The organism is Epilithonimonas sp. JDS (genome assembly GCF_021261315.1).
GTDB lineage: Bacteria > Bacteroidota > Bacteroidia > Flavobacteriales > Weeksellaceae > Epilithonimonas.
This window is the reverse complement of record NZ_JAJSAX010000009.1, coordinates 56,829-114,499: the sequence shown is the minus strand read 5'-3', so window position 1 is coordinate 114,499 and position 57,671 is coordinate 56,829. Positions and strand designations below refer to the sequence as shown.

At 37.5% G+C, this 57,671-nt stretch carries 57 protein-coding genes (1 of these 57 only partly in view); 21 read left to right on the top strand and 36 right to left on the bottom strand.

The window, feature by feature from the left end; translation table 11 throughout:
* The 15 genes from LUD75_RS18010 to LUD75_RS17940 all read right to left on the bottom strand — a co-directional run.
* Window positions 1-158 carry the 5' end (the start) of an enoyl-CoA hydratase/isomerase family protein gene (locus LUD75_RS18010; RefSeq protein WP_232707193.1) on the bottom strand. The gene continues 598 nt to the left of window position 1, outside the view, so 158 of the gene's 756 nt are visible here — the first part of the coding sequence; its start codon is at window positions 156-158; its stop codon lies off the left edge, out of view.
* A gap of 14 nt (window positions 159-172) precedes the next feature.
* On the bottom strand, window positions 173-559 hold the full coding sequence (locus LUD75_RS18005) for a type II toxin-antitoxin system VapC family toxin (RefSeq protein WP_232707192.1): 387 nt from the start codon (window positions 557-559) through the stop codon (window positions 173-175).
* A complete protein-coding gene (locus tag LUD75_RS18000; protein ID WP_034964144.1) occupies window positions 559-780 on the bottom strand; it encodes a DUF2281 domain-containing protein in 222 nt (73 codons plus the stop codon). Before LUD75_RS18000 ends, LUD75_RS18005 begins: the two co-directional genes overlap by 1 nt.
* 93 nt (window positions 781-873) lie before the next feature.
* Window positions 874-2,919, bottom strand: a complete 2,046-nt coding sequence (gene paaZ, locus LUD75_RS17995) for a phenylacetic acid degradation bifunctional protein PaaZ (RefSeq protein WP_232707191.1) — start codon at window positions 2,917-2,919, stop codon at window positions 874-876.
* 103 nt (window positions 2,920-3,022) lie between these two features.
* Entirely contained in the window at window positions 3,023-4,228 is a 1,206-nt protein-coding gene (pcaF, locus tag LUD75_RS17990; protein ID WP_232707190.1) for a 3-oxoadipyl-CoA thiolase, read from the bottom strand.
* A gap of 78 nt (window positions 4,229-4,306) precedes the next feature.
* Window positions 4,307-5,464, bottom strand: coding sequence for a 3-hydroxyacyl-CoA dehydrogenase NAD-binding domain-containing protein (locus LUD75_RS17985; RefSeq protein WP_232707189.1), 1,158 nt, complete (start codon window positions 5,462-5,464; stop codon window positions 4,307-4,309).
* 96 nt (window positions 5,465-5,560) lie between these two features.
* Complete coding sequence (gene paaD, locus LUD75_RS17980; protein WP_232707188.1) at window positions 5,561-6,139, bottom strand: 1,2-phenylacetyl-CoA epoxidase subunit PaaD; 579 nt, start codon at window positions 6,137-6,139, stop codon at window positions 5,561-5,563.
* Window positions 6,140-6,227: 88 nt separating this feature from the next.
* Window positions 6,228-6,995: a hypothetical protein gene (locus tag LUD75_RS17975; RefSeq protein ID WP_232707187.1), complete on the bottom strand. Its 768-nt coding sequence runs from the start codon at window positions 6,993-6,995 to the stop codon at window positions 6,228-6,230.
* 138 nt (window positions 6,996-7,133) lie between these two features.
* Entirely contained in the window at window positions 7,134-7,889 is a 756-nt protein-coding gene (paaC, locus tag LUD75_RS17970) for a 1,2-phenylacetyl-CoA epoxidase subunit PaaC (RefSeq protein ID WP_232707186.1), read from the bottom strand.
* Between the two features lie 220 nt (window positions 7,890-8,109).
* On the bottom strand, window positions 8,110-8,397 hold the full coding sequence (gene paaB, locus LUD75_RS17965) for a 1,2-phenylacetyl-CoA epoxidase subunit PaaB (protein ID WP_028123345.1): 288 nt from the start codon (window positions 8,395-8,397) through the stop codon (window positions 8,110-8,112).
* 183 nt (window positions 8,398-8,580) lie between these two features.
* Window positions 8,581-9,540 (bottom strand): 1,2-phenylacetyl-CoA epoxidase subunit PaaA, encoded by a 960-nt coding sequence (paaA, locus tag LUD75_RS17960; protein ID WP_063970554.1) that lies wholly within the window; start codon window positions 9,538-9,540, stop codon window positions 8,581-8,583.
* A 20-nt stretch (window positions 9,541-9,560) separates the two neighbouring features.
* Window positions 9,561-10,022, bottom strand: a complete 462-nt coding sequence (locus LUD75_RS17955) for a hypothetical protein (RefSeq protein WP_232707185.1) — start codon at window positions 10,020-10,022, stop codon at window positions 9,561-9,563.
* 29 nt (window positions 10,023-10,051) lie between these two features.
* Window positions 10,052-11,134 carry a 1,2-phenylacetyl-CoA epoxidase subunit PaaE gene (paaE, locus tag LUD75_RS17950; protein ID WP_232707184.1) on the bottom strand — a complete coding sequence of 361 codons (1,083 nt, stop codon included), beginning with the start codon at window positions 11,132-11,134 and terminating at the stop codon, window positions 10,052-10,054.
* Between the two features lie 122 nt (window positions 11,135-11,256).
* Window positions 11,257-11,862, bottom strand: coding sequence for a TetR/AcrR family transcriptional regulator (locus tag LUD75_RS17945; protein ID WP_232707183.1), 606 nt, complete (start codon window positions 11,860-11,862; stop codon window positions 11,257-11,259).
* A 71-nt stretch (window positions 11,863-11,933) separates the two neighbouring features.
* Window positions 11,934-14,015 (bottom strand): alpha-ketoacid dehydrogenase subunit alpha/beta, encoded by a 2,082-nt coding sequence (locus LUD75_RS17940; RefSeq protein WP_232707182.1) that lies wholly within the window; start codon window positions 14,013-14,015, stop codon window positions 11,934-11,936.
* Window positions 14,016-14,376: 361 nt separating this feature from the next.
* On the opposite strand from LUD75_RS17940, the gene LUD75_RS17935 reads away from it, so the two are divergent.
* From LUD75_RS17935 to LUD75_RS17890, 10 genes are all read left to right on the top strand, one after another.
* Complete coding sequence (locus LUD75_RS17935) at window positions 14,377-14,673, top strand: type II toxin-antitoxin system HigB family toxin (protein WP_232707181.1); 297 nt, start codon at window positions 14,377-14,379, stop codon at window positions 14,671-14,673.
* A gap of 12 nt (window positions 14,674-14,685) precedes the next feature.
* The gene (locus tag LUD75_RS17930; RefSeq protein ID WP_232707180.1) at window positions 14,686-15,042 is read left to right on the top strand and encodes a transcriptional regulator; all 357 of its coding nucleotides are present in this window, start codon (window positions 14,686-14,688) and stop codon (window positions 15,040-15,042) included.
* 178 nt (window positions 15,043-15,220) lie between these two features.
* Window positions 15,221-16,606: a hypothetical protein gene (locus LUD75_RS17925; protein ID WP_232707179.1), complete on the top strand. Its 1,386-nt coding sequence runs from the start codon at window positions 15,221-15,223 to the stop codon at window positions 16,604-16,606.
* Complete coding sequence (locus LUD75_RS17920; protein ID WP_034964122.1) at window positions 16,606-16,932, top strand: nucleotide pyrophosphohydrolase; 327 nt, start codon at window positions 16,606-16,608, stop codon at window positions 16,930-16,932. The genes LUD75_RS17925 and LUD75_RS17920 overlap by 1 nt, the downstream gene beginning before the upstream one ends.
* Before the next feature lie 20 nt (window positions 16,933-16,952).
* Window positions 16,953-17,615, top strand: coding sequence for a hypothetical protein (locus tag LUD75_RS17915; protein WP_232707178.1), 663 nt, complete (start codon window positions 16,953-16,955; stop codon window positions 17,613-17,615).
* A gap of 6 nt (window positions 17,616-17,621) precedes the next feature.
* Window positions 17,622-18,839, top strand: a complete 1,218-nt coding sequence (locus LUD75_RS17910; protein ID WP_232707177.1) for a 3-phosphoshikimate 1-carboxyvinyltransferase — start codon at window positions 17,622-17,624, stop codon at window positions 18,837-18,839.
* Window positions 18,840-18,849: 10 nt separating this feature from the next.
* Window positions 18,850-19,347, top strand: coding sequence for a hypothetical protein (locus LUD75_RS17905; RefSeq protein WP_232707176.1), 498 nt, complete (start codon window positions 18,850-18,852; stop codon window positions 19,345-19,347).
* Between the two features lie 11 nt (window positions 19,348-19,358).
* The gene (locus LUD75_RS17900) at window positions 19,359-20,030 is read left to right on the top strand and encodes a hypothetical protein (RefSeq protein WP_232707175.1); all 672 of its coding nucleotides are present in this window, start codon (window positions 19,359-19,361) and stop codon (window positions 20,028-20,030) included.
* Window positions 20,031-20,825 carry an SDR family oxidoreductase gene (locus LUD75_RS17895; RefSeq protein WP_232707174.1) on the top strand — a complete coding sequence of 265 codons (795 nt, stop codon included), beginning with the start codon at window positions 20,031-20,033 and terminating at the stop codon, window positions 20,823-20,825.
* A gap of 106 nt (window positions 20,826-20,931) precedes the next feature.
* Window positions 20,932-22,542, top strand: a complete 1,611-nt coding sequence (locus LUD75_RS17890; protein ID WP_232707173.1) for a hypothetical protein — start codon at window positions 20,932-20,934, stop codon at window positions 22,540-22,542.
* A gap of 146 nt (window positions 22,543-22,688) precedes the next feature.
* Here LUD75_RS17890 and LUD75_RS17885 read toward each other — a convergent pair whose 3' ends face one another.
* Entirely contained in the window at window positions 22,689-23,339 is a 651-nt protein-coding gene (locus tag LUD75_RS17885; RefSeq protein ID WP_232707172.1) for a hypothetical protein, read from the bottom strand.
* Between the two features lie 146 nt (window positions 23,340-23,485).
* Here LUD75_RS17885 and guaB point away from each other — a divergent pair, with 146 nt between their 5' ends.
* Window positions 23,486-24,946, top strand: a complete 1,461-nt coding sequence (guaB, locus tag LUD75_RS17880) for an IMP dehydrogenase (RefSeq protein WP_232707171.1) — start codon at window positions 23,486-23,488, stop codon at window positions 24,944-24,946.
* A gap of 88 nt (window positions 24,947-25,034) precedes the next feature.
* Here the strand turns inward: guaB and LUD75_RS17875 are convergent, their stop codons facing one another.
* Entirely contained in the window at window positions 25,035-25,937 is a 903-nt protein-coding gene (locus LUD75_RS17875) for a T9SS type A sorting domain-containing protein (protein WP_232707170.1), read from the bottom strand.
* Between the two features lie 353 nt (window positions 25,938-26,290).
* Here LUD75_RS17875 and LUD75_RS17870 point away from each other — a divergent pair, with 353 nt between their 5' ends.
* Complete coding sequence (locus LUD75_RS17870) at window positions 26,291-26,530, top strand: hypothetical protein (RefSeq protein ID WP_232707169.1); 240 nt, start codon at window positions 26,291-26,293, stop codon at window positions 26,528-26,530.
* Between the two features lie 49 nt (window positions 26,531-26,579).
* On the opposite strand, the gene LUD75_RS17865 is transcribed toward LUD75_RS17870, so the two are convergent.
* The 3 genes from LUD75_RS17865 to LUD75_RS17855 all read right to left on the bottom strand — a co-directional run bounded on the left by LUD75_RS17865 (window position 26,580) and on the right by LUD75_RS17855 (window position 29,037).
* A complete protein-coding gene (locus LUD75_RS17865) occupies window positions 26,580-27,266 on the bottom strand; it encodes a T9SS type A sorting domain-containing protein (RefSeq protein WP_232707168.1) in 687 nt (228 codons plus the stop codon).
* Between the two features lie 5 nt (window positions 27,267-27,271).
* Window positions 27,272-27,865 (bottom strand): tail fiber protein, encoded by a 594-nt coding sequence (locus LUD75_RS17860; protein ID WP_232707167.1) that lies wholly within the window; start codon window positions 27,863-27,865, stop codon window positions 27,272-27,274.
* 107 nt (window positions 27,866-27,972) lie between these two features.
* Window positions 27,973-29,037 carry a DUF4407 domain-containing protein gene (locus LUD75_RS17855; protein WP_232707166.1) on the bottom strand — a complete coding sequence of 355 codons (1,065 nt, stop codon included), beginning with the start codon at window positions 29,035-29,037 and terminating at the stop codon, window positions 27,973-27,975.
* Window positions 29,038-29,184: 147 nt separating this feature from the next.
* Here LUD75_RS17855 and LUD75_RS17850 point away from each other — a divergent pair, with 147 nt between their 5' ends.
* Window positions 29,185-29,619 carry a hypothetical protein gene (locus LUD75_RS17850; RefSeq protein WP_232707165.1) on the top strand — a complete coding sequence of 145 codons (435 nt, stop codon included), beginning with the start codon at window positions 29,185-29,187 and terminating at the stop codon, window positions 29,617-29,619.
* Between the two features lies 1 nt (window position 29,620).
* Here the strand turns inward: LUD75_RS17850 and LUD75_RS17845 are convergent, their stop codons facing one another.
* Both LUD75_RS17845 and LUD75_RS17840 read right to left on the bottom strand, forming a co-directional pair.
* Window positions 29,621-30,559 carry a YihY/virulence factor BrkB family protein gene (locus LUD75_RS17845; protein ID WP_232707164.1) on the bottom strand — a complete coding sequence of 313 codons (939 nt, stop codon included), beginning with the start codon at window positions 30,557-30,559 and terminating at the stop codon, window positions 29,621-29,623.
* A gap of 39 nt (window positions 30,560-30,598) precedes the next feature.
* Window positions 30,599-31,117 carry a gamma carbonic anhydrase family protein gene (locus LUD75_RS17840; protein ID WP_232707163.1) on the bottom strand — a complete coding sequence of 173 codons (519 nt, stop codon included), beginning with the start codon at window positions 31,115-31,117 and terminating at the stop codon, window positions 30,599-30,601.
* Between the two features lie 394 nt (window positions 31,118-31,511).
* On the opposite strand from LUD75_RS17840, the gene LUD75_RS17835 reads away from it, so the two are divergent.
* The 3 genes from LUD75_RS17835 to LUD75_RS17825 all read left to right on the top strand — a co-directional run bounded on the left by LUD75_RS17835 (window position 31,512) and on the right by LUD75_RS17825 (window position 33,910).
* Window positions 31,512-32,390: a NifU family protein gene (locus tag LUD75_RS17835; RefSeq protein WP_232707162.1), complete on the top strand. Its 879-nt coding sequence runs from the start codon at window positions 31,512-31,514 to the stop codon at window positions 32,388-32,390.
* A 68-nt stretch (window positions 32,391-32,458) separates the two neighbouring features.
* Window positions 32,459-33,517 (top strand): ferrochelatase, encoded by a 1,059-nt coding sequence (gene hemH / locus LUD75_RS17830; protein WP_232707161.1) that lies wholly within the window; start codon window positions 32,459-32,461, stop codon window positions 33,515-33,517.
* A gap of 12 nt (window positions 33,518-33,529) precedes the next feature.
* Window positions 33,530-33,910: a VOC family protein gene (locus LUD75_RS17825; protein ID WP_232707160.1), complete on the top strand. Its 381-nt coding sequence runs from the start codon at window positions 33,530-33,532 to the stop codon at window positions 33,908-33,910.
* Window positions 33,911-34,429: 519 nt separating this feature from the next.
* Here LUD75_RS17825 and LUD75_RS17820 read toward each other — a convergent pair.
* On the bottom strand, window positions 34,430-37,162 hold the full coding sequence (locus LUD75_RS17820) for a pitrilysin family protein (protein WP_232707159.1): 2,733 nt from the start codon (window positions 37,160-37,162) through the stop codon (window positions 34,430-34,432).
* 102 nt (window positions 37,163-37,264) lie between these two features.
* Here LUD75_RS17820 and ruvC point away from each other — a divergent pair, with 102 nt between their 5' ends.
* Window positions 37,265-37,819, top strand: coding sequence for a crossover junction endodeoxyribonuclease RuvC (gene ruvC, locus LUD75_RS17815; RefSeq protein WP_034974054.1), 555 nt, complete (start codon window positions 37,265-37,267; stop codon window positions 37,817-37,819).
* A 176-nt stretch (window positions 37,820-37,995) separates the two neighbouring features.
* Window positions 37,996-40,119 (top strand): helix-turn-helix domain-containing protein, encoded by a 2,124-nt coding sequence (locus tag LUD75_RS17810; RefSeq protein ID WP_232707158.1) that lies wholly within the window; start codon window positions 37,996-37,998, stop codon window positions 40,117-40,119.
* Between the two features lie 123 nt (window positions 40,120-40,242).
* Here LUD75_RS17810 and serS read toward each other — a convergent pair whose 3' ends face one another.
* From serS to LUD75_RS17785, 5 genes are all read right to left on the bottom strand, one after another.
* Window positions 40,243-41,511 (bottom strand): serine--tRNA ligase, encoded by a 1,269-nt coding sequence (serS, locus tag LUD75_RS17805; RefSeq protein WP_232707157.1) that lies wholly within the window; start codon window positions 41,509-41,511, stop codon window positions 40,243-40,245.
* An 88-nt stretch (window positions 41,512-41,599) separates the two neighbouring features.
* Entirely contained in the window at window positions 41,600-42,109 is a 510-nt protein-coding gene (locus LUD75_RS17800) for a hypothetical protein (RefSeq protein WP_232707156.1), read from the bottom strand.
* A 21-nt stretch (window positions 42,110-42,130) separates the two neighbouring features.
* Window positions 42,131-43,378 (bottom strand): oligosaccharide flippase family protein, encoded by a 1,248-nt coding sequence (locus LUD75_RS17795; RefSeq protein WP_232707155.1) that lies wholly within the window; start codon window positions 43,376-43,378, stop codon window positions 42,131-42,133.
* Entirely contained in the window at window positions 43,378-45,024 is a 1,647-nt protein-coding gene (locus LUD75_RS17790) for a hypothetical protein (protein WP_232707154.1), read from the bottom strand. The genes LUD75_RS17795 and LUD75_RS17790 overlap by 1 nt, the downstream gene beginning before the upstream one ends.
* Window positions 45,024-46,145 carry a glycosyltransferase family 4 protein gene (locus LUD75_RS17785; RefSeq protein ID WP_232707153.1) on the bottom strand — a complete coding sequence of 374 codons (1,122 nt, stop codon included), beginning with the start codon at window positions 46,143-46,145 and terminating at the stop codon, window positions 45,024-45,026. The genes LUD75_RS17790 and LUD75_RS17785 overlap by 1 nt, the downstream gene beginning before the upstream one ends.
* A gap of 355 nt (window positions 46,146-46,500) precedes the next feature.
* Between LUD75_RS17785 and LUD75_RS17780 the strand changes: the two genes are divergently transcribed.
* Window positions 46,501-47,916: a hypothetical protein gene (locus LUD75_RS17780; protein WP_232707152.1), complete on the top strand. Its 1,416-nt coding sequence runs from the start codon at window positions 46,501-46,503 to the stop codon at window positions 47,914-47,916.
* Window positions 47,917-47,920: 4 nt separating this feature from the next.
* Here the strand turns inward: LUD75_RS17780 and LUD75_RS17775 are convergent, their stop codons facing one another.
* The 8 genes from LUD75_RS17775 to LUD75_RS17740 form a co-directional block, all read right to left on the bottom strand.
* Window positions 47,921-48,409, bottom strand: coding sequence for a hypothetical protein (locus LUD75_RS17775; protein ID WP_232707151.1), 489 nt, complete (start codon window positions 48,407-48,409; stop codon window positions 47,921-47,923).
* A gap of 103 nt (window positions 48,410-48,512) precedes the next feature.
* Window positions 48,513-49,298: a (Fe-S)-binding protein gene (locus LUD75_RS17770; protein ID WP_232707150.1), complete on the bottom strand. Its 786-nt coding sequence runs from the start codon at window positions 49,296-49,298 to the stop codon at window positions 48,513-48,515.
* An 84-nt stretch (window positions 49,299-49,382) separates the two neighbouring features.
* Window positions 49,383-50,702: a 4Fe-4S dicluster domain-containing protein gene (locus tag LUD75_RS17765; protein ID WP_232707149.1), complete on the bottom strand. Its 1,320-nt coding sequence runs from the start codon at window positions 50,700-50,702 to the stop codon at window positions 49,383-49,385.
* A 3-nt stretch (window positions 50,703-50,705) separates the two neighbouring features.
* Window positions 50,706-51,659, bottom strand: coding sequence for an MlaD family protein (locus LUD75_RS17760; protein WP_232707148.1), 954 nt, complete (start codon window positions 51,657-51,659; stop codon window positions 50,706-50,708).
* 117 nt (window positions 51,660-51,776) lie between these two features.
* Window positions 51,777-53,921: a peptidylprolyl isomerase gene (locus tag LUD75_RS17755; RefSeq protein WP_232707147.1), complete on the bottom strand. Its 2,145-nt coding sequence runs from the start codon at window positions 53,919-53,921 to the stop codon at window positions 51,777-51,779.
* 128 nt (window positions 53,922-54,049) lie between these two features.
* Complete coding sequence (locus tag LUD75_RS17750) at window positions 54,050-54,649, bottom strand: hypothetical protein (protein WP_232707146.1); 600 nt, start codon at window positions 54,647-54,649, stop codon at window positions 54,050-54,052.
* Between the two features lie 16 nt (window positions 54,650-54,665).
* Window positions 54,666-55,244: a hypothetical protein gene (locus tag LUD75_RS17745; RefSeq protein ID WP_232707145.1), complete on the bottom strand. Its 579-nt coding sequence runs from the start codon at window positions 55,242-55,244 to the stop codon at window positions 54,666-54,668.
* A gap of 12 nt (window positions 55,245-55,256) precedes the next feature.
* Window positions 55,257-55,814, bottom strand: coding sequence for an RNA polymerase sigma factor (locus LUD75_RS17740; protein ID WP_232707144.1), 558 nt, complete (start codon window positions 55,812-55,814; stop codon window positions 55,257-55,259).
* A gap of 140 nt (window positions 55,815-55,954) precedes the next feature.
* Here LUD75_RS17740 and LUD75_RS17735 point away from each other — a divergent pair, with 140 nt between their 5' ends.
* Together LUD75_RS17735 and LUD75_RS17730 are read left to right on the top strand one after the other, a co-directional pair.
* Window positions 55,955-56,704, top strand: a complete 750-nt coding sequence (locus tag LUD75_RS17735; protein ID WP_232707143.1) for a DUF2520 domain-containing protein — start codon at window positions 55,955-55,957, stop codon at window positions 56,702-56,704.
* A gap of 64 nt (window positions 56,705-56,768) precedes the next feature.
* Entirely contained in the window at window positions 56,769-57,671 is a 903-nt protein-coding gene (locus LUD75_RS17730; RefSeq protein WP_232707142.1) for a GLPGLI family protein, read from the top strand.

Here is a 57,671-nt window from a genome sequence, read left to right as displayed (position 1 = left end):
TTCAGGATGATGACTTTTGCATCTTCATTTTGTCCAAGTTTATTGATTTCTTCAACAAGATTTTTAAGTTGCGAACTCGGCATCGAGTTGCTTTGAGATTGGAAAAACTCGATGGTTCCGATTCCGTTTTCTATGGTTGATTTTACGTATGCTTCCATTTATTAGTTTTGATTTACCAAAGTAAATTCACGTTTTTGTAAAGGTTAAAGTTTGAATCTCTAGAAATTATGGTGCATTTTTCACAAATAGCCTGGGAAATAATGATTCTGTCAAAAGGGTCTCTGTGAATGGCTTCCAAATTAGAAAGTCCAATGATGTGTTCAAAATCCAAAGGTAAAATCTCGAAGCCATTCTTAAGTATTTCAGACTTCAATTCTTCCAATTTTATATCAAGTCTTAATTTTCCTAAATTTAGTTTTATCGCAATTTCCCAAATCGAAGCAATACTAATAAAACTAATATAATTTGGATTTTCTATTGCAAAACGTGCATCATCAGAAAGATTTTCGTTCCCTTCCAAAAACCACAAAAATGTATGAGTGTCCAGCAAATAATTCATTACATATAATCTTTGAAATCATCTAATGGCTCATCAAAATCTTCTGAAAGTGAAATTTTTCCTTTCAAGCTGCCAAATGTTTTTTCAGATTTTTTGTTGGATTCCGATTCCTTCTTTTTTTTCTTAGTTTTCTCAAGAAGATATTCTATGAAATCTTTCGCCTCTTCCTTCAAAGCTGGAGGAAGCGTTTCTATTTTTGTGTATAATGAAAGAGATGTCATAAGTTATAATTGATAAATGATAGTCGATAAAAATTAGAATCAAGTCAATTCGTACTCAATATTTTTTTAAAGTAAAATCAAATTTACAAAAATTTATTCTTGATTCAGTTTTTTCACCATTGTCAGAATCGTAGCAATCGCCACAGTTTCTCCGGTTTCGTCGTAAACATCGACTAGCCAGCGAACGATGCCTTTGGCAATATCATCTTCGTCTCGTTTTTCCTGACTGATTTTTTCTTTGCAGGTAAACTTCACGCCAATCGTCATTCCAGGATAAACGGGTTTCACGAAACGGCATTCGTCCAAACCGTAATTCAGTAGAACCGGACCTTTTCTCGGGTCAACAAATAATCCCGCCGCTTTGCTCAAAATGAAATAGCCGTGCGCCACTCTGCCTTCGAAAATCGTTCCTTCCAAAGATGTGGCGTCCATATGAGCATAAAAATTGTCGCCGGAAACATTGGCAAAACTGGTAATATCTGCTTCTGTGACCGTATGTTTTGCCGTGATGTAAGTTTCGCTGACTTTCAGTTCTTCAAAATGTTTTCTGAATGGATGAATATTGTCCTCGAACTGTTTTCCGCCATATTGATATTGTTGTGTAATATTGGTCAAAGTCGTTGGCGAACCTTGAATCGCCGTGCGTTGCATATAATGAAGAACGCCACGTTTTCCGCCCATTTCCTCACCTCCGCCAGCTCTTCCCGGACCGCCGTGAACCAGCATTGGCAAAGGCGAACCGTGACCTGTACTTTCTTTTGCACAATCGGAATTGAGGATTAAAATCCGTCCGTGCATCGATGCGGCACCGATGACAAATTCTCTTGCAAAATCGTCATCAGCAGTCACAACGGAACAGCAAAGCGAACCTTTTCCCATTCTCGCCAACTCAATCGCTTCATCAATATTATGATAAGGAATAATCGTGCTGACGGGTCCGAAGGCTTCAATATTATGGCAATCTGTATATTTAAAAGGGTCTGAATTAAGGAATAAAATCGGAGAAATGAACGCACCTTTGTTTTTGTCCGCACCTTTCACATCGAAATCATCCAAATTTCCGAAAACAATTTCCTGAGTTTTTGACAATTCCTGAACTTTCTCGGAAACTTCCTGCACTTGGTCTCTATTTGCCAAAGCTCCCATTCTCACACCTTCGACATTCGGGTCTCCGATAATAACGGTTGAAAGTCTTTGCCCAAGCGCAATCTGAACATCTTCAACCAAATTAACGGGGACTAAAATTCTTCGCACCGCCGTACATTTTTGTCCAGCTTTGGTGGTCATTTCACGAACGGCTTCTTTGATGAACAAATCAAATTCCGCTGTTCCGGGTTTTGCATCTTCACCTAAAACCATTGCATTTAATGAATCTGCTTCCAAATTAAAAGGCACAGATTCTTCGAGAATTCTCGGGTGAGACTTCAGCATTTTCCCTGTGGAAGCCGAACCTGTAAACGTTACAACATCTTCGCTCGTCACACTTTCCAGAATTCCGTTCGCCGAACCGCAAATCAATTGCAAACTTCCTTCAGGCAAAATTTGGGAAGCGATGATTTCTTTAACGACAACTTCTGTCAAAAAACTTGTTGCTGTCGCAGGTTTTACGATTGCCGGAACGCCAGCCAAAAGATTGACCGCAATTTTTTCCAACATTCCCCAAACCGGAAAATTAAACGCATTGATATGAATCGCAACCCCACGTTTCGGCGTGCAAATGTGATGGCCGATGAAAGTTCCTTCCTTGGAAAGCTTCACCGATTCGCCATCTATATAATAAGGTAAATCTGGAAATTGTCTTCGAAGTGATGCATTAGCAAAAAGATTTCCGATGCCACCTTCAATGTCAACCCAACTGTCAGCTTTGGTTGCGCCAGTTGCCCAGCTTACTTTGTAGAATGTTTCTTTCTTTTCCAAAAGATGAAAAGCGAGTTTCTTCAACATCAATCCTCTTTCCTGGAAAGTCAGCTTACGAAGAGCTGGACCACCAATTTTTCTGGCATAATCCATCATTTCCGCAAAATCCAAACCTTTGGAGGTCGCCGTTGCCACCAAATCGCCGTTGATGGAGTTATATAAAGCCTGCCCTTCTCCCTCTCCTTTTGTCCATCTGCCGAGCGCGTAATTTTCTAGTTGCATAATGTTTTTTTGTATTTATGTATGATGTAAAATGTATTAATGACTTAAAATAAGTTCAATGTAAATCGTAAATACTTTCTACATTAATACATTTTACAATTCACTAAACTTTCTCAATAATCACCGCAAAACCTTGTCCCAAACCAACACACATTGTTGCGAGCGCATATTTTTTATTTTGGTTTTGAAGTTCATACATCGCGGAATTCAGGATTCTTGCACCACTCATTCCAAGTGGATGCCCGAGTGCAATGGCACCACCATTTGGATTGATTCTGGAATCGTTGTCATCCAATCCCCAGGCTCTAATGCAGGCTAAACTTTGTGCAGCGAATGCTTCATTCAATTCAATAATATCAATATCATTAAATGTCAATCCTGCTTTTTGCAATGCCAATTCTGCGGCTTTTACAGGACCGATTCCCATCAATCTTGGTTCACCACCGACAACCGCGCTGGAAACTATTCTGACTTTTGGTGTTAATCCAAATTCTTTAATCGCATTTTCCGAAGCCAATAAATTAACTGCTGCACCGTCGTTCAAACCAGAGGCGTTTCCTGCCGTGACTGTTCCGTCTTTTTTGAACGCTGTTCTCAATTTTGATAAACCTTCCAAAGTTGTATCATTTTTAGGAAATTCATCTTTATCGAAAATCAAATCTTCGCCTTTTCTTTGAGGAATATTGACTGCAACAATTTCCTGAGATAATCTTCCGCTTTCCTGAGCAACTTTCGCTTTCTGCTGAGAATTGAAGGCAAACAAATCCTGGTCTTCACGGGAAATTTGGTCACGTTCAGCCAGATTTTCTGCTGTTTCACCCATTGCATCCACACCATACATTTCTTTCATTTTCGGATTGATGAATCGCCAGCCGAAAGTCGTATCGTAGATTTTAGCATCGCCACCGAAAGGATTTTCAGATTTTGAAATCACCAATGGTCCACGCGTCATATTCTCAACACCACCCGAAATCATCAAATCGGCATCGCCAACTTGAATTGCTCTCGCTGCATTAATCGCCGCCGACAAACCCGACGCGCAAAGTCTGTTGACCGTTTCTCCGGGAATGTGATAATCCAAACCGGAAAGCAACGCCGACATTCTTGCGATATTTCGGTTGTCTTCTCCAGCTTGATTGGCGCAACCTAAAACGACATCGTAAATTTTACTTTGGTCGATGTTCGGATTTCTTTCCAATAATTTTTTGATGACAAAAGCCGCCATATCATCGGGACGAACGGAAGATAAACTTCCTTTCAGTTTTCCGATTGGCGTTCGGATGCCGTCTATTATATATACTTGGTTCATAGTTGTCAGTTGTTAGTTGTCAGTTGTTGGTTTTTCAGCGAATAACAAATCTATCAACCGAAAACCATCAACCATCAACTAGTTATAAAAAGTTCTATTCTGTTTTACTAAGTTTCTGATAATTGGACTGCATCTGTATCGGTCATCGTGGTAGAAATTATAAAGTTCGTCGAGTTCGTTCTGAAGATTTTCCAAATCAAATTCATCTGCCCATTTCAATAAACCTTTTGGGTAATTCACGCCTTTTGTCATTGCTAAGTCGATGTCTTCTGCTGAAGCTATGTTTAAGAAATAAGCGTCTGAAGCTTCGTTCATCAGCATTACCAAGATTCTTTTGAATATTAATTCTAATAATTCCGGATTCTCACTTGGTTTTGGTTGTTCCGAATCTTGAGCATAATCGTAAAATCCTTTTCCAGACTTTCTTCCGAAATACCCGGCTTCAAATAATCTTTTTTGCGTGAATGACGGTTTGAATTTCGGGTCGTAGAAAAATTCTTTGAATACACTTTCCGTCACTCGGTAATTCACGTCGTGACCAATGAAATCCATCAGTTGAAATGGTCCCATTTTGAATCCGCCCAAACTTGTCATTGCAAAATCAATCGTCGCACAGTCGGCAATGCCTTCCTCTAAAATCCGAATTGCTTCTCCGTAAAATGGTCTTGCGACTCGGTTTACAATAAAACCGGGTGTGTCTTTTGCAATCACTGGAAGTTTTTTCCACCTTTCGACTAAGCTCTTCGTTTTTGAAATTACATCTTTATCTGTCTGAACCGCAGGAATAATCTCAACCAAAGCCATCAAAGGCGCCGGATTGAAAAAGTGAATTCCAATCACACGTTCCGGTTTCTGACAAGCGGATGCTATGGATGCAATTGATAATGATGACGTATTGGTCGCCAAAATACAATCTTCGGACACCAGACTTTCCAGTTTTTGAAACAAATCTTTCTTGATTTCCAAATCTTCAACAATCGCTTCGATGATTAATTCCGAATCTTTTAATTCCGATAACTTATCGCTCAATCGGATATTATCAAAATAATTCTCAGCTTCTTCGAAGGTCATTTTGCCTTTCTCAGCCAATCTTTGAAACTGAGTTTCTAAATTTTGTCCGGCTTTTTCTATGGCAAGTGGATTGCTGTCGTACAACAAGACCTCGTTTCCAGCTGTTGCTAAAACCTGTGCTATTCCGCTTCCCATTGCGCCACTACCGACTATTCCTATTTTCATTTTTATTGTAAAATGTATGATGTAAAAAGTATAATGACTTTTTTATTTCGTTTTAATTTAACTCCAACAATTGTCAACTAACAACCATCAACCACTTTAATGGCATTTAAAATAATCAAAAGGTTCTTTGCAATCATCGCATTGGTACAATGCTTTGCACGCTGTGGAACCAAACTGGCTTACTAAATGCGTGTGTTTTGAATTGCAAAGCGGACACTCGACCTCATCTGTTTTTGAGAATAGTTCGTCACTATTTTTTGAATAGACTGGTGGCGCAATGCCGTAAGCTTTCAGTTTTTGTTTTCCTTCTTCCGTCATCCAATCGGTTGTCCACGCGGGACTCAATTGGTTTGTTATTTTGATGTTGTTGAAACCTTTTTCAATCAGTTTCAGTTTAATCGACATATTAATCATCGATGTGGCGGGACAACCGGAGTAAGTGGGTGTCACAACCACTTCGATTTCATCTTGTTGAAAATCTTCGGGTTTAGAAGAACCAATGTGTCGCTCCTCTGGAGCTTTCTTTTCAATGACCACATTATTTTCTACAAACATTTCGCTCCTTCGGAGCTTGACATCACGGATGATTCCCAAATCCAAAAGATTTAGAACAGGAACTTCCGGGTCGGGAACTTCCTTCAAGATTTGCCATATGTCGTTTTCTGTGATTGTCATTTTTTATTTTATTGTCGGTCGTTTTCAAATCTCACAGGTTTCGAAAACCTGAGAGGTTTAGCACAATAACATTTGTCTTAATGTAAAACTATTTCTTGACTAGTTGTATAGATTTATAATTAAAATCAACTACGTTGTAAATTCCATTTATTTCTGGTAGACTAGTATTTAAAGATATTGTTTTATATTCTTGTTTCCAGTTACCTTGGGTGTAAATGGTGTCGTATTTTGTTTTTTCACTTGTGGTAGTATTTCCATAAATTAATACTCTTTTGACTTTTAAAATGTTTGTAGTTAAATCCAATTCGATATGCCTTTCAAAAACATTTTTAGGAAGATTATCTATTCCTAAAAAGTAGTACCCTCTGGAATACGTATCGCAATTATTCGCAATAAAATCTATTTCTCCTTTATCATAATCTTGACCTTTTTTGGTTAAAAAAATAGTGTCCAAATTTTTAGTTATTCCTGCAAGCCATACGTCTTTTAGTTCTATTGTTGAAAAATCAGTATTAATTTTTCTTAAACGGATAGTGTCCATATCCCAAACACTTCCTTCTGAGACACCACCACGTCCACTTTCAGCACTTAAATGCCTTTTTTCGTAATCAGTCTTTGTAATTTCTTCAGCTATAAAAATAGGATTTCTGCCAAATAGACTAACAAATCCCATCTCTGTTATTTCTGATAATTCAAATCGTCCATTTTTATCTGTAAATGTTTCTCCAACTTTACAACTATCTACAGGAACTCCATTCGCATCAATGATTACCCCTATTAATTTGGGTCTCACAACTTTTTTAGTGCAAGAAAAAATTAATAAAGGAAAAATTAATAATAGAATTAAGCTTTTCATTTTTAAAATTTGTTTTTTTCTAACTCGCTCTTTTTAAATGCCTGCACTTAGACCTCGATAATATTTAATTATGGATTATTTGTGTTACTTTCCTGATTATAAGCAAACGTTTAGCTACTCGTGCCTTTGCGTTATAATTTACCATTCCATATTAGGATAAGTACGTTGCATTATTTGCATTTCTGCCAAGATGTAGCCCATTTTTTCGGTGTGTTTGCCGTCTTTTCCGCCTGTCAGTTTTCTTGATTTTTCGAAATCGATGAACAAAGTGGCTTCGTTCAGGATTTCCAGAACTTTGGTTTCCCATTTTGTTCGGAAGTTTCTGATGTCGGGGATTTTTTGTTGTTCAATTAATTCTGATTCCCAGTTTGTTGGAATGAACATTTCGTCGGTAAAATCTACCAAATCATTGACTGATTTCTGGATTCTGCTGTGGCTTTCTTCTGTGCCGTCACCCAATCGAATCATCCATTCACTGCTCCATTTTAAGTGATAAGTGACTTCTTTCAAAGACTTCTCGGCAATGGCAGCTAGTTTCAAATCGGAATGATGCTTCAGTTCTGTCAACAATAAATGATGATAGGCATCGAAGAAAAACTGTCTTGCAATCGTGTCTCCGAAATGGCCGTTTTCTTTTTCTACCAATAATAGATTCTTAAACTCACGCTCGTTTCTTAGGAAGGCCAAATCGTCTTCGGTTTTTTCTTCATTCTGAATCTCTGTGGCGCATTGATAATAGTTGGAAGATTCTCCCAACAAATCCAAAGCGATGTTTGACAAGGCAATATCCTGTTCCAAGACTGGACCTTTTCCACACCATTCGCAAAGACGCTGACCGAGAATTAGGCTTGTGTCTGCGAGATGCAGGAGATAATTGAGATAATTATTATTCATTGTTTGCTTCAATTTTTATTGTCATTAGTGACCACCCGGAATTTCAAATATTTTGAAATTCTGCCCCTCCAAGGGAGTGAAATTATAATGCTTTGAAAAGCCTTTGTTGAAAAGCTTTCAGAAAGCAAGCTTGCTACGAGGCAAGAGCAAGCTAGGTTTTAACCCAAAGCAAGCTTGCTTTGGGTTAAAAGTACGCCTGCTTTTTATAGAAAGCTTACTATTACATATTCTTCACTTCCTCCGGAACGTGGTAAAACGTCGGGTGGCGGTAAACTTTGTCTTCAGAAGGTTCGTAAAAGGCTTCGGAATCGTCGGGGTTTGTAGCGTGGATATGCTTGGATTCTACAACCCAAATGCTGACGCCTTCCATCCTTCTGGTGTAAACATCGCGGGCGTTTTGGATTGCCATATCAGCATCCGCAGCGTGGAGACTGCCAACGTGCTTGTGGTCCAGGCCTTGTCTGCTTCTGATGAAAACCTCCCAAAGTGGCCATTCTGTATTTTGCATAATATTTCAGATTAGAGATGATAGACTTCAATCTACCGGCTTATTATTGTTGATTTTATCGCAAAGGCGCAATATTTTTCTACTTTGATTCTGTTTTAAGTCGCAAACTATAAACCTCAAATTAATTTTTGCGACTTATAACATTGCTTTGTCACAGCACTTGCGCCTTTGCGTTAGAAAACATTAAACTGTTTTTCTGTTTTGTTCTTCTCTTAATTTTCTTTTTTCGTGGTAAGCGGTTGCGGCTTCTCTTACCCAAGCGCCGTCGTCGAAGGCTTTTTTGCGTGTTTCGACACGTTCTTTATTGCAAGCGCCATTGCCTTTGACCACTTTCCAGAACTCATCCCAATCGATTTCTCCGAATTCGTAATGTCCGGTTTCTTCATTGAATTTCAAGTCTGGGTCTGGAATCGTCAAGCCCAGATATTCTGCCTGAGGAATGGAAACGTCTACGAAACGCTGTCTCAGCTCGTCATTGGTGAAGCGCTTGATACGCCATTTCATTGACATTTCCGTGTTTCCGGATTCGGCATCTTTGGGTCCGAACATCATCAAGGTTGGCCACCACCAACGGTTAAACGCATCCTGAGCCATTGCTTTCTGCTCTGGCGAACCTTGTGCGAGTTTCATCATCAGCTCGTAACCTTGTCTTTGGTGGAAACTCTCTTCCTTGCAAATCCGAACCATCGCTCTGGCGTAAGGTCCGTAAGAAGCGCGACAAAGTGGTACTTGATTCAAAATCGCAGCACCGTCAACCAGCCAGCCGATTGCGCCCATATCTGCCCAAGTCAACGTTGGATAATTGAAAATACTGGAATATTTGGCTTTTCCGGAATGTAAATCATTGATGGTTTCGTCCCTCGTAACGCCCAAAGTTTCGGCGGCGCAATAGAGATACAAACCGTGACCAGCCTCATCCTGAACTTTTGCCAAAAGGATTTTCTTTCGGTTCAAAGTTGGGGCGCGCGTAATCCAGTTGGCTTCTGGCAACATTCCTACAATCTCGGAATGGGCGTGCTGAGAAATCTGACGAATCAAAGTCTTTCTGTACGCGTCTGGCATCCAGTCTTTTGGTTCAATGCGGATTTCGCTGTCTATTTTATTCTGAAAATGTTCTTCTAAATTGATTTCTGTTGTTTCCATAATGTTTTGTTTAACAGAAGTTATTTATTATTCGAATTAATAATATCCTCAATTTCTTTTCTATCTAAAATTTGTATATTGTTAATCCTTATATCTTCTTGACTTTTAATCATTTGTTTTCCAATAAATTTCTGATTATTCCAATCAGTTATATAAATTCTAGTTTTTGTGATAAAATTTAAGGTTTTTTCAGTTCCATCAGAACGCATTTCCTGTATGATATCAAAGCTTTTCTTATCAATAAATATTGGCTCATTTTTATAAATATAAATAATAATATAATCTTTTATGCAACCATATTTTAAATATTCATTACATTCTGCTTGGTTAATAATTTTAGATTTTGATAATACTTTTTCTATGTCATTGATTCGTATACTATCGTCTGCATTTAACTTCTCAAACTTAATATCATCATTTAATCTTTGACAATTTGAAAACTGAAAAATATAAATCAAAAAAAATGTGAAAATTGTTTTCATTATATCTTAACCAATAATTATTTAAAACCCTATTTTATATCAAAATTCACAACCACTTCCTCCGACCTCGGATGCGCTTGGCAAGACAGGATAAATCCTGCGGCAATCTCGTCCGGTTCCAGAGAATAATTGATGTCCATCACGACTTCGCCTTTTTCCAGTTTGCATTTGCAAGTGGCGCAAACACCGCCTTTGCAGGCGTAAGGCAAGTCGGCTCCGTTTTGCAAGGCAGCGTCCAGAATGGTTGGACCGTGGTAAGCCAAATCTAATTTCAGAGCGGTTGCATCCAACTTGACGGTGACTTTGCTAAATACGTCATCCGATTTATTAATTGCGGATTCGTGTTCTTTTTTCTTTTCGGCAGAAGCTGCGCTGAAGAACAATTCGAAGTGAATCTTCTTGGCATCCACGCCGGAATTGACCAAAGTGTCTCTCACGCCGAGAATCATCTCCTCTGGTCCACAAAGGAAAACCTCATCGATTTTTTCTGCAGGAATGATATTGTTGAGGAATGATTTTGCTTTCTCGGAATTGATTCTGCCACTCAACAAATCTGCGTCGGCAACCTCGCGGCTGAGAATGTGATAAATACTGAGGCGTTCCATAAAACGGTTTTTCAACGCTTCGATTTCTTCTTTGAAGATGATGGTCGCCTTGTTTTTGTTTCCGTAAACCAGAATGAACTGGCTTTCAGGCTCGTTTTTCAAAACTGATTTGATGATGGAAATAATTGGTGTGATTCCACTTCCCGCTGCAAAAGCTACATACGTTTTTATGTTTTCGGGATTCAGTTCTGTGTAGAATTTCCCCATTGGAGGCATTACTTCCAAGACGTCGCCTTCTTTCAGATTTTCATTCATAAAAGAAGAGAACAGACCTTCTGGCACTTTTTTCACAGCGACTTTCAATTCGTTTTCGTGCGGACTTGCACAGATTGAATACGACCGACGAAGTTCCTCGTTGCCATTGATTTGCCGAAAAGTCAGGTATTGGCCTTGCGTGAATTTGAATTGTTCTGCTAATTCTGAAGGCACATCAAAACTTACGGAAACACAATCCTGCGTTTCTTTCTTGACTTTTTTGACCTTTAAATGATGAAAATTTACTGACATTTTTTTTAAACGCAAAGTGCGCAAAGTTTTTTTTTGATTTACTTTATGTTTTAAGTTCGCAAAGCCGCTTACGCTTAGCAAAGCTCAAAAATCATTTTTATAATCTATTATCTATTAGTCTATTATCTATCTTCTTTCAGCATTCCTTTCATTAATAATGTTTTCAAATCATCTTCCAGTTCCTGCGGTGTGATGTCGCGGCTTGGTTTGTACCAAAGTTCTATCCACCTTAATGAAGATAACATCGTGAAAAGTGCGACGGAAACATTCATTTTTTTGAATTCGCCGTTTTGCATTCCTTGTTCTATGATGTTGGCAAAGCTTTTTTCATAGGATTTTCTCGTTTGTTTGTATTGTTCTTTCTTGTCATTAGACAAATATTTCCAATCGTTATTTGCTACAGAAACTGAGGCAGAATCTTCGATAATCAGTTGAACGTGAAGTCCGATAATTGCATTCAGTTTTTCTTGAAAAGTCTGGTTTGTGTTTTCGATTTCCTGAAGTTGGGAAATATATTGGTTGGCAATTTTGAAGCAAATCAATTCCAGAATTTCGTCTTTGGATTTGATGTGGTTGTACATACTTGCCGCTTCCATTCCCACTTTTTCGGCGAGGTCGCGCATACTGGTTCCGCCGAAACCTTTTTCTTTGAAAAGCATTGCGGCTTCGGACAAAATCAATTCTTTTTTATTGATTTTTATTTTGTTTGGAATTGTTTCTGTTTCCATATTTTTAACGCAAAGTGCAATTTCATCAAAGTTATTTCCCCAGCCCTAAAGGGAGTAACTTTGATGAAATTCTAATACTTTAGTAATTGTTTTATTTCTTTAATTAATTTCTGGGTGTTCGGCAACATTTCCTTTTCCAATTCGGAATTGATAGGAATTGCAGGTAAATCCTTAGCACCAACTACTTTTACCGGAGCGTCCAGATGTCTGAAACAATTGTCACTGATTCTTGCAGCGAGACTTTGAGCAAAACTATTATTCACAGGTTCTTCCGTCAAAACGATGCAACGGTTGTGTTTCTTCACACTTTCGAAGACTCGATTTTCATCTAAAGGTGCGAGCGTTCTTAAATCAATGATTTCGATTTGATTGTCAAATTCTTTCGCTGCATTGGAAGCCCAATAAACGCCCATTCCATACGTGATGACGGTCAACGTTGGTTTGTCCTGGTGATTTTCGCAAAGCAAAACTTCTCTCGCTTTTCCAAATGGGATAATATAATCTTCGTCTGGCTCTATGGTTTTTGCATTTTCTGTGCCTTCGATTTTTGACCAATACAGACCTTTATGCTCTAACATTACAACCGGATTTGGGTCGTAGAAAGCGGCTTTCATCAAACCTTTCAAATCTGCACCAGTTGAAGGATAAGCGATTTTGATGCCTTTGATATTCGTCAAAACACTTTCAACCGAACTTGAATGATATGGTCCACCACTTCCGTAAGCGCCAATCGGAACTCTAAGAATCATTGACACCGGCCATTTTCCATTAGACAAATAATAACTTCTGGAAACTTCGGTGAATAACTGATTCAAGCCTGGCCAAATGTAATCGGCGAACTGAACTTCGACAATCGGTTTCAGTCCGACCGCGCTCATTCCGACCGTTGAACCAACGATAAACGCCTCCTGAATTGGGGTGTTGAAAACGCGTTTCTCTCCAAATTGTGCTGCCAAAGTAATCGCTTCACGGAAAACACCGCCTAACCTTAAGCCAACATCTTGTCCATATAATAAGGCTTCTGGATGTTTGGTCATCAATTCTCTGATGGCGAAAAGGGCACAATCGACCATTACCGTTGGGATTTTTCCGTTTGGGGAACGTTCTCCTTTCTCTTCAGTGATTGGCGTTGGTGCGAAATCGTGTTTGTAAGCGTCTTCCGGTTTTGGGTCTTCTGCTAAAACAGCGTTTTCAAAATCGGTTCTTACGAGTTCTGCAATTTCTTTTTCTATGGTTTCAACTTCGGAATCTTCTACGCTGAATTCTGAAAGTTGATTTCTTAATTTGATTAATGGGTCATTTTTCGCGCATTCTTCCAAATCATCTCGGTACCATTCTTTTCTAACGCCGGAAGTATGGTGATTAAGTAAAGGAACTTTGGCGTGAATCAGCATTGGACGGCGTTCTTCACGAATAATTTTGATGCATTCTTTGACGGTTTCGTAAGATTTGATAAAATCAGTTCCGTCGATGGTTCTGGTTTCGATGCCGTTGAAACCCTGCATATATTGTGTGATATCCTGCGCTCGGATTTCGTCTGCGCTGGCAGAAATATCCCATTCGTTGTCCTGAACCAAATAAAGAATTGGCAATTGTTTCAACGCTGCCATTTGAAACGCTTCGGAAACTTCGCCTTCAGTACAACTTGCGTCTCCGAGTGAGCAGACTGCGATTGGTTTGTCATCAAGATTTTCGGCGATTCCGGTTTCTTCTTTGTACTTCATTCCCATTGCAATTCCGGTGGTTGGGATGGCTTGCATTCCTGTTCCAGAACTTTGGTGGATGATTTTCGGGAAATCGTCGCGTCTAAGACTTGGATGTGCATAATACGTTCTTCCGCCGGAAAATGGGTCGTCTCGTTTTGCTAAAAGCTGAAGCATCAATTCGTAGGGTGTGATTCCGATTCCGAGTAAAATAGAATCGTCTCTATAATAAGGACTCACGAAATCCTGTGGCAACAACTGCATTCCCAAAGCCAGCTGAATCGCCTCGTGTCCGCGGGAAGTGGCGTGAACGTACTTTGAAGTGATTTTTTTTTCCTGTTCGAACAAATCCGTCATCGTTTTTGCCGTAAACATCAGACGATAAGCTGATTTGAGTAAATCAGTCAGAGAAATTTCTTTGTTTAAAAAATGTCTTTTGGTCATTTCCATATTTAAACATTTGACATTCAGTTGATTAATTCTAATATTGAATTATGAATGTGATTTAAACAAACTTACGAATTTTTATTTAACTAACAAATGTTAGTTAGTTTTTAAGTACGAGATGAGAAAATTGATAATGTTTCAACTTTCCACAACGTTTCTTGAAAATTACAAATGGTCATACTTTGCGAAGCGCGCCCCGACCTGAGTGGAGCTCATTTTTTGCTTATGCTAAGTTTCAACTCTGTGGGAAAATTTCTGGCAAAAAATAGCGGGAACGGAGGGCGGATGAAGGCGCCCAAATAGAAAAACTTAAAAGTTCTACATTTGCGAACTTTTTGTATATTCGCATTGTAAATGAATTTGAATGGAACGAATTTTTGCAAAAAGTACACTTAGAGAATTTTGGGAAATACACCCAGACTCAGAACAATATCTGAAAACGTGGTACGATACTGCAAAAAATTCTAATTGGACAACGCCGAATGACGTGAAGCAAACATACGCCAATGCAAGCATCCTGAAAGATAATCGAATCATTTTTAATATTAAGGGAAACAGCTATAGACTGATTGCAAAATTTAATTTTGAAAAGCAATGGATTTTCATTCGCTTTATTAGAACGCATACGGAATATGATAAAATTGATGCAAACACGATTTAAAAAATTGAGAATATGAACGTAAAACTTATAAAAACCGAGACAGATTATCAAAATGCACTATCCAGATTGGAGGTAATTTTTGATGCAAAATCTGGTACGCCAGAAAGTGATGAAGCGGATATCCTGGGATTATTGATTGATGAATACGAGAAAAAGCACTATCCGATAACTGCGCCCGACCCAATCGAAGCCATCAAAATAAGAATGGAGGAAATGCAATTGAAACAGACGGATTTGATTGAAGCCATCGGGGGAAAAAGCAGGGTCTCCGAGGTATTGAGCAGAAAGCGAAAATTGACTGTTGGAATGATTCGAAGTTTGACCACAAAATTAAATCTCTCAGCTTCCTTACTTATAGGAGAATATTGATTACTTTAAAATAATGTCATATAAATAATTAAATATCTTCCTCATCACAAAATAAAAATTTAAATTTTGTAGTTTTGAAGATTAAACAAGATTAATGAAACACCTACCTGCAAAATCTCTTTGATGCAGAAACAAAATGGGTGTTCCATCTGACCTAAAAAAAATTAAATAAGAACAGATGAAAATTAAAATATTCCTTGGCATTGCATTTTGGTCACTTTTATTATTAGCAGGATGTAATCGCGATGATATTTCGTTTGAATCGCCAACGCAACTGTTGAGATTCTCCACCGACACCGTTTTTTGCGACACGGTTTATAACCAGATGCGTTCGGAAACTTACGCCGTAAAAGTTTTTAATAATGAAGACAAGGATGTTTTCATTCCAAGAATTGCGCTGGAAGGCGGAAGCGGTTCGCTTTACAGAATCAATGTTGACGGAAAAGTCGGGACAAGTTTCGAAAATGTGGCGCTGAGAAGAAAAGACAGCATTTATGTTTTCGTAGAAATTGCGCCGATTGCCAATGCGCCAGAAGCGATTGCCGAAGACAAAGTGGTTTTCAATACACCTGCTGGCGAGCAAAAAGTAACGCTATTTTCAGTCGTTCAGGATGCGGAATATTTTATCAAATCTGATTCAAATCCAAATATCATTTCTGAAAATACAACTTGGACCAAAGATAAAGTGAAAGTGATTTTCGGAGATTTGACCGTTGCTGAAGGAAAAACTTTGACGATGGAAAAAGGCACGAAAGTTTATTTCCGAAAAAACAGCGGAATGAACTTCGCAAAGAATTCAATTCTTGATGTTAAAGGAGCTTTGGGCGATGAAGTCATTTTCCGAGGCGACAGAAGCGACACGAAATACGACACACTTCCTGCGAACTGGAACGGAATCAAAATGGAGGAAGACACCGAACTGAAAATGAATTACGCCAGACTTTTTGGAGGAAATGTCGGACTTCAATTGAAAGAAAATACAGCGACAATTAATAATACCATCATCCATACATTTCAGAATGCTGGAATCTACGGGATTGCTGCAAACATTACTGCAAACAATTTGGTGATGAATAACTGTGGTGAAGCCGATTTTGCCATAGCTGGTGGTGGAACTTATACGCTTAACTACTCTACGCTTGCCAACTATTGGAATCTCAATCCATCGATGAATGCTGCGGGAATCTACGCAAGTAATTTTTATCAAAATGGAGCTGAAATTTTTAATGGAAATACAACTCTTACAGTTAATAATTCCATTATATATGGCGATACTCTTGACATGATTACATATAATGATGTTACAAATGCTGGTGCTTTCAGTGCTACGTTTAACAATTCATTAATAAAACAAAGTGCAAATGCAGCATTCAAACCAATCGGCAGTAATATTATTCTAAACGAAGACCCGAAATTCCAAAATTATTTTACTCAGAAAATGAATTTGAGAGTAAAAGAAGGTTCTAAAGCAAAAGGAAATGGAAAGCCAATTGTTGGAATTCCAAAAGATATTGTTGAAAATCCAAGAAGTACGACAACTCCAACAATAGGTGCTTACGAATAATGGAAATCACGACACTCCAAAATCAGGTTGATGAATGGATAAAAACCATTGGTGTTCGTTATTTTAATGAATTAACAAATATGGCAATGCTGACGGAAGAAGTGGGCGAAGTGGCCAGAATCATCGCCAGAAGATACGGCGAACAATCTGAAAAGGAATCCGACAAATCCAAAGACCTTGGCGAAGAATTGGCGGACGTTCTATTCGTAACGCTTTGTCTCGCCAATCAAACCGGAACAGATTTGCAATCCGCCTTCGACAAAAAAATGAAGGTAAAAACCGACAGAGACAAGGATAGACATCAGAATAATGAAAAATTAAAATAGTAGTCACAAGATTTTAGTTTATGGAAAATTCTACTAACATAACTTTTCAAGATTTTTTAAAATTTGTAGATGAAGTAAATGAAGAGAAGAAAAAAGAAATTAATCTTCCTTTGTACGATGTGTGCATTTCTTATGTAGAACAATCTATTGTCTCATTTCAAAAAAAAGATTGGAATGCTTTTGCTAAAGAAATTGATAAAATTCAAGAAGCATCATCTCAATGTAAATCATTAAATGATATTACTGATATACTTATCTTCGAAAGACTTTATGGCGAATCATCTAAAGAATATTGTGAATTATTTACTCAAGATATTATTCGTGAATTTTGTGGCAAATTTAAAAGTAATAATTTTCAATACATAGAAAACATTATTTTTGATAAAAACATTGACACATACAAAAGAGAGCAAGCATTAGTGATTTATGTTATGATTGGAAAACAGCACGCTGAATACCAACTTAAAATATTAAACCTTATTGAAAGGAATTACAAATTGCTTAATGATAATCAAAAAGTTATTTGTTACGCATTATTTGATGAATTATTAAGTCACAGTCCGCAAGCAAACAGAATTAAAAAACTTTTTAACATTAAAGAATTTTCTCTTAATTACAGTACAGAAAATAAAGAAATCAAAACATCTTCCTCATCAAAAAAATGGTGGAAATTTTGGAAATAACAAACTATGATATTAAAAAAATCTGAATTAATCGATAATCAAAAAATCCAAATTACCGGTTCGAAAAGCATTTCGAACCGTCTTTTGATTTTAGGGAAACTCTTCGGGAACATTGATATGCTCAATCTTTCCAACTCTCAGGACACAACTTTGCTTAAAAAAGCATTGGAATCGGATTCCAAAACTGTGGACATCCATCACGCGGGAACGGCGATGCGTTTTCTCACGTCCTATTATTCGATTTTTGAAGGTAGAAAAACCATTCTGACCGGTTCCGACCGAATGAAAAACCGACCAATTAAACCTTTGGTGGACGCGCTTCAATCGCTTGGCGCAGACATTACTTATCTTGAAAAAGAAGGTTTTCCGCCGTTGCAAATCATCGGAAAGAAATTAGAAAAAAATACAGTTAAGATTTCAGCTAACGTTTCCAGCCAGTTTTTGACTTCATTAATATTAATCGGAGGAAAATTGGAAAACGGATTGACCTTGGAATTGGACGGCGAAATCACATCGCGACCTTACCTCGAAATGACTTTGAAAATCCTGGACGAAATCGGAATCAAATCTCATTTTGCAGAAAATAAAATCGAAATCGTCACGCACAACAATCAATACAGAACAGAACGTTACGAAGTGGAAAGCGATTGGTCTTCAGCTTCTTATTTCTATTCTTTGGCTGCGATTGGACGAAAGAATATCACTTTGAAAAGTTACCACACGCTTTCTCTGCAAGGCGACAGCGTCATCAAAGAACTTTACTGGAAATATTTCGGAATCAACACGGTTTCTGATTATGCAGAAAACTCGATTTCACTTTTACCAGAGCCAGCTTTTGAATATCCGGAATTGATTACGTTGGATATGAACGATTGTCCAGACATTGCGCAAACGCTTTGTGTGACGGCAACAGCTTTGAAAATTCCATTTGAAATCACTGGACTTCACACTTTGAAGGTAAAGGAAACCGACCGATTGGTAGCGCTTCAAAATGAATTGTTGAAAATCGGTGCGAAAACGCACATTACGGTTGAGAAGATTGAATCTTCGGAATTCATCGAGCCTGAAGAAAACATTTCCATTGCGACTTACAACGACCACAGAATGGCGATGGCTTTTGCGCCGTTTGCCTTAATCAAAGAATTGAATATCGAAAATGAAGACGTTGTCGAGAAATCTTATCCTGAGTTTTGGGAGGATTTTGACAAAGTTACTACGAGTTAATTTTACATTAATGAAAAAACATATTCTTCTTTTTTTGTTTCTGATTCCTACTACAATTTGGTCACAATATCTATTGCCAAATGAGGAAATTATCTATTCATTTGAAACTAAGAATGGAAAGAAAATGTCTTTGGTAAAGGATAAATCCAATACGTATATTCAATATCGTTTTGGAACCAAAAGTAAAATTGAGATGGAATTTCCAACCAATAGAACAAAGGAAAGTTGGAAGCAATTTCATTATAATTCTTACTGGCGTGGTGGCGGTGTCGCCAATGCAGGAATGGAAGTAGATAATTTGCAATTCTTCAATGATGGTGTAGAATATATTCTTTTCAGAACCTATCACGCTGAAGGCGAAGAGTATTCGGCTGGAATAATTGTCACTAATAAAACTAAAAAAACAACTCGGATTATTGGAAATTACAAAACCATCAAAGGTTGCATCTGTAATTTGGAAGACACCGGAATGATTCAGAAAGAAGAAAATATCGGATTAAGTTTTTAAAATGTAACTCAATGAAAAAAATACTTTCTTTTTTAGTCATATTTCTTTTCACATTTTCATATTCTCAGGAATTGAAAGATTTCATAATCCCAAAAGGTTACGAGAAAATCTTGGAAACAAAAGGCGACTTGGACAAAGATGGAAAAGACGAAACAGTCATCGTTTTCAATACAGATAAAACACCTGACTCAGAATCTCCTGGACTTGTAAGAAAGTTTTATATTCTAAAAAACGTCAATGGCAAATTGAAAATATGGAAAGAGAATTCTAATTTGATATTTGACAGCAAAGAAGGATTCTATCCCGAAGGCAACGAATTGGAATTGACCATCAAAAATAATTGTTTGGTAATTTTTCAATCTTATTTTTCAAATTCCCGACATACAGTGACTTCAAAAAACACCTATCGATTTCAGAATGGTGATTTTTATCTGATTGGTGCTTTGGTAAAATTTGATGATACTTGCGAATTTAATTATTCTGATGAAATCAATTTTTCAACTGGGAAAGTCATTGTAAGCGAAGAATATTCGGATTGTGATGATGGCTCGGACAGAAAAATTCCAGAAAATTATTATAAAGAATTCACGCACAAACTTCCCAAATTAATCAAAATGAACGAGTACAAAATGGGAAAGAACGAAATCAAAATTCCTAATTCAAAAAAATCTTTTAATTTCTAAATGTCAAAAACCATCATCATCACAGGCACCTCATCCGGAATTGGATTTGCGCTGGCAGAATATTTCGGGAAGAAAGGGTACAAAGTTTACGGACTGAGCAGAAAATCTGTGAGTTCGGATTATTTCGTTTCGATTCCGACAGACATTACCGACAAAGACCAAATCGACAACGCCATTTCTGAAATCCTGAAAACAGAAACCAGAATCGAGGTGCTCATCAACAACGCCGGAATGGGAATGGTTGGCTCGGTTGAAGACTCTACGAAAGAAGATATTACGAAATTATTCAATCTTAATTTGATTGGTTCTGTCCAGATGATGACCGCTGTTTTACCAAAAATGCGTGAACAGAAATCAGGGAAAATTATCAATGTTTCCAGCATCGGTTCCGAAATGGGATTGCCTTTCCGAGGTTTCTATTCCGCTTCAAAATCTGCTTTGGACAAAGTGACGGAAGCGATGCGTTACGAAGTTTACCCTTGGAATATCCACGTTTGCTCGCTTCATTTGGGCGATATCAAAACGAATATTGCAGAAAACCGAGTCAGAACAAAAGTTTCCGAACCTTATAAAAGTGTGTTCGATAAAGTTTACGCTTTGATGAATTCACACGTTGGCGAAGGCACCGAACCTTTGGATGTTGCGGTTTACATTGATGGACTTTTAGGAAAATCAAAGTGGAAAGCGCACTATTATTTCGGGAAATTCGGACAAAAGATTGGCGTTCCGCTCAAATGGATTCTCCCGCAAGGCACGTACGAGAATCTGATGAAGAAATACAATAAAATGGATTGATTTTCTGTTATATAACCACAAAAGTCACAAAAGTATAATGTTTATAAAGTTCGATATATCAAGAAAAAAAAAGATAAAAATCGAAGACACTTTCTTTTGTAATCTTTTGAAAAACATAACATTCCTGTTTCTCTTTTGTGCCTTTTGTGGTTCAATCAACGCGCAGAAAAAAGAGTATTGGCTCATCGACAAAGAAACCAATACCAAAAAAATCGTTTCAGACTCCGCGAAAGCAGTCAAGTTTTTGGATTCCTTAACCGAGAACTCCTACTTTTTCACAGAACTGAAAGACGTCAAAAAAATAGAAAACCGCACCGAAATCTATTACGACAAAGGCCCAAATTTCAACAAAGCCAATGTCAAATTCTCAGATTCATTGGTTTCAGATTTAAAGCTTCACAAAAACGAGCTCTACACCAAAAACCTAGATTCACTCAAGAAGAACATCAATCAAAAATATCGGAACAAAGGTTTTGCCTTCAACCGTGTGAAAACCAAATTCCAGAAAATGGAAAATGGGATTCCGACGGTCAAAATCTCCGTCGTAACATCATCTCAAAGGAAAATCGACGCTATTGTTTACAAAGGCTACACGCGTTTACCGAAACAATTCGTTAAAGCTTTGAACAAAGAATATGTCGGCAAAAATTACGAAGATAAAAATCTGGTTTCGATGAATCAGGCTTTGCAAAATCACCAGTTCGTGACTTTGGAAAAACCTCCTCAGACTTTATTTACAAAGGATTCCACGCAGGTTTTTCTCTTTACACAAAAGAAGAAAACCAACACGTTCGACGGAATGATTGGCTTCGGAAACGACAAAACCGAAAAATTCACCGTCAACGGAACCTTGAATGTCCAGCTCAAAAATATGTTCAACAGCTTCGAAAGCATCGGCGTTTACTGGCAAAGAAATCCCGACAAAGGCCAGACTTTCGATATGCAAACCGACATTCCGTACACGTTTGGAAGCAATGTCGGTCTTAATGTTAACGTCAATATTTTCCGCCAAGACTCCACTTTTGCGAATGTGAAATTTTTGCCCGCAGTTTACTATCACCTTTCGCCACGTCAAAAACTCGGTCTCAAAGGCACTTTCGAGTCATCGGCGATTTTGGATTCGCTCTACACAGGCGGTCGTGATTACAGCAAAAAAGGGATTGGACTGTGGTATCAATATCAGGAAGGAAGCGACATTCCGCTGTTCATCAACAAAAGCAATATCCGTGTGGAAGCCGATTTCCTGAAGACGAACTACGACGACACGCAAGAAAAATTTGACCAAATCCGATATTTCCTTTTCGCCGAACACAACTTCAATCTCTCCGGAAACCACTACCTCAACGTGAAAGCCGAGTCCGCATTGCTCAGCGCCAAGAACGAACTTTCCACAAATGAACTTTTTAGGTTTGGCGGTTGGAACTCGATGCGCGGTTTCAACGAGCAGAGTCTCATCAGCGATTTCTACGCATTTGCCGGCGCCGAATATCGCTATCTCGTCAATGACCAAGCCTTTTTCGACCTCTTCGCGCAGTACGGCCAAATGTCCAACAAAGCCTTGGGAATCTCACCGAAATTGTATAGTTTAGGTCTCGGTTTCAACTTTTTTCTTCCCGTCGGTTTGATGAGTTTCCAGATTTCTAACGGAAACCAATTTGGTAATCCATTCAAATTCAATGAGATAAAAATCCATTGGGGAATTCTTAGTCGGTTTTAGAATTTTTTAGGAGCTTAATCTCACTTTTTTTTTATAATAGTGGGATATAAAATTCAAGCAAACAGGTATCTCTATAATAAAAATATTCAGCAATTAAGTTGTTCAAAACTTTTTTGTACTATTGTATTCAAAGACTCTCTAAAAACTCAGCTTTTAAATGGATTATAAATTCCGAAAAGACCTAATATAATTGCCAAAATTAAACTTAAAATAGATAAGTTTTTATTAAAGATTTCTCTACTCTCCTCCTTTGATTTAAAATCATTATTTACGTAAAATCGCAAATCTTCAGATACAAAAAGAACCCCATCAAGAATCATATACATTAAATCAAAATCCATCATACTAGAAATTTCAATACCCTTATAAATTATATCATCATCAGAATACAAATATTCTGCGTTCGAGGGTTTTAAATGTATTTTGTCAGTTAGAAACAAATTGTTGTTTTCATTTATTTCTATCACTTTTTTTACATTTTCAATGTAAGGATATACATTGGTTGGAGTTTTAACAGCTAAAAATGAGATGTAATTTTCTTTGATTAATAAATTTAAAAGAAGAAAAGTTTCTATTATTTCGTGTAATTCTTTTCTAGAGTATTTTTCATCACTGAATCTATGTGCATCGATATAAAAAATTGCTTTTTTTTCTGGGGGCAATAAAATTAAAGCTCTTTTTTTTAAATTCGTAAAGACTGTCTTATTGAAAAAAGATCCTGAATTTTCCAACCCAGTTTCTGAAAATTTTACCAAATTTTTTAAAATTTCTTTTTCTCTATTATTAAAATTCCTCATTTATTTGATTTATTAAAAAATTAAATCACAAAGTAATAAAATATTCTGTTTTTGAACATCGCTTAAGTAATATTAATTATTTATCAAATAAATTAGGGTGCTTTCAAATTCAATAAAAATAGCTTAATTTTGCACAGAAAGTAAAGATGTCTATTCATAACAAAATTGTAGAGACAGCCATCACTTTCGATGACGTTCTATTAGTCCCTTCTTATTCAGAAGTTTTACCTAACCAGGTTTCCCTCAAATCCAGACTCACAGACAAAATTTCGCTCAATGTTCCCATAGTTTCCGCAGCAATGGATACTGTGACAGAAGCAGATTTGGCCATTGCACTCGCACGAGTTGGCGGTCTTGGATTCATCCATAAAAATATGACGATTGCGGAACAGGCCGCACAAGTCAACAGCGTGAAGCGTTCCGAAAACGGAATGATTGCCGACCCAGTAACACTTTCCAAAGACCACACATTAGCCGAAGCGAAAGCATTAATGGCCGAATACAAAATTTCCGGACTTCCCGTAGTTGATAAAAGCAATACATTGATTGGAATTATTACCAACAGAGATGTGAAATATCAAGAAAACCTTGAAGTGAAAGTGGAAGAGATAATGACAAAAAACAACCTCATCACTTCTGACAAAACCACGAATCTGGAAACTGCGAAAGAAATTTTGCTAAAAAACAGAATCGAGAAACTTCCTATCGTAGACAAAAAAAACAAACTGGTTGGACTGATTACGATTAAGGATATCGACAATCAATTAGAATATCCAAATGCGAACAAAGACCAAAACGGGCGTCTTATCGTTGGAGCCGGCGTTGGTGTTGGCGAAGATACGATTGAAAGAATCACAGCCCTTGTAAAAGCTGGTGTTGACATCGTCGCAATCGATTCAGCTCACGGACATTCGAAAGGTGTTTTGGATAAAATCTCTGAAATCAGAAAAACATTCCCAGACCTAGATATTGTTGGTGGAAACATCGTTACTGCTGAAGCGGCTAAAGATTTAATAAAAGCTGGCGCAAACGTCCTTAAAGTCGGTGTTGGTCCAGGTTCCATCTGTACAACCAGAGTTGTTGCAGGTGTCGGCGTTCCTCAACTTTCTGCAATCTACAACGTTTACGAATTTGCTAAAAAGAAAAACGTTACCGTTATCGCTGATGGCGGAATCAAACTTTCCGGAGACATTGTAAAAGCCATCGCAAGTGGCGCTGGCGCAGTAATGCTAGGTTCTCTCCTTGCAGGAACAGATGAAGCTCCGGGAGAAGAAATCATTTTCCAAGGCAGAAAATTCAAATCTTACCAGGGAATGGGAAGTTTGTCTGCTATGAAACGTGGCGGAAAAGAAAGATATTTCCAAAGCGAGGCAAAGAAATTTGTTCCAGAAGGCATTGAAGGTCGAGTACCTCACAAAGGAAAACTGGAAGATGTGATTTTCCAACTGACTGGTGGTTTACGTGCCGGAATGGGCTATTGTGGCGCCAAAGATATTGAAGCATTGCAGAAAGATTCGAAATTGGTAATGATTACCGGAAGCGGCCTGAAAGAATCGCATCCGCACGATGTCATTATCACACAGGAAGCTCCGAATTATTCTTTTTAGTCTCAAGTATTTTGCTTACAAATCTTAAGTACAATTCATAAAAAAAGGCTACAAATTTTGTAGCCTTTCATTTTTATTTATAAAGATATTAGTCTTTAATAACTTTTTTGCTTTCTGTACTTCCATCAGCATATTTGATGCTAACTACATAAGTACCTTTGGCAAGGTTTTCTACATTAATAGTAGTTTCAGTCGTTGTTTTTACAGCTTTACCAGAAGCATCGTAGATAGAAACCTGAGCGATTTTGCTGTCAGATTTTACATTGATAACATCAGTTGCCGGATTTGGGAAAACAGATACTATTGATTTTTTAGCAACGTCAGAAACAGCTAAGAATGGATCAACATTCGTTGCAGTAGTTGTAATATTATCAAATCCTGCCGTTGTAATTCCTGCAAGCAAAACATCCAATTCTTGTGGTGCCAAACCTGGAGTACCAAAATAACTTACAATCTCGTTATTCCCAACTTTTACTTTAATCTCTCCCGTAGTTGTGTCATAAGCAGCTTTGATATGGTACCAAGTATTAGTAGTCACTGCATCTACTAATATTTCTCCGTCAACCTGATCAGCAACATATAAATAACCATCATCCTGGCTCCAACCTATCTCAAATGGTGATTCAAATCCTGCGTCTACATCATAGATCTGTACTACACCTGCTCCGCCAGCTCCACCAGTTCCAGTGTAATAATCAAATTCTAAGACAAAAATATTATTTGCGCTACTTTTAGAATCCCAATTAGTTGTATGGTAGTGCCAAACACCTTCGTTAGCTGCAGTACTTGCCAATTTAAGCGACTTCCCATGTGCCGCATCAATAGTTGCTACTTGAGTCCAGCTAGCTGTACCTCCACCGTCTCTAGCCCATCCGCCTTGAGTTCCAAGATTACCGACATTGTACGTTTCAAATGTATCAGTCCATAGACTTTGTGAATAAGCAGAAAAAGCCATTACAGCTGTTAAAGAAAAAGATAAAATTCCTTTCATAATAATAAATTTTAAAATTAGGTTGACGAAGTTATTAATTTTTTTTTAAAAACAAACGTTCATTTAATTTTTTAACATTTACAATGTATTACACTGCAAATTAAAATATTGATTATCAATAACTTAAAATTAAATTTGATAAATAATTAGTTATTTAATATTTTAATGTCATTAATAATAAAAACAAAGATAAAAGGCGCAATTATTGTTAGAGATTTTCTAAATTTGCAACTTAGTTTTTTGCCGTGAAGAGATCCAGAATATTTTCCTTACTATTTTTATCATTTCTTATATTTGGTATGCTTTCTTTCACTTCCAATAAGAAAGTGATAGCCGTTGTTTTTAATAAGGAAATGACAAAGAGAGATCTACTGAGTTTACAGAAAAATCTTAAAGAAAAAAACATTATTCTTGTCTTCAATATGATGAAGTTTACAAGAAATAAATTAACTTACATCGACTTCAGTATCGATTTTGGGGATGGATTTTCCGGAACATCTAAATCTGAAATTACAAAATCAAAAGAGATTGGGTTTGTACGAGATTACAACGAAGATGCCGCCGAACCTTTTGTGGTGGGCGAATTAAAATAAATAAAGCTTCCGATTTGGAAGCTTTTCTTCTTTAAATTAGATAAAATTTTTATCTTTTTATGAATTTGAACTCATGTGTCGTTGAGTTCTTTGTTCTCAATTTTAATATATAATTGCCTGCCGTTAGAGAAGAGATATTTGTTCTTAATTTAAATTCTTCAGATTTAATCAACTGTCCGGCCACATTGTAAATTTCAATACTTTCAGGATTTTCTACACCCGAAATACTGATGAAATCAGAAACGGGATTTGGAAAAATCTGAATTTTTGATTTGACAAGATCAGAAGATGCCAGAAAACTGGAATGTACATCGCCAGTCATTGTGGAATTTGCGGCAGTTAAGTTTCCACCACACGTACCATTAGTATCTGCAGTATTTTCAACCCACGTTCCAAAATTATTAGCTGGAGGATTTGAAACATTATTATTTCCGGTAGAATTATAATAAATCAAATAGGGATTCGCAAAAGTTCCGTTGCCTTCATCTGCAAGAAGTTCCCATCTGGTCAAAGCATTGTTCCATTGGATTTTTAATTCGCAAGTTCCCAAGCCGCCGCAATTCTGATCGCCTGTAACAGGTGTTGTGATGTAGATGTTCTTATTATTACCGTCAACTCCCGTTTTATTAAAAGTATAAACCTGATCATCAAACAGATAGTAACAACTTTTAAATGTAATTGTCTGGGCAAAAGCTGAGCTTCCAACTGCCAGAATCATTAGATAGAGTATTTTCATATCTATCAATTTTGTGATGGGAAAACACCTTGCAAAGAAATAATACATTTCAATGTGATAAAGGGAGGTCTGTTCTCGTGCGGCTGGCTTCCTCCGGCAGTATTTATCATCGTAGATTTCATAGTCGTATTTGCTGCTGCGTCAGAATACTCTTTGTCCAGGATTTTTGTATCGGCTGGAAGCATATTGGTGGGTGTATTTTGGTTGCCGTCCGTACTTACTGCATTTACAGTGTGAGAATGTGCTGGCATTTGCGTCACCTGCAGCGTAACAGATTCTGCGCCACCTACTTGTCCCATTGTGTAATTTGTGCCACCTGCCGGGCTTTGACCTTCGTGTACCAGCATTCTTCCCCGCATATCGGGTAGCGCAAAAGTAGTTTGTCCATTTCCACCATATTGGGTACCAAGCAGTGAAAAAAGAGCACTATTTTGTGCTATTGATAGCAATTGTCCATTACAAGGTGCCCAGTTTTTAGGCACAAAATTGTATGGAACGAATGCGATCTGCCCTAAGAAAGGATCGCTTGCCTGCGCTTTTGCGGTTGATGGTAGTGCAATGCTTACAAGCATAATAAAGACTAATGTAAAGTTTTTCATAATATCTGATTTTGTTTTACTAAATGTAATTAATATTATGAAATAAATCAACCAATATAAACAAAGACCCTTTCAAATTAAATGAAAGGTAGTGTTGTAGGCGATTTTCAGCCTTTTCGTTTGTCTAATTGATCCTTGAAATCTTCAATCCGGTAATCTGTATGATAATTGCCTTTTGTAATCTTTTCTTTTGAATATAATCTAAAATCATTTTCAGTTTTTTCCAATAGATAATCATAAGGTCCAACGTGGGAAATTAACTTGATCAAAACCGGCGAAATCTCAAGACAAATAAAGAGTCCCATAATGAAACTCGCTGCCAAAGCCATAATTGCAGAGTTCTTTCCCAGCTCATCCAAAGCCTGCAATCGCGCGGCAAATCCGTTGAATTTATCTTCGAAAGTTTCCGTCGATTTCCGTTCGGTTTCCAGGTTGGTGTAAACTTTCGAAATTTCCGTATCCAGATACTGCAGTCTCGACTGTTGATGTTTTTGATAATTTTCGAGGTCGAGGCGTTTTTGCTCTTTGAGTTCTGCTTTTCGTTTCGCGTTGGTTCCAAAACCTACTTTTCCGCTAGTCAGACCGGATTGTTTTCCCAAAATTTCTTTTTCCAATTCTACAGAAGCCGAATCGTACGCGACCTGATAATTCTTGATTTGATTTTGAATCTGCTTTTTCTCCTGGTCAAACGGTCCTGATTGCTGCAGGATTCTTCCGTTCATTTCTGCCTGAAGTTGTTTTTTATTTCTTTGGATAATGGTGTTCAGTTGTTTGTTAACTTCTTTTTCGAAAATCTTCAACTCCAGAGGTTTTGAAATAATGATTCCCAAAAATGTCGCCAAAATCAATCTTGGAATTGTCATTAATATTTGATTCCACCACGATCCGGTTTTCTTGATGGAAGAAACGATATATCTATCCAAATTAAAGATCATTAATCCCCAAAGAAGTCCAAATGCAACGGCTGTCCAAACATTATCAAAAACTGTAAACATAGCATAACCTGCGGAAAGTGTTGCAAAAACGGCCGTGAACAAAACGATTCCGCCAATACCTGCAAACTTGTTCCATTCGCTTGGGGATTTTTTCAGTAAATGAATATTTCCTCCGGAGCAGATCATTAGGAAATGCTGGAACCAATTCATTTTATAAGTGTTAGATATTTTTTTCATTTTAATAATTATCAAAATATGTATTCTAAAACGTTAATTTGTTACAGATAGTATTAGGTTTTACCTAATATCAAATTTTATACCTAATTTTAATTCAACTCAATTCATTTAGGTCTTATATTTGATGCCTCAATTCAAAATTTAGAAATGAAAAATTTAATTGTACTGAGTCTGGTTTCTTTGGCTGCATTCTCCTGTAAACCAGCTTACACAGCGGACAATCTTCCAAAACCATTGCCGGAAAGACCGAAGGACAACACCGCAATTGGTGCTATGTCAAAAGAAGAATCAAATGAAATGGACTATTTGAGAGAAGAAATCATCACCTTGTCAAAAAGCGAAAAGTGTTCTAATCCAGCCGATTGGAAAACCGTCGGATTAGGCGTTAAAGCTTGTGGCGGACCAGTTGCTTACATCGCATATTCCAAAAGAATCGACGAAAAAGCTTTCCTGGAAAAAGTAGATTCGTACAATCAGAAAATGTCAGGTTATAATAAAAAATACAACTTGGTTTCAGATTGTATGTTGGTAATGCAGCCGGAGAATATCACTTGTGAAAACGATCAGCCGGTTCTAAAATAAGTTATAATTCTTTCGGGACTATTCTTCCTTTTTCCTCTTCAGAATCTCTGTAAAGTTTGGCTTTGCTCCATTTTGCGTGTTTTGAAGGGATGATTTTGTGGCCTTTTCTTACAGCATAGACTTTGGTAAATTCTGCTCCGAAAAATATGAGCTGACAGGAATAATTGATCCACATCATCAATAAGATCACAGTTCCCGCCGCTCCAAAGACTGAAGTCGGTTTTGACATATCAAAATAAAAACTCATCAGCATTTTCCCGACATTGAAGAGTAAAGCCGTGACTATTGCGCCTATCCAGACAGATTTCCATTTGATTTCAACATCCGGCAAAACTTTGAACATTATTGCAAAAAGAACCGTAATCACCGCAAATCCAAGAATAAAATTACTTCCTTGAATCAAAACGTAAGCTTCCAGTCCGAAATATTTGGTGATTAATCCATTGGCTAAACCAATTACAGATGACAAAACCATACTGATCAACAGTAAAAATGTGATGATCAGAATCATTCCCAATGAATTGGCACGATCCAGAATGAACTTCTGCCAAGCTTTTTTTGGTGCAGCCTCTACATCCCAAAGATTGTTGAGCGATGTCTGCATTTGGAAAAACAAACTGGTTGCACCAAACACCAAAGTCGCGACACCAAGTGCTTTCATCCAGAAATTTTCCTTGTCTATCATTGCGCTTGCAATAATATCCTGAATGCTTTTTGCGCCATCATATCCAATCACACCTTGAATTTGACGTCTGATTTCACCATTGACTGCTTCCTCTCCGAAAAAATGTCCGGCAGACCAGATAATAATAATCATCAACCCCGGCAAAGCAAATATCGCATTGTAAGCCATACTTGCACTATCCTTGGATGCGGAGGATGATGTCCATTCGTTAAATGTTTCTTTCAGAATTTCCCAAAAAGATTTAAGCTTTGTCATAGTTTACATTTCCTTGGAAAATTCAATAGTTGTACCAATCTACTCCTGTTTGTACCAGCTGGAGTATTTAACATAATTATTTGCAATCCTATCGATCTCGCCTTCAATCAGACTTTGCGAAATATCTTTCACTTTTTTCGCCGGAACGCCAGCCCAAATCTCGCCTTCTTTGATGATGGTATTTGCCGTTACAACCGCGCCCGCCGCAACGATCGAATTACTTTCTACCACGCAATCATCCATCACGATCGCACCCATTCCGATGAGGACATTGTCTTTGATCGTGCAACCGTGAACAATCGCATTGTGACCAATCGAAACATTATTGCCTATCGTGGTCGGACTTTTTTTATAGGTGCAATGGATCATCGCGTTATCCTGAACATTCACTTTATTGCCCATTTTGATGTAATGCACATCGCCTCTCAAAACCGCATTGTACCAAATGCTGCAGTCATCTCCCATCGTCACATCGCCAATGATCACAGCTGTTTCTGCCACAAATGCATTGTATCCAAACTGAGGTTTTTTCCCTAAAAGTTCTCTTATAATTGCCATATTTTTATATAATTTATAAATGATAAGTGATTCGTTCTAACGTGAACTTCACTAATTTCCGATTTTCTCTCAAGTGACTTACGTGTTTAAAAAGTCAGTTGCTTATTCATTAATTTTTTTGGCGCCTTTATCCGTCCTCCACTCCCAATCTTTTTTGCAGTCAGGTTTCCATTAAGTAGAAATTAAGTCAAAGCAAAAAAGGATTTCCGTTCAGGCCGGGGCGCAGATTGGTCGTCATTTCACGTTTTGTCATCCGAAACAGCCAAAATCAAACCAATAGAAAAAATCGAATATCCGCAAACCTACTCATAATCAAAACTTAACACAACATTGGGATTCATCGGCTTTTTTGTTCCACCAAATTACGATATTTTTGTAGTTCAATATACTTAAAATGAGACAAATCATTATAGAACCAACAGAGAATCCAAAAGTGATGAAGTTCGTGACGGACTACAATCTGATTCCTGGTTCAGTAGAATTAGACAGAGAATCTGATATTTCAGAAATTCCTTTGGCACAGGAACTTTTCAATTATCCTTTCGTCAACAGAATTTTTATCACCGCCAATTTCATTGCGGTAGCAAAAGAAGATACAGTTGAATGGGACCACGTTTCCGAAAGTCTGAAAAATATCATCGAGGACGAATTGTTGGCGAACCCAAGAATCTATCTTCAGAAGAAAAAAGAAATGTACCAGATCTATTCTGAGATGACCCCAAATCCTGCGGTAATGAAATTCATCTCCAGCAAAATGTTGATGGATGGTTTCATCGAGGTAAAATCCAGAGAAGAAGCGGACGAAGTTCCTTTGGCAAAAGAATTGTACGAAGCTTTTGATTTTGTAAAAGAAATCTATGTGAGTGATAATTTCGTTGCTGTGACCAGAGACGGTCAGTTTGAGTGGCACGAGATTATGAATCAAGTTCGTTCTTTCATCGCCGAATTTTTGCAGGCAGGAAAAGCCATTTCCAACGCAGAACCTCACAAGCACGAAAATCCAATGTTGAAGATCATCAACAGAGAATACACAAATGACGAGCAAAAGATAAGCGACATTTTGAATGAATATGTGGCGCCAGCCGTAGAAAACGACGGTGGAAAAATCTCGTTGATCGAATATGATCAGGAAAACAAAACGGCAAGAATGTTGCTTCAAGGCGCTTGCAGTGGCTGTCCATCTTCCACAGCAACTTTGAAAAACGGAATCCAGAACATTCTGAAACAATTCGTTCCGGAACTGGTGGAGAACGTGGAAGCTGTGAATGGATAATATTTAGTTGATAGTTCCTGGTTGTCAGTCGACTGACTTCCAGAAACGCCTATAAAATAATTTCAAAATTGGAAACCAACAACCAACAACCAACAACTAACAACCGCAAGGGAATTCTTTTAGTCAACCTTGGATCTCCGAGATCGACAGACGTAAACGATGTAAAAGAATATCTGGACGAGTTCCTGATGGACGAAAAGGTCATCGATTACCGTTGGATCTTCCGCGCCCTTTTGGTTCAAGGCATCATCCTGAAAACCAGACCGAAGAAATCCGCTGAAGCGTATAAAACCGTTTGGACCGACGAAGGTTCGCCTTTGATCGTGATTTCCAAACATCTTCAGAAAAGACTTCAGGAGATTGTGGATGTTCCGGTTGGTCTGGGAATGCGTTACGCTGAACCATCGATACAGACTGGGATCCAGGAATTGGTGGATAAAGGAATTACAGAGATTACATTATTTCCGCTTTATCCGCAATATGCTATGAGCACGACAGAAACGGTGATTGACAAAGCTGAGGAAGTGAGACTGAAATTCTTCCCAGATATCAAGATCAATTACGTGGAGCCATTTTATGACCGAGAGATCTACATCAATGCATTAGCTGAAAGTATCAGGCAAAAACTTCCTGTGGATTTTGATCTGTTGCAGTTTTCGTATCACGGTGTGCCGGAACGTCATATCTACAAAACCGACCCCACGAACACTTGCAATATGAATACTTGTTGCCAAAAGGAAGACAATCCTTCGCACAAATTCTGCTACAGACACCAATGTTACAAAGTGACCGAACTGGTGTGCAAAAAACTGGGATTGCCAAAAGAAAAAGTGATGGTCACCTTCCAATCCAGACTGGGCAAAGACAAATGGATGGAACCTTACACAGACGCCACTTTGGAAGGTCTTGGCAAAAAAGGCATCAAGAAACTGGCCATCGTTTGTCCTGCTTTTGTCTCCGATTGTTTGGAAACTTTGGAAGAGATCTCTGTGGAAGGTAAGGAGATCTTCCTTCACGGTGGTGGTGAAAGATTCGATTACATTCCCTGTCTGAACGAGGAACAAAGCTGGGTGAATGTTGTAAAAACGCTTTCTGAAGAAAAGCTGAATGATTTTTACTTTCATTAATATTCTAGTCAAATGGTTTTCCGATACGCACGACATACGCAGAATCTTGAGAAGCTGATCTATTTCTACACTTCCATTTTGGAGTTTGAAGTGATCGGGAAGTTTGAGGACCACAACGGTTATGATGGCGTTTTCCTAGGTAAAGCTGGTGAGAATTGGCATCTGGAGTTCACGCAGGACGGGAATTTGCCGGAGTCTAAGTTTGATGATGATGACATCTTGGTTTTCTATCCGGAAACCCTGGAAGAGTTCCAAAAGATCCTGGCCAATCTTGAACACTTTAAAGTTCCCACTTTGATACCCAAGAATCCTTATTGGAAAGAGAACGGCATTTGCTTCGAGGATTGCGACCATTACAAGATCATCATTTCTGACCTTAGAATTACTAAATAAATTACAAGACTTCAATTTTCACTGGAGTCCTTTTTGTCATTTTGGCAGGTCGTTTTTACGGGTTGTTTCCGTTACATTGTCGTTAGGTTTCCGTTACCTAAGTGCATCTTTCTTGGTAGGAGAAATTGGATCATTTTTGACATTTTGAAATCTTATTTTGATGTGCTAGCGCTATACGGTCGATATACGCTTTCTATACGTAAAATGTGTCTTTATCTTTAAAGAGATTTTCCTTAAACTCTTCGATTCTGCCAGAGATGAATTTTCGGAACCGAGATTCTTTCAGAATGGCAAACATTACGAATATTTTTTGGAAGGCAAGTGTCGATTAATAACGAAACCCATAGCCCTGATTGACGCGGAAATCCCACAGCAAGCGATGGGAAAGCAAGGTGCGAGGAATTGCAACGGAAAGCAGGTTCCCGGCTCCTTATTTTTGTTTGAGCCTTGGAGCGAGTTTCGGAACATAGAAAAACCGCCTCAGATCACTGAGACGGTTTCATTTTTATAGAAACAGTATTATTTCTTGTTGAAATCTCCTGCGTAGATCGAAGTTACTTTATCCAGAGAAATATATTTCTTCAGAACAGAATTCACTTCTTCTAATTTCAGGTTTTGGATCTTGGCATTCAGCTCATCATATCTTTCCAATGGAACACCGAAAAGGAGTTTGCTATTTTCCAGGTTGATCAATGTATTCTCCATTCCAAGGCTTGTGGTGCGGATGTTGGCGTAACTTTTCTTGTTGGAGTCCAATTCCGCCTGTGTGAATCCTGTTTTCAAAGCTTTGCTCACCTCATCTTTCACAGCAGATTCTACAGCATCACGTTTTGTTGGATTTAGGTATGCGTAGTAGTTCCAAGAGGAAACGTCGTTTGTAATTGGAACATTAAGGTAAGAACCAACACCGTAAGAAATACCGTCTTTTTCACGCAGTCTCATTGGTAATCTTGCAGAAAGGAAACCACCGCTTCCCAAGATCTCATTAGCCAAGACCAAAGCTGGATATTCTGGGCTGTCCTGTTTCATTGTGAAGCTTGAAGTTCCAAGTGCGACTGCATTTTCCTTGTCTGGTGTGATGATATTCTTATCCACTTTTTTGGTTTCGAACAACGTAGGTTTTACTTCTTCAAACTTAGATTTTGCGGTGAACTTCCCGAAGGTTTTCTCCAATTCTGAACCGACAGCTTTTGCATCCAAACTTCCGATAATCGTTCCTGCACCATTCGAAGCGCCTAGAACATTACTATAGAAATCTACAACTTGGGCGCGGGTTACTTTTTTGTTGTCCGCGATCTCTTCTTCCAGCGTTGAAGTGTAGAAAATACTGGTTTTTGGGTAAGGCGAAGAAAGTCTTGAAAGCTCGTTGTAAGCGATTGCTTCTGGATCTTTTAACTGTCCGTCGAGGTAAGTATTGTTTTCAGCGATGGTTTTTGTCAATTCATTTTCCGGGAAAGTAGAATTAGCTAAAATGTCCTGCATAATGGCCATTACTTTCGGGAAATCATTTTTGTAGGTAGAGAACTGCACCATCAGGTTTTGCCCGGAAGTATAGAAATTGAGCGAAGACTTCATCTGATCCAATTGATCTTGGATCTGCTCCTTCGTTCTGGTCTTGGTTCCGGATTTTAATAGCGAGGCGGTCATACTTGCCACAGCAGATTTTCCTTGAAGGTCTTTCTCATTACCAATTCTGAAACGGAAAGAACCTTGGATCTTGTCGCCTTTCAGTTCTTTGTTGATCAAACCGTATTTCATCCCGTTGGAAAGTGTGCCTTCCGTCAGATTTTTTTTGATGTTGGCGATGCTGGTCTCAAAAGGTGCTGGTTCTTTCTCCAAAGCTTTACCTTTGTAATCCTTCGTCAAAGTAGCGATTTGCTCAGACCTGAATTCCGTTGGCAAAACACGTTCTTCATTGGCAGAAGGACGGAAAACACCCAATGTTCTGTTGTTGTTTTTGAAATATTTTGCAGCAACCCTTTTGATATCCTCGAGTTTTAGATTCTCCACATTATCCCTGTAAACGAAAGCCAGTTTGTAACTTCCGGTTCCCACAATCTCTGTGAATCCAATGGCGTAATTGATCGTATTATTTTTTTCTGTTGCAATATCTTTCAAGAGCTTTGATTTGGCTCTGTTCAGATCTTCTTCTGTGTAATTGATGGTTGAAATCTTATCCAACTGCGCTTTGACCAATTTTGCAGCCTCATCCAGATTTTTCTCTTTCGAAATATCAAAATTGTAATAAATAATACCCGGATCTCTCGCCGGAATGTAATAGGCCCAAACCGACGAAGCATTGCCAGAATCTACAAGTCCTTTATACAGATAACCTGATGGATCTGCGGTAAGGATCTCATTCAGTGCGCTAAGTGCAGCATAATCCTTGTCTGCAAAAGCTGCCGCGTGATAACCTGCTGCGATGATCTGCTGGTCATTATTTCTTTTGATCTCAAAATATTTCTCACCATTCTGAGCTGGTTCAACTGTATAAGTTCCACCTAACTCCCTCGCTGGTTTTGGAATTGCAGAGAAATAATCACCTACATATTTCAAGGCATTGTTCTCATCAAATTTACCTGCAATGACCAACGTTGCATTATCTGGCTGGTAATATTTTTCATAGAATTTGCGAAGCGTTGGTGCTTTCACTCTTTCGATGTCTTCTTTACTTCCGATGGTGGAATTTCCGTAGTTGTGCCAAGTGTATGCATTAGAAAAAACATTCTGGATCATCACCCTCGTCGGGTTGTTTTCCCCGATTTCAAACTCGTTTCTTACCACAGAAAATTCTTTGTCCAGATCGGTTTGAAGGATTGTCGCATTGATCATTCTGTCGGCTTCCATCTGGAGCGACCATTTCAGGTTTTCGTCGTTAGATGGGAAGATCTCGTAATAATTGGTTCTGTCGTAATAGGTTGTTCCGTTGGCTACACCACCTTTGTCAGACAACTGTTTCTTGATATCGCCCAAATTTTTGGTGCTTTTGAAAAGCATATGCTCCAGCAAGTGCGCCATCCCTTTTTCACCGTAGCCTTCATCCTTGGAACCTACATTGTAGATGATGTTAACCACCATATTACTTTGTGATTGGTCGGGAATCAAAAGGACATTCATCCCATTGGATAACTTGTATTCCTTTACACCTTCGATGTTTCCTACAAATTTTGGTGTTTCGGCTTTTTGAGCGAACACAGGCGTCCTAAGGCCTGCGTAGAACACGACCGCCGCAGTCAGTAAAAGATTCTTCATGTTTTATAGTTATTATTTAAGAATTTTAAATTTAGCAACTTTCCAATAAAAATATAATAATGCTTTTAATTTTTATGAAAATCTTAACGTAATTTTGCAATTATGCAAGTTGAGAAGATAATTATGGGAATCGATCCGGGAACATCCATTATGGGTTTCGGGATCATCTCCGTGAAAGGCGGGAAAATGGAGTTGATCGTGATGCACGAATTGGTCTTGAAGAAATATGAAAACCACGAGACCAAACTAAAAGTTATTTTCGATAAGACCTTAGCGTTGATCGATGAATATCATCCAGACGAAACAGCTCTGGAAGCGCCTTTCTTTGGAAAGAATGTCCAAAGTATGCTGAAACTTGGACGCGCTCAAGGAGTCGCAATTGCCGCCAGTCTTCACAGAAATATTCCCATCACCGAATATTCTCCGAAAAAAGTAAAAATGGCCATCACCGGAAACGGAAATGCCAGCAAGGAACAAGTGGCTGGAATGCTTCAAAATCTTTTGAAACTGAAAGAATTTCCTACGAAATATCTTGATGCATCTGATGGTTTGGCGGTTGCTGTTTGTCATCATTTCAATTCTGGCACCATTTCTACTGACAAATCTTATTCTGGCTGGGACAGCTTTTTGAAACAGAATCCTGACCGTGTTAAATAGTTGATAGTTGATAGTTGATAGTTGATAGTTGATAGTTGATAGTTGATAGTTGATAGTTGATAGTTGATAGTTGATAGTTGATAGTTGCAAAATTAATTTCTACTCTTGGATCTTTTACCTTTTTTCTTGTCTCTTATCCTTTGATTTTTGTCTCTTGATTTTCTATCTTTGAATCGATGAATAATTCTCTTTTTGAAATCGTAGAACACACCAACCGTAGCATTTTTCTCACAGGAAAAGCAGGAACTGGGAAGACTACATTTCTAAACGACTTTGTAAAAAAAACCAAGAAAAAACACATTGTAGTTGCGCCAACAGGGATTGCGGCCATCAATGCTGGTGGCGTTACGATCCATTCGATGTTTGGATTGCCACTTAGAACTTTTCTCCCGACGACAGAAAGAATCGACCAAAATCTAGGAAACAACATTCCGGATCTGATGGTCCATTTCAAATACCGAAAAGACAAACTAAAACTCCTTCGCGAAATCGAAATCATCATTATCGATGAAGCCTCGATGTTGCGCGCGGATGTTTTGGATATGATGGATTTTTCACTGAGACACGTTCGCAGGAATCAGCAGAAATTTGGTGGCGTTCAGATGTTATTTATCGGCGACCTTTACCAGTTGCCTCCGGTTGTGAGAGATGAACATATTCTTGGAATGTATTATCCATCGCCTTTTTTCTTTCACGCCAAAGCTTTGGAAAGTAGTAATTTCATCACGCTAGAGCTGACCAAAGTTTACCGACAAACCGATGAACATTTTCTTGAGATCCTCAACGCCATCCGAGACGGAATTACCGGAGACATCGACTTCGAAACGTTGAACGAGAGATATCAACCAGACTTCGACCCAAAAGATGAAGCGTATGTCTATCTCTGTTCGCACAACAAAATGGCGGACGACATCAATCAAAAAAAAATAAAGGAACTCGGCGGAAGAGCACATTCCTACACAGCCGATGTGAAAGGTGATTTCAAGGAAACACAATACCCAAATGATGAAGTTTTGGAATTGAAGATCGGAGCACAGATCATGTTTATTCGAAATGACACTTCGCCTGACAAAAAATATTACAACGGAAAACTTGCTCAAATCTCTTACCTAGATGAAGACGAAATCTCTGTAATCCTAGACGGAAGCGAAGAAGAGATCACTTTGAAAGCAGAAACCTGGGAACAGAAAAAATATTCTCTGGATGATGAAAAGAACATCAAAGAAGAAGTCTTGGGAAGTTTCAAACAGTTTCCGATTCGCTTGGCTTGGGCGGTAACGATTCATAAAAGTCAAGGTTTGACCTTTGATAGATTGATCATTGATGCTGGGAAAAGTTTTGCTTCCGGACAGGTTTATGTGGCACTTTCGCGTTGCAGAACTTTGGAAGGCATTGTCCTAAAATCTAAAATCACGCCCGAAGTGATCTTCAGTGACAAACGGGTTTCGAAGTTTCAGGACGAGACGCACGCCAATTCGAAAATTGAGGAAATCCTAAATTCTGAAAAGTACGATTACAGCATTCAAAAAGTCATTAGAAGAATCGATTGTGTTTGGTTCGTTTCCGCCTTGGAAAGCTGGATGGTGATGACCCGAAGTAGCAAATCCATTGATAAGGACCAATCGCAAAAGCTTTACATCACTTTAAAATCCGAAATCGAAAATCTGACGTCTATCTTCCAGAAATTTGAAAGAATATTGCTTCAGAAAACCCAAAAATTTCTGAAAGGTGAAGAGGAATGGCGAGAAGTTGAGGTCAAAGCAAAAGGTGCGGTCAATTTCTTTTTCTCGAATGTGAAGGAGAAGGTTTTCTCTCCGCTTAAAGATTTTTATTCCGAAACCAAAGGCGTGAAAGGTTTGAAAGCTTTCAACGAGGATTTTCGCGTTTGGCTGGATGACTTGGAGGAATATTTGAAAGATCTGAAAGACGTTCATCTTTTGGAAACACCTTTGTTCGACAAGGAAAAAGATGCTGTGATCTCGATGTCTATCAATAAAGTTCCGACGCACGTTTTGACCTATCAATTGTTCCAGGACGGAAAAACCATTTCTGAAATTGCGAGAGAACGAGGTTTGGTAAACTCTACTATTTTTGGGCATTTATCTAAATATGCTGAGCAGAATTTGCTAGATAAAAATGACTTATTGAGAATCTATCCAAAGGAAAAAGTAAATGCTTTCGAAAAGGTTTTCAAGCAAAGTCCAGAGGAGAACATCAATGATTGGAAAGCGGCCTTGCCTGCAGATTTTGATTATGGTGAGATCCGATTGATCTGGAATTACTATTTGAATTTGAAGTAGTTTTTTATAGCAAAGTCGCCAGTAAATTTCAATATAAAAAAAGAAAGTCGCAAAGTTGAATTTGCGACTTTTATATTTGTGCAGAAAAGAATTCTCCGCCTTTGCGTTAATTACTTTTTTGAATTAATTGATCAATTCAAATCTTGCATATTCTGCGATTTTCTTTGGCAATTTAATCCCGTCTTCTGTTTGATTATTTTCTAACAAAGCGGCCATAATTCTTGGCAAAGCCATTGCAGAACCGTTTAGTGTGTGAACCAATTGCGATTTTCCATCTGCCTTGTAACGGCATTTCAACCGGTTGGCCTGGAAAGTTTCGAAGTTAGAAACAGAACTTACTTCCAGCCATTTTTCCTGCGCTGCGCTCCAAACTTCGAAGTCGTAAGTCATTGCCGATGCAAAACCTGTATCTCCACCGCAAAGTCTTAGGATTCTGTAAGGCAATTCCAAATCTTCCAAAATGGATTTGATATGTTCTACCATTTCTTCCAAAACAGCATAAGAATTTTCTGGTTTCTCGATTCTTACAATTTCCACTTTCTCGAATTGGTGAAGTCTGTTCAAGCCTCTCACGTGCGCGCCATAACTTCCCGCTTCTCTTCTGTAGCATTGAGAAAACGCTGTATTCTTGATTGGCAGATCTTTCTCATCCAACAAAACATCGCGGTAAAGATTCGTCACCGGAACTTCCGCTGTTGGAATTAAATATAGATCATCTGCATTGATGTAATACATTTGTCCTTCTTTATCGGGCAATTGTCCAGTTCCATAGCCGGAAGCTTCGTTCACCACGTGTGGCGGATTCACTTCCAGATAGCCTGCATCAACGTTCTTATCCAAGAAATATTGAACCAACGCTCTCTGTAATCTCGCACCTTTCCCAAAATAAACAGGGAAACCAGCACCAGCGATTTTAACACCCAATTCAAAGTCTATCAAATTGTATTTTTTTGCCAATTCCCAGTGTGGAATCGCACCTTCACCAAGACCTTCAACTGTTGTTGATTCGTAAATGATCTCGTTATCATCAGCAGAAACACCTGCTACGACTTTCTCGTAAGGTACATTTGGGATCTGATAAAGAATGGTGATCAAGGCTTTCTCGGCTTCAGCAAGTTGCGATTGTAATTCTTTGCTGGAATCTTTGTATTGCGAAGTTTTGGATTTTGCCGTTTCAGCTTCCTCTTTTTTCCCTTCTTTCATCAAGATTCCGATCTCTTTCGAAATTTTGTTCATTTCGGAAAGTTGTGAGTCTAGCTCAAACTGCAGTTTTTTTCTTTCGTCGTCAGCATTGATGGCTGCATCGACCAAATCTAATTCCTTGAAGCTTCTTTTCTTCAAGCCTTCCAAAACGCGCTCTTTGTTCTCGCGCAAAAAATTAACCTGTAACATAGTTTGGTTGTTGGTTGATAGTTATTGGTTGTCAGAAATTCGTTTTTTTAATTTTCAAACTCTGACTATGATTGCAAATTTAGGGATTTTATTTCACGATCTTGACAATGTTTGCCTTGCCCTGAACTTTTGTGAATTTCAATTCACCATTATACCAAAGTTTTGAGATCTGAAAAAGTGACGGTGTTGATTTATATTCGATTTCGATCGTATCGTCATCATTTACCACTACTTCATTAATTGTTCGCGGTAATCTGATGATAAATCTGGAATAATATGTCTGTTCGTTATCATTACTCAGAGAATCAATTTTAATCCTAGCTGCTCCCGCCGGATAATCCATGTAAACCAATGTGTCTGCATCCTTTGGAAAGGTAGCTCCGGAAATAATCTGCAAATCTTTCTCTCCCAAAAGATCCAGCAAAGCCGGTGTGGAGTACGATCCTTCAATGTTGGAATTGAACAAATCCTGTCCGGTAGCAGCACTCGTCATATAAAGTTTTAGAACCTGATCGATAGTCTGAGTTTCTTCCTCGTCTCTTTGACAAGAAAAAAGCAACATTATGGCTGATATAAGTATGGAAAATCTGAGTTTCATCTTTGCAAAGATAAAATTCTTTCACGACAATTTTCTGTAGTGGGACAAGAATCCAATCATTAATAAAATTCCTGTCGTAAATAAAGTTGCAGACTGTGCAATCGCCATTCCTTCGACTCCAAATTTCGGGACTAGAAAAAGAGAAAGTATCCCTAAAATCAACAAGGCAGAAGCAGAAACGACCGTATTGTACGCCATCTTCCCAACTGCCGAAAGAAGATTTCCGTATAGATTTCTCATCAGCATATTGAGAAGAAAAGCTGCCGTAAGAATAAGGAACGGCGATTCGATTCCCTCGTATTTTTCTCCAAAAAATAAGGTGACAATAAAATCATTAAGAAAGTAAAAAGAAATAAAGATCAAGCTGCAAAGCGGAATGAATATTTTGTAATAATTTGATATATAATATTTTAAGAAATTTTTGTCATTATGATTTTTCGCCAATTCAGGAAAATCACTTTGCATAAAAGTAAGGGCAATGAAAGTCAAATTTGCAGGAATCAAGATCGCTGTTTTGTAATCTGCAACCGCTGATTCACTCATCAGAAAACTGATCAGAATAATATCCAGAGAGAATAAAGTGTCACTCAAAACAGCAGTTCCGGCCGTAAATAGCCCGTATCGCCAAATCTCTTTTTTTGAAAAACTAAATGATTCTTTTTTTTGTGAAAAATCAATATTTCTGTACCAAAACAATGCGACAAAAGGCATTATGGTAATTGCTGCCAAATATCCTAATAGCCCAAAAAAATACGTTAAAACAAGTGTCGAAACTAATCCAGAAATGTTGACAACATTATTCAGTCTCGCAAATTCCTTGTTTTTTCCATTGATGCGCAATTGTGACTGGATGTGATTATAGAAAAAAAATCCAACCAGCCGGATAGCGAAAGCCAAAAACAGAATGATTATCTTTTTAAAATTGTCAAGATAAAATAGAGATGAGAGCAGAAATATCAAACTTAAGATGATCTGATAATAAAAACCCTGTTTCCAGAGATAAACAGACAGTGCGTTTTTTTCTTCCGCCATCTTGGCAATGGAACCGTACCTCAACAAAACCTGCTGGCTCCCAAATCCGCTAAATGCCATAAAAACAGCAGACAACGCTGCGACAATACTTACCAAACCAAAATCATTTTCCGGTAATAATCTGATAATTGCAACTGAAGTTACGAACCCGCAAATCTTCGCAATAAGCAGCGACCCAAAGACAAAATGACCTTTGTTTTTGAAAAAATTTCTGATAAAATCCGACAGATTTCCCACTAACTGAAATATAACTTAAAAATAGCCAAAATATTGACAGCCTGACTCTTTTGATAGAAATCCTTCTGTGAAAAAAGAAATTGTACATCAGCCTGGAGGTCCTTGTAATTCTCCAAGCGCCAAATATTTTCGTTGAAATAGGTTTCATAATAATCCTGAATGTCCTTAGAATTATAGTAATAAAACTCATAAGGATACATACTGGTACGCTCGGTTTGCTTGGTAATTTTGGCGTTCCAAAGCTTTGAAACACGCTTGATTACCTTTGGACCGAATGTATTTTTCCATTGGGCATTTGGCCTCATTCCCGTTTTCTCCCAGACATAATCAGCTCCATTTGGCATACATTGATTCAGCCATTCGAGATATAATTTTTGATTGATTTTCCATTTTTCAGGAAGACTGATTGCAAATGCCAGCATCGTTTTCGACATAAAAGGAGACGTCTGGTAGCCATATTGCTGGATAACCTGCGCTCCCAAAACTGTTCTGTTGTAAGCTACATTTCTTAGGTAGAACAATTCTTCTGATTCGTAATCGTTTCGAATTTTGTCGAAGTCTGATTTTACTTTCGGAAGGAATTTCCTGTTGACAACAATTTTGAACTCGCCAGGCTTTTGTCTGTACGGAACTGTATTGAAACCACCTAAAATGCCGTCGCCAATAGAGCCGCTGTGGACAATTTTAAAATTGAAATCAGTCAAATTTTCAAAGGCATATTGAACGTGAATCCCACCAGTGTACAAGCCGCAGCCTTCTGACAACTCTGTCAGTTTATCAATATATTTAAGATAAATTCCGCCGTCTAAAGACTGGAATTTATAATTAATTTCATAATCTTTTGCAATCTGTCTGGAGATCGTTTCATCCAGATATTCCGATTGAGAAAAACAAAAAGCCTCATCTGGCTTGTGACCAAGTTTATCGGCGTACAAAAGTCCCATTCTGCTGTCCAGTCCGCCACTTAGCAAAGTAAAATGTTGGGAATTGAGTTCATCGTCTTTCTCATATTCCAATCTGATATTCTCTGAAAATATATCATTCAGATCCCGAACCGCCATTTCTTTGGAGCCTTGGAAATAAGCGATTTGGTCCAGATCAAAATATTTTTTCTCGGTAATATTATGAGTTTTCAGATCAATTTCGATGTAATGTCCGTCCAGTATTTTGAATACATTTTCAATGGGCGTTTCATTCTCAAGCATATTTCCAAATGCCAATAATTTATAAAGATTGTTGATATTTGGAGCAGTAGAAATTTGATTTTCTCTAATCGAATTATTCAATCGAACCAAATGAGAATCGATAAAAATTTGTCCATTTTGCTTAGAATAAAAAACGCGCTGTGTAGAGGTAGGATTGGTAAAAACAAAAATTTTATGTTCTAATTTATCCCAAATATATCCACGAAATTCTCCGTCCAATTCCTTAATAGAAGCAATTTTACTTTCACGATAAAGCTTGTCAAAAAGTGTCGGGAAATCTGAAACGGTATAACTTTTTAAAAGTTTTTTTTTATTTAGAATTACACCTTCAACAGCAATTTCCAGGCTGTCATTTTTTAATAAAAACGAATCGTAATCATCAGCGTAAAACACCGATGACTCAATATTATTTTCAGAAATATGAATTTGGAAACCCTGCATCAGCTTAAAACTTCATTATAAATATCTGAAAACTGCCGGCAGATGCTTTCTTTAGAAAAATGATCTACAACAAATTGTCTCAGAACTTCTGGTTTTTCAATATTCATTTTGTGATTTAGAAAATTTTCCATCGATTGGTATAGTTCTGTTTCATTGGCCTTTTCAATCAATATTCCCAGACCTGGTTTTACAAACTCGGGAACACCGCCAACTGCGGTTGCAATGACGGGTTTTCCACACGCGTATGATTCCAGGATGACGCAACCTTGTGTTTCGTTGTCACTGAAAAGAATAAAACAATCAGAAGTCTGCATTTTTTCCGCCACTTCGGAATACGAGATTTCATCAAAAACTGAAATATAGCTTTCAGCATTCAATTTTTTCACGAGATTATTAAGCGTTTTGGTATCGCCGTCACCACCAATTTCCAGCGACACATTGTAACCGCTTTGTTTTAGTTTATGAACGGTTTCAATGATCTGATTTGGACGTTTTCTCGGAATTAAGCTGGAAACATGAAGAAATTTCGCTGTCGGATTTTCAGGATTTGGTTTAATTGTAAAAACATCTGTATTGACCACATTCGAAATCACTTTCATTGGCGTTTTGATTCCGATAGCTTGCAGACTTTCAAGTAGATTTTCACTTACTGGCAGAATATAACCTGCGTTTTTTGCTATCAATTTTGCAATTCGCTTGATATTTGCAGAAGTTTTATCGAGATTTTGTTTTTGCAAAGCTGTCCAATGTTCGGTTACCACAAAAGGAATTTTAAATTTCTTCTTCAGATAAACAGCAAACAGCATATTGTTGTGAAGTACATTGGCATGAACCAGATTTGGTTTCTGCATTTTCGCAAATCCCATTTTATAAGCCTTCATTCTTCGTAAGAAATTCTGGATCGGATTTTTAGAATTTTTATAATAAATAATGAGAGTCCTGATTCCGTTGATCACTTTATCATCGAAAACAAAGGTTTCAGTTTGATTAAAATCCCCGATTGTATGAAGAATTTCTACATCATGTTTCAAAGCAACAGCTTCTGCGTGGCGTTGCACAAAATTACCATTTGTAGGTTCGAGTTTATTCGGAAACCAAGAAGAAATAAAAAGTATTTTCAAAGTTTTGTTACTATAATCCTTACAAAGATAAAATTTATAAAAGAAACGCTTCTATCTAAGATAAAACTTTGAAAGAAGAGAGTTATTTTGTAATTTAACTATTTTAAATTTTTATTATTTTGAATGATCTTGATGAATTAGACATTTTAACTTCAAAATTTCTTCTGAATCACTAAAATATCAAATATGTTATTTGAAACATTATCAATTCTTTCGGCGGTCATTATCATCTTAGATAGTGATGATAAAAAGATTTCTTTTTCTAATTGTTTATATTTGCGCGAGTACGGACAATTTCGCCTATAAATTAATTTTTTACAATTTTATTGAATCTATTTGAAAATAAAATTAGCAAATGAATATATCTTTTAATAATAGTGATTATAAAATACCTATGATTTCATTTTTTGTGATTTTATATATTTTTGTTTCTTTTATTTCCTCCAACATAATTATTGATGATTCTTATATAACCTTCAAGTATGCAAAAAATTTTGCTGAATATTTTAAACCCTGGTATAATTTGGATCCTACATTCCAAGGTAATGGGCAAACCAGCATTATTTGGATGTGGATTTTGGCTTTTTTTAATTTTTTGGGAATAAAATCGGAGCACATATTTCTTCCGATTAATCTTATAGCGGGCAGTTTTCTTATTGTCAAACTGTTGCAGCATCTAAGATTTGCGAAAAACAACGTGTTCTTAAATTTCTTTAATTTTTCAATTACCTTATTCTTTATTTTTTGGCTGTATTTGAATTCTGCACATGGTCTAGAAAGTGTTTTTGCAGCACTTATCCTGTATTTATTTATTAAAAACTGGGATCAAACTCTAAATTATTATGCTTTACTATTGCCTTTAATAAGACCGGAATTTATAATCTTTCTTCTATTTTGGAACCTGGATAGTCGTTTTTTTTCATCAGATTTTTATAAAAAAACACTCATATCGATTTTTACAGTATTACTTTTTGCTCTGTACTACGTCATTTTTTTTGATTACTACGTGTTACTGCCGTTAATTTACAAATCACATCTTACGAATTACAGCGTTTCTAAAATTTCTGTTTATTGTGGCCTTTTGCTTATCTTTATTCCAATATCAATAGAGTTAGCACGCAGGAAAAAGTTTTTGTCTCTGGTTCCCTTACATATTCTTATTTTTTACTACACCAATAATGTTGAAAGCTACTCTTCGGGCATCTTTTCAAGGTATTACTTTCCTTTGATGTGTTTCTATTTAGTTTTTGATTTTAATCCTGAAAACTTCCGAACTCTCGGTAAAAAAGTTCCCCTGTTTTTAAACGTATTACTTCTTATCGTTTTTCTCAGAATGGTAAAATTATCTCTTAATTTTTATCAACAGAAGAAACAGATTGAAATAGAAAATGTTGGCTATTATGGTGCATACCAAAAGCTAGTTAAGATTTTGCACCTAAGCGATAAGGTTAGCATAATCGACGCGGGGTTTACTGCATATTTCTCAGACGCAATGTGCTATGATGGAGCAGGTCTGAATGATGCTACAATGCTGCTTACAAGAAAAAAAAATGACTCCAGTGCATACAGAAATTACATTATTGGACGAAAAATAAATGTCATAACAGTTTGCTCAACATCTGGGAATTATTTTGAAGCACGTTCAAAACCAGAACAGTTCATTTACAACGCACTTAATTTAAAAAAATATCCCATTCATAAAATTTATGAAATGGATAAAGGCTTCTATCTTTTTGTATATAATTTTGACGGAGGATATGGTAGAAATTAAAAATTTATTTTATAGAAAATGCCCAACTTCTGCTGAAAGGCTGTATAAAATGACTCAAGAAATCAAGGTAAGTGTTCTTGGAAAAATCGAAAACCTCAATGTCTTTTGACAGTTCGCCGCTTCTGATTTTACTTTTGAAATCCGAAAGTTTCAAAGTTTTGACTTCACCGTTTTCTATAAAACTGGCTTTCATTCTGTCAAATAATCCAAGATCAAATTGTGAGTCCAGTTCTCTCATCACTTTGCCCAAAGCATCGATGCTGCAGCCGGAAGCCGCTTCTTTTTCTTCATCTACACAAATGATAATGAATTGATTTTTTTCAATCTTAAAAGATGAGGACAATTCTTTTCCGTGAGCAGCCCAATCACCTAAGAAATCGTATAATTTCTCAGCAATTGTTTTACTTTCTTTTGCTGTAAAAGGTCTTGAAGCTGGATATATAATGACGCGATAGTCGCTTGTTTCTACAATATTTGATTCCTCGATTTTCATAACAGGATTATTTAAAGTATAAAATTACGGATTTTTATCGAATTCTGTAAAAACGAAAAACCCAGAATGTATCCGGGTTTGTATTTTTAAAAGTATATATAAATTAAAGATCCTCAGCTTCTGCCAAAAGCTCTACAATATCTTTAACTTCTACTTCTGTATTTTTGTTAAAATGCTTCACACCATCGGTCATCATAGTGTTACAGAAAGGACAACCTGTCGCAATTATTTTCGGTTCAAACGAGAGCGCTTCTTCTGTTCTCTCTACATTGATGTCTTTGTTTCCTTTTTCAGGCTCTTTGAACATTTGCGCGCCGCCAGCTCCACAACACAGTCCGTTGGTTTTGCAGCGTTTCATTTCTACAAGTTCTGCATCCAGTTTTTCGAGGAGCATTCTTGGCGCTTCGTACTCGTCATTCCCTCTTCCGAGATAACAAGGATCGTGGAACGTGATTTTTTTCCCTTTGAAACTTCCACCTTCTATTTTCAGTCGGCCTTCATTCATCAGGTCTTTTAGGAATTGTGTGTGGTGAAGGACTTCATAATTGCCACCTAAGCTTGGATATTCATTTTTTAAAGTGTTGAAACAGTGCGGGCAAGCCGTCACAATTTTTTTGACTTCGTAAGCATTCAGAACTTCAATGTTGGTCAGAGCCATCATTTGGAAAACAAATTCGTTTCCGGCACGTTTTGCAGGATCGCCTGTGCAGGATTCTTCCTGACCAAGAACAGCGAATTCTACTCCAATTTTATTCAGGATTTTGCAGAATGCTTTGGTTATTTTTTTGGCTCTGTCATCGAAACTTCCGGCGCAGCCAACCCAGAAAAGAACTTCAGGAGATTTGCCTTCAGCAGCGTAATCTGCCATTGTTTTTATAGTGAAATCCATTTTTATAATTTACCAATTAATCAATGTAACAGTTTAACAATTAGATTAATGATTGCTACATTGGTAGATTATTACATTGTTACATTAATTATCTTTCGCCCAATTCAAACGATCAGCCTGATTGTACTGCCAAGGTGCTGCATTATTCTCAACATTGGTCATCATCAGATTCAATTCTTGTGGCGCTGCGGATTGTTCCATTACCAAAAATCTTCTCATTTCGAAGATTATAGATAGAGGATCAATAAGAACCGGGCAAGCTTCTACACAAGCATTACAAGTGGTACAAGCCCAAAGTTCTTCTTTGGTAATATAATCGTTGACCAGTTTTTTACCATCATCAACGAATTTTCCGCCGTTCTTGTTGATGTTTTTTCCAACCTCTTCCAAACGGTCTCTGGTTTTCATCATTATTAATCTTGGAGATAATTTTTTCCCTGTGATATTTGCAGGACAAACTGAAGTACAACGTCCACATTCTGTACAGGAATAGGCACTCATCAATTGATGTTGATTAAGATCAAAAATATCTTCTGCGCCAAATTTGGATGGAATTTCTGCCTCGCCTTCTGCCGGAGCGGCGTAAGGATCTGCATTTGGATCCATCATCAATTTGATTTCTTTGGTAACAGAATCCAAATTATTGAATTTCCCTTTCTCTTCAAGATTCGAAAACCAAGTATTCGGAAAAGCTAATATAATATGAAGATGTTTTGAATAATAAAGGTAATTCATAAAGAACAAAATCCCGACAAAGTGAAACCACCAAGCCGATTGCTCTACGATATGAAGTGTTTCTACACTGAAGTTTTGAAAGAATGGAAAAATGTTTTTTGAGATTGGAAAATTACCACCAAAACGATTGGCATCAGCATAATAATCTGCGCCATTCATTGTGAAAAAAGCCACCATTAAAGCAAACTCAATAATCAAAATCCAATTGGCATCGTTCTTTGGCCAGCCGAAAAGTTCCTTCATCGTCAGTCTTTTCACACCGTAGAAATTTCTTCTGATGAAAAATACCACGACTGCAATTACAACCAACAAAGCAAGAACTTCCAAAGTAGATGTGAAAAATGCATAGAAAGATGCTCCTAAAATACCTTGTAAGAAGCGGTGCGTTCCGAAAATTCCATCTATGATAATTTCCAAAACTTCGATATTGATAATGACAAAACCAACATAAACAAAAATGTGCAAAATTCCCGCAATCGGGCGTTTTACCATTTTGCTCTGTCCCAGCGCAACACGAGACATAATTGCCCAGCGTTCAGCTTTCCTGTCTGTTCTGTTGATCTCTCTCCCTAATTTGATATTGCGATAGATTTCTTTCAGACTTTTAAAAAACAGTCCGAAACCAGCAATTAAAAGAATCAGGAAAATAGCATTATCAATGTATTGCATAAATTACTTTTTGTCTGCGTTTTTACCAAAAACTGAGAAATTCACGTATCTCTTAGGGTTGACTTTGAAGTCTTCCACCAACTCATTAAGATTCTTCGAAGTCTTAGTTAGATTGTTGTAAAGCTCTTCATCTTTCGCCAATTTACCAAGAGAACCTTCACCGTTTTGTATGCCGGAAATAACGTTATTCAGTTTCCCAGCCGTTTGGTTGAACTGGTCAATTGTACCATTCAATTTATCGATATCTACACGTTCTGCGACGCCGCCAAATTTATCCAGCGTTTTGTTTGCGGTCAGCATTGCTGCATTTGCATTGGCGACAACTTCGTGCAGGCCTTTTTCATTATTGGCCAAAATTGAATTCGTTCTGTCAGACGCACCTTTGAAAGATTCAATGGTTCTGTTAAGGTTTGATAGCAACAATTTGATTTCTCGTCTGTTTTGCTCGTCAACAATTTTATTGGTGCTTGCAAGCGTTGAATCCAGTTTCAAAAGGACATTTGACAATTGATCTTTCACCGGTTTTACTTGAGAAGACAACGAGTTCAGCATTGATAACTGATAGTTTCCTTTCAAAGTATCGCCGTCTTTTGCAGTATCGCCGCCATAGAACAAATTGATCTTCATTTCTTTTCCGGACATTAATCCTGGTTCAAAGATCTCAACGGTTGAATTTCTGGAAAATTCGAAGGTATCGTCAATGGTAAGTTTAACCACGAAATGCAGCTTGCCATCCTTTGTTGTAATTGGTTTGATCTCATCGACCTGACCGACTTTCAATCCATTGATAGAAACCGGATTGGAAACAGAAAGCCCTTCTACATTATCATATTTTGCATAGAAAACATTGTCTGTCGTGAAAAGATTTTTCCCCTTCATAAATTGATACAGTACAACGAAACCTATAATGGCAAAAATGGCGATGAGCCCTGTTTTTAATTCTTTACTTAACTTCACGTTTGTAGATTTTACTAATTAGCAAATATAATGAATATTGGAATTATAATGGATATAAATAAAAAACAACAAAAGCGACAATTATGCCGCTTTCGTTGATTGTAAAATATTTTGAAATTATTGTTGAGGATTCTTGTCCCAAACTTCAATTCTGTAATCTTTGATTTTTGCATTATCCTGAAGACTCTTCAAGAATGCACCTGTGAACTGCTGAGAATTCTGCTGATTGATAGACTCCGTGATTTGTTTGATATCACCTGGCAATTTATTAGTTGTCACAGATTTTTTAACAACCAAATAAATACCTGTCATCCCTTCAATTGGTTGGGATAATTTATTAACTGCAACACCGAATGCCGCTCCGGCAACTTTAGGTTCCATGGCTCCATTCACAGAAGGATTGAAAACGTTAACTGCAGCGCTTGCTTTAGTTGTACCAAGTGCTTTTGCAGCCTGATCTAGAGAAGCATATTTTCCAGCGTTGATTTTCTCAAGGATTTTCTTAGCAAGAACTTTATTCTTCACGATTGGCTCGATTTGATCTCTAACTGTTTCCGGATCGGCAAGACCTTCATCCTGTTTTCCAACTACATAAGCCACGATTCTGTCACCAGTTCCTTCTACTGTGAAGATGTCTGTATCGCCGATTTCTCTTTTCTTATCAAATGCCCAAGCGATCACGTCTCCATCTTTGTCTGATCCAATTCCCGGAAGTGTTCCCTGGAATCTTCCAACAGTTTTAGGATTGTCGAATCTGTATTTGTTTTTCTCAGCTAAGTTTTTAAACTGGTTAAAACTTTTCCCCTGCGTCTGCTGAATAAATCTTGTAGCCTGAGTCAAAACTTGATTTTCAGTTTTGTCAGAAGCTTTGATATTTTTAGCTAAGTGCGCCATTTTATAAGTCATTGCACCGCTTTTCTTATCTTCAACATTGATGATATGGTAACCGAAAGCTGTTTCCTGCAATCCTGTAGTACCTTTTGCATTGTTTGCCAAGAAACTCAAATATCCTGGAGCAAACTGGCTTGTAGGCGTTGTCCAGCCCACACTTCCGTTTCTTTCAACAGCGTTTGGTTCGTCAGACAATTTTAGTCCTTCAGCAAACTTTGCCGGATCAGCCTTGATCACTGCCAATAAACTGTCTGCGGTTTTCTTTGCTGCTTCTTTAGTTCTTGTTGCTGTAGATCTTTCAGCACCTTTATAAGCAATTAAGATATGTTTTGACAATGTAGAATCAGAAGCTTTTTTATCCAATAATTTCGAAACTACGTAAAGTGACTGTTCTTTGTAAGGTCCAAAAGTCTGTCCGATAGCTGCAGTTGCAACCTTATCTTTCAACTCAGCTGGCAATTGAGTTGGGCTTACATACTGAGGAATAAAAGGAACATCAGAATTAAGTTCTACAAACATAGAATCATTCGTAGTGTTCTGGAAATTTTCTGCACCGTTGGAAGCGTCAGTTCCTTTAAGGAAAAGTTTATTGATTTCGTTTAAAGTTGCTGCATCATCAGAAGCACTTGGCGCTGCAGGGAAATAAGCATAAGCAATATTTCTGCTCGCTGTAGCTTTGAATCTTGTCGGATGTAATTTGATGTAATCTGCAAGATCCTGAGTGGTTACTTTTACATTATTCTTTTTAGAGAACTCCAAGTAATCAACTTTTACAAAATCGATGTTTGCCATCTCATCACGGAATTTTACCATCAACTCAGCTTCTTTTTTGCTGGTTGTGATACCGGAAGTGATGTTTCCGAAAAGCATTCTCGCCATCATTCTGTACTCGATTGCTTTTTTATTTTTCAGCCAAAAAGTATAATTTTCCGGATTCATAGACTGAGATTTTTCGATCTCACCTTTGATCTCTTTTAGTTTAAAGTTTCCTTTCTCATCAAAATACTGTTGATTCTGAGCGAAGATTGGATCATACTGCAATTGGCTCCAGAAAGTTTCATCTGAAAGAGTCAATCCTGTTTTTTCAAATTGTTGTTTGATCAATTTGGACTGCACAAGAATCTGCCAAGCCTGCTCTTCCAAACCTTTCGTCGGCTGACCTTGCTGCTGAGCCTGCTGTTGCATGATGAACAACTGATCGTTGAACTCGTCTCTTGTAATATCCTCGCCATTGACTTTTCCAAACACGTTTGGATTCTTTGCAAACATTTTGTCAAAGGTATCTGCGTTGAAAAGAAATGCTAACAATCCCAAAGCTATTACGCCTAACAGAAGCCATGATCTTTTTCTAATTTCGCCTAAAATTGCCATTTTATAGTATGTATTTATAATAGTGTGCGAAAATACATATTTTTAACAGAATAGGAAAATAATTTACAGACAATTGCAAATGTGAAAGATAAAATAAAAAAAACCTCTGAAAATTAGAGGTTTTGGAACTATTTGTCATTTTTTTTATCGAGCATCTTGTCCCGCATTTTCCCTTCCGTTTGGAAAAGCGTTAAAACTTGTTGCGGTGTCAGTATTTTCAGGAATTTATCTGCATAGGTTCTTCGGTTATTCAGAAGCTGTTGTCCTACGTCAAAACTTTGGTTTAATCGCTTTGTAGCTTCATCATCAGAAAGATTGTCGAGATTCTTATCAACGTGGAATTTTTCTTTAATCTGCTTCTGATTGCTCTGATATTCTGCATACATCGTTTTGAATTCATCCTGTTTTTCTTTTGGAATATCAAGATCATCAATCACAATATTTTCTTTCATATTTTGAAGAAAAACAGTGCGGTCTTTTACAGACATATTGCTTACTGCCTGTTTTCTTTCCTTCATATTCATCGACTGCCATTCGGAGGTTCTCGGAATAGATTGTTGCCTTTGCATTGTTCCCGAAGGAGACAAGGAGTTTGCAGAACCACTTCTGAATGAAGGTGTTGATGTACTATTTCTGCCAGCTGTATTTCCGGAATTTCGCTGCTGACCTTTTGCGGTATGTGCGGAGGAAAATCCGGCAATCAAAATCATTAATAAGAATTTATTCATTTTATTGATTTTTAATTTAATTATACAAGTCAAGATACACGTCTTGTTCACTGTTTCTGTCAATATCTTTCAACTGATCAGGAGTGAAAGCGGCCAGCACTTTTTCCACATCCATTTTTGATCCTGTTTTTGTCGCAACAGCATAATCCTGTCTATCAGTCATATTTCTATCGGAAGAAACCTCTGTTTTAGATTTCGAAACTGCAAGAGTCTGATTTGTTTTCAGATGTTTTGGCTTCGAAATTTCATTTTGAGTTTCTTCTGAAATCGCATTTTCTGCCAACAGATCTACAGAAGGTTTTTCAACAGACTTTTCAATTTCATAAACACTGTCTACAATTGGCGCTTGCTGAGCCATAGAAACTTCCGGATTGCTGTTAAGACTAAAAAATGCCGTAATTCCACCAATCAAAATTACTGCCGCTGCAGCCATCCATTTGAAATCAAGAGCAAAAACTTTCGTTTCTTTTTTCGCAACCACCGGATTTTGCCCGACGGTTTTAGCAATGACATTCGCCTGCATTTGTTTGAAAAAATCCTCCGAAGGTTCCGGATAAGGCGTTTTTCTGTTTAATTTTTCTATATCGATTTGCATAACTTTATTTTTTTAAAACTCTTGCGAGTAATTGTCCTTTATATAATTTTCCACCTTGTCCTTGGCGTAATGATAATTCGTTTTACAAGTTCCGACGGACATATCGAGTATCTTCGAAATCTCCTCATAAGGCAGATCATCATAATACCTCATATTGAAGACAAGTTTTTGCTTCTCGGGCAGCATTTGAATTGCTTTTGCCAAAAAAACCTGAATCTCTTCCGCATCCTGTCCGGCATTGTCCGCAACCAGATTCTGCATATGATATTCTGCATCTTCATCTGTCTTTTTCATCCGGTTCATTTTGTTGAGCGCCTGCAACGCCTCATTGGTAGCGATTCTGTACAACCATGTGTACAATTTGCTGTCATTTTTGAACTGATGAATATTCTGATACGCCTTGATAAATGTATCCTGCAAAACATCCTGAGCACCGTCGTGATCCACGATCAACCTGCGGATATGCCAATAGAGACGACTCTGATAAGCATCCATCATCGCACGCAAACCTTTCTCCACCGTTTGTGGATTGGCGAAGAGATTTACAATTTCCTCATCTTTGAGCTTCATTCAGATGTTTCGTAGTTTTGATTAAATAATAAGACCAAAGTTAAATTATTTTTTGAATTTCTTTGGATAAAGCTAAATCTAAAATCGAGCCTTTGTGATTTATAATCAAATCCAAACCATCAAAATCTTATCTTTGTTATATGAAAACAGTAATTATCGGCTCCGGAAATGTGGCTTATCATTTGGCAAAAGCTTTCACTTATAATAACATTAAGGTTGATCAGATTTTCGGGAGAAATGAAACTGAACTTTCTAAGATTTCGAATGAGTTTAATATTCCTTATTCAAATCAAAATCTTGAGGAAGCCGAACTCTACATCATCGCCGTTTCGGATTCTTCTGTAGAAAATGTTTCTGAATTAATTAAAAATGAAAATGCGCTCGTAGCTCATACTTCAGGATCATTACCAAAAGAAATTCTGAAAGGCAATTACCGAAAAGCAAGTTTTTATCCTTTGCAGACTTTCTCAAAAACCAAAGATCTGGATTATTCCAAAATCCCGTTTTTCATTGAAGCTGAAGATCAAATTGATGAAAAATCCTTGTTTGAATTAGCAACCATTATTTCTGATAATGTCGAAACTTCAACTTACGAAAAGCGAAAATACATCCATCTGACCGCAGTTTTTGCCTGCAATTTCGTGAATCATCTTTTTGCAAGAGCAAAGGAAATTTCGGATTCTCAGGATTTGAATTTCAATTATTTTCTTCCTTTAATTAATGAAACCGTTGAAAAAATCCATCATCTCGATCCAAAACATGCGCAAACCGGACCAGCCGTGCGGGGCGACGAGCGAATTTTGAAACTCCATGAAGAATTGATTACAAACAAAGAACAGCTTGACATTTATAAAACGTTGAATGAATCGATTAAAAAAATGTATCAATAATTGTGTAACATTTTAAAAATTCCTGCACTAATTATTCAGAAACAAAAAATTAAAAAAATCAAATATGAAATCTCTCAAAAAATTACTCATTCTTCCAATTTTGATGTTTGGTGCAATGGTATTTGCTCAAACTTCTTCAAACAGATTCTTCTACGAACTAACTTTCAAACCGAAAAAAGATTCTGCGAAAGTTGAAAAAGTAATGACCACGCTTGACATCACAAAAGAAAAATCACTTTACAGAGATTTCACTTGGGTGGCTCAGGATTCTATTCTTAAAATTGAATTTGAAGCGATGCAAAAAGCCGGCGTTTTCAAGGATATGACAAAATCTATGAGAATGCCAAAATTCGCTTACAAAGTTGAAAAAGTCTATCCGGATATGAAAGTAATTTTCGAAGAAGGCCTTCAAAACGGAATGACACCGATGAAATTGGGTTATGTAGATCCAACAAAATTCAACTGGAATATCACATCCGAAAAAGTAAAAATCGGAACCTACAATACGCAGAAAGCGACGACTGAATTTGGCGGCAGAAAATGGAATGCCTGGTTTACAACAGATCTTCCTTTCCAGGACGGACCTTACAAATTCTACGGATTACCCGGATTAATAGTGAAAATCGAAGATGACGGCGGAAATTATTCTTGGGAACTAAAAGGAAATAAGAAAGTGGACAATTTTGAAGAACTTTCCTATATTGAAAAAATATCTCCCGGCTCAGGCTCAAAACGAATGGAAGTGTCCAGAGACAAATTTGAAAGTACAATTGCAGACTTCAAAAAAGATCCGTTTGCTACAATCCGACCAATGCTGAAACCGGAAATGATGGCTCAGAAACTACCGGGAAGTGACGTCAGTATCGGAGAAATGGTAAAAACACAGGAGAAAATGCTGAAAGATTTTTACAATGCCAATGATAATCCAATTGAACTGCCAGTTGCAAAAGACAAAAAGAAAAAATAA

Coding starts and splice junctions, on each gene's coding strand:
- LUD75_RS18005 (WP_232707192.1), bottom strand. CDS start 559: ATGAATTATTTGCTGGACACTCATACATTTTTGTGGTTTTTGGAAGGG.
- LUD75_RS18000 (WP_034964144.1), bottom strand. CDS start 780: ATGACATCTCTTTCATTATACACAAAAATAGAAACGCTTCCTCCAGCT.
- paaZ (WP_232707191.1), bottom strand. CDS start 2,919: ATGCAACTAGAAAATTACGCGCTCGGCAGATGGACAAAAGGAGAGGGA.
- pcaF (WP_232707190.1), bottom strand. CDS start 4,228: ATGAACCAAGTATATATAATAGACGGCATCCGAACGCCAATCGGAAAA.
- LUD75_RS17985 (WP_232707189.1), bottom strand. CDS start 5,464: ATGAAAATAGGAATAGTCGGTAGTGGCGCAATGGGAAGCGGAATAGCA.
- paaD (WP_232707188.1), bottom strand. CDS start 6,139: ATGACAATCACAGAAAACGACATATGGCAAATCTTGAAGGAAGTTCCC.
- LUD75_RS17975 (WP_232707187.1), bottom strand. CDS start 6,995: ATGAAAAGCTTAATTCTATTATTAATTTTTCCTTTATTAATTTTTTCT.
- paaC (WP_232707186.1), bottom strand. CDS start 7,889: ATGAATAATAATTATCTCAATTATCTCCTGCATCTCGCAGACACAAGC.
- paaB (WP_028123345.1), bottom strand. CDS start 8,397: ATGCAAAATACAGAATGGCCACTTTGGGAGGTTTTCATCAGAAGCAGA.
- paaA (WP_063970554.1), bottom strand. CDS start 9,540: ATGGAAACAACAGAAATCAATTTAGAAGAACATTTTCAGAATAAAATA.
- LUD75_RS17955 (WP_232707185.1), bottom strand. CDS start 10,022: ATGAAAACAATTTTCACATTTTTTTTGATTTATATTTTTCAGTTTTCA.
- paaE (WP_232707184.1), bottom strand. CDS start 11,134: ATGTCAGTAAATTTTCATCATTTAAAGGTCAAAAAAGTCAAGAAAGAA.
- LUD75_RS17945 (WP_232707183.1), bottom strand. CDS start 11,862: ATGGAAACAGAAACAATTCCAAACAAAATAAAAATCAATAAAAAAGAA.
- LUD75_RS17940 (WP_232707182.1), bottom strand. CDS start 14,015: ATGGAAATGACCAAAAGACATTTTTTAAACAAAGAAATTTCTCTGACT.
- LUD75_RS17935 (WP_232707181.1), top strand. CDS start 14,377: ATGGAACGAATTTTTGCAAAAAGTACACTTAGAGAATTTTGGGAAATA.
- LUD75_RS17930 (WP_232707180.1), top strand. CDS start 14,686: ATGAACGTAAAACTTATAAAAACCGAGACAGATTATCAAAATGCACTA.
- LUD75_RS17925 (WP_232707179.1), top strand. CDS start 15,221: ATGAAAATTAAAATATTCCTTGGCATTGCATTTTGGTCACTTTTATTA.
- LUD75_RS17920 (WP_034964122.1), top strand. CDS start 16,606: ATGGAAATCACGACACTCCAAAATCAGGTTGATGAATGGATAAAAACC.
- LUD75_RS17915 (WP_232707178.1), top strand. CDS start 16,953: ATGGAAAATTCTACTAACATAACTTTTCAAGATTTTTTAAAATTTGTA.
- LUD75_RS17910 (WP_232707177.1), top strand. CDS start 17,622: ATGATATTAAAAAAATCTGAATTAATCGATAATCAAAAAATCCAAATT.
- LUD75_RS17905 (WP_232707176.1), top strand. CDS start 18,850: ATGAAAAAACATATTCTTCTTTTTTTGTTTCTGATTCCTACTACAATT.
- LUD75_RS17900 (WP_232707175.1), top strand. CDS start 19,359: ATGAAAAAAATACTTTCTTTTTTAGTCATATTTCTTTTCACATTTTCA.
- LUD75_RS17895 (WP_232707174.1), top strand. CDS start 20,031: ATGTCAAAAACCATCATCATCACAGGCACCTCATCCGGAATTGGATTT.
- LUD75_RS17885 (WP_232707172.1), bottom strand. CDS start 23,339: ATGAGGAATTTTAATAATAGAGAAAAAGAAATTTTAAAAAATTTGGTA.
- guaB (WP_232707171.1), top strand. CDS start 23,486: ATGTCTATTCATAACAAAATTGTAGAGACAGCCATCACTTTCGATGAC.
- LUD75_RS17875 (WP_232707170.1), bottom strand. CDS start 25,937: ATGAAAGGAATTTTATCTTTTTCTTTAACAGCTGTAATGGCTTTTTCT.
- LUD75_RS17870 (WP_232707169.1), top strand. CDS start 26,291: ATGACAAAGAGAGATCTACTGAGTTTACAGAAAAATCTTAAAGAAAAA.
- LUD75_RS17865 (WP_232707168.1), bottom strand. CDS start 27,266: ATGAAAATACTCTATCTAATGATTCTGGCAGTTGGAAGCTCAGCTTTT.
- LUD75_RS17860 (WP_232707167.1), bottom strand. CDS start 27,865: ATGAAAAACTTTACATTAGTCTTTATTATGCTTGTAAGCATTGCACTA.
- LUD75_RS17855 (WP_232707166.1), bottom strand. CDS start 29,037: ATGAAAAAAATATCTAACACTTATAAAATGAATTGGTTCCAGCATTTC.
- LUD75_RS17850 (WP_232707165.1), top strand. CDS start 29,185: ATGAAAAATTTAATTGTACTGAGTCTGGTTTCTTTGGCTGCATTCTCC.
- LUD75_RS17845 (WP_232707164.1), bottom strand. CDS start 30,559: ATGACAAAGCTTAAATCTTTTTGGGAAATTCTGAAAGAAACATTTAAC.
- LUD75_RS17840 (WP_232707163.1), bottom strand. CDS start 31,117: ATGGCAATTATAAGAGAACTTTTAGGGAAAAAACCTCAGTTTGGATAC.
- LUD75_RS17835 (WP_232707162.1), top strand. CDS start 31,512: ATGAGACAAATCATTATAGAACCAACAGAGAATCCAAAAGTGATGAAG.
- LUD75_RS17825 (WP_232707160.1), top strand. CDS start 33,530: ATGGTTTTCCGATACGCACGACATACGCAGAATCTTGAGAAGCTGATC.
- LUD75_RS17820 (WP_232707159.1), bottom strand. CDS start 37,162: ATGAAGAATCTTTTACTGACTGCGGCGGTCGTGTTCTACGCAGGCCTT.
- ruvC (WP_034974054.1), top strand. CDS start 37,265: ATGCAAGTTGAGAAGATAATTATGGGAATCGATCCGGGAACATCCATT.
- LUD75_RS17810 (WP_232707158.1), top strand. CDS start 37,996: ATGAATAATTCTCTTTTTGAAATCGTAGAACACACCAACCGTAGCATT.
- serS (WP_232707157.1), bottom strand. CDS start 41,511: ATGTTACAGGTTAATTTTTTGCGCGAGAACAAAGAGCGCGTTTTGGAA.
- LUD75_RS17800 (WP_232707156.1), bottom strand. CDS start 42,109: ATGAAACTCAGATTTTCCATACTTATATCAGCCATAATGTTGCTTTTT.
- LUD75_RS17790 (WP_232707154.1), bottom strand. CDS start 45,024: ATGCAGGGTTTCCAAATTCATATTTCTGAAAATAATATTGAGTCATCG.
- LUD75_RS17780 (WP_232707152.1), top strand. CDS start 46,501: ATGAATATATCTTTTAATAATAGTGATTATAAAATACCTATGATTTCA.
- LUD75_RS17775 (WP_232707151.1), bottom strand. CDS start 48,409: ATGAAAATCGAGGAATCAAATATTGTAGAAACAAGCGACTATCGCGTC.
- LUD75_RS17770 (WP_232707150.1), bottom strand. CDS start 49,298: ATGGATTTCACTATAAAAACAATGGCAGATTACGCTGCTGAAGGCAAA.
- LUD75_RS17765 (WP_232707149.1), bottom strand. CDS start 50,702: ATGCAATACATTGATAATGCTATTTTCCTGATTCTTTTAATTGCTGGT.
- LUD75_RS17755 (WP_232707147.1), bottom strand. CDS start 53,921: ATGGCAATTTTAGGCGAAATTAGAAAAAGATCATGGCTTCTGTTAGGC.
- LUD75_RS17750 (WP_232707146.1), bottom strand. CDS start 54,649: ATGAATAAATTCTTATTAATGATTTTGATTGCCGGATTTTCCTCCGCA.
- LUD75_RS17745 (WP_232707145.1), bottom strand. CDS start 55,244: ATGCAAATCGATATAGAAAAATTAAACAGAAAAACGCCTTATCCGGAA.
- LUD75_RS17740 (WP_232707144.1), bottom strand. CDS start 55,814: ATGAAGCTCAAAGATGAGGAAATTGTAAATCTCTTCGCCAATCCACAA.
- LUD75_RS17735 (WP_232707143.1), top strand. CDS start 55,955: ATGAAAACAGTAATTATCGGCTCCGGAAATGTGGCTTATCATTTGGCA.
- LUD75_RS17730 (WP_232707142.1), top strand. CDS start 56,769: ATGAAATCTCTCAAAAAATTACTCATTCTTCCAATTTTGATGTTTGGT.